The sequence below is a fragment of the Streptomyces sp. Q2 genome, assembly GCF_056820935.1.
Map to the genome: position 1 here is coordinate 115,344 of NZ_JBXEJE010000012.1, position 57,671 is coordinate 173,014.

Below are 57,671 nucleotides of genomic sequence, written 5' to 3' on the forward strand. Positions count from 1 at the left end.
GCCCCCGTCCCCGGCGGCACGCGGATGAGTGCCCGCTCCCAGTGCTCCCCGAGCGGCGGCGCCCCCGCGCGGCGCGGGCGCCCGGCGGTGGTGACGGGCACCGGCACGGGCCCCAACACCTCGGCCTCGGAAGGCAGCTCCACCGCCCCGAGGAACTCGGCGAGCGCCTCCGTCGGCGCCGACACCGCAGCCATCCGCGACACCGGGGGAAATCCCAGCTCGGCCCGCTCGGAGAGCTCCCGCACCGCGTGGCCGACGGGGTCCCATCGCACGAGGGCCTGCACGGGCCGCAGCGTGGGCTCGGCGACGATCACGACCGTGCCCCCGGCACCCTGCGGGCGTACCAGCGCCGCCGCCCCGATCCACCGCCGCAACGCGTCCTCACCGGCGCGCAGATCGGGGCGCCCGAGCATGGCCCATCCGTCCAGCAGCAACGCGGCCGCGTACCCGCCCTCGGCGACGGGTTCGGCCCCCGGCGTGCTCACCACCAGCGCGGGCGCCGACGCCACGGTGTCCAGCACCTGCTCGCGCCCGGAGGTCCGCACCGGCACGGCCGGAAACGCCCGCCCCAGCTCCTCCGCGGTCCGTCGCGCCCCCACGACCTGCGCCCGCAGCCGGAACGCACCGCACTCAGGACAGTGCCAGGCGCCCTCGTCGCGCCCGCACCACCCGCACCGCAGCGCGGCCCCGGACTCCTGCGCCTCCAAAGGTCCGGCGCACTGCCGACAGCGCGCGGGCGCCCGGCAGTTGGCGCACGCCATCCGCGGTACGTAACCCCGCCTGGGCACCTGGACGAGCACCGGCCCGTGCCGCAGCCCCTCCCTGACGACCTGCCAGGCGAGGGTGGGCAGCCGGGCGGCCCGGGCGGCCTCGTCCCGCGCGAGATCGCCGTCACCGACGGTCCGCACGAGCGGAGCGGCGCCCCGCACCTGTTCCCGCCCCGCGACGAGCGGCCGGGCCCACCCGCTCTCCACGAGCTGTGCCGCCTCGACGGTGCAGCTCCAACTGCCCAGCAGAAAGGCGCACTTGTCCAGCGCGGCGCGCAGCAGCAGGACCTCTCGGGCATGGGGCTGGGGTGCGTGCTGCTCGCTGTGGCTGTCGTCGCCGTCCTCCCAGATGGCGACCAGCCCGAGATCCTGGACGGGGGCGAACATGGCGGCCCGCGTCCCGATGACCGCCCGTACGGAACCCCGCCGCACGGCCAGCCACTCCCGATACCGCTTCTCGGGCCCGGCGTCGGCGGTGAGCACGGCATGGCGCCCCTCCCCCAGCAACGCCGTCAGCGCGGCGTCGGCCCGCGCGACCGCCCGCCCGTCCGGCAGCACCACCAGCGCGCCGCGCCCGGAGGCGAGCGTCGCCGCCACGGCCCGCGCCAGCTCCTCGCTCCACTGCGGCCCGGCCAACGCGTTCCACACGGCCCGCGGCGTACCCCCCGAGGCCAGGGCCTCCACGAACGCGGCGCCGTGCTCGTACCGCTCCCAGGAGCCCACCTCGGGCGCACTCGGCGGCGGCAGCGGCGCGGGCGACGGCCGTTGCTCGGCCCTCGCACTGCGCGGCGGCACCGCGAGCTGCAGCACGTCGGCAAGGCTTCCGGCGTACCGATCGGCGACCGCCCGCGCCAGTCCCAACAGTTCCTCGCCGAGCACCGGCTCCGGCGACACGACCTGGGCCAGCGCGGCGAGCGGCCCGGAGTAGTCGGACTCGGCCAGCCGCTCGACGAGAAATCCGTCGATCAGTCCGCCGCCCTCACGCCGCCCGTCCCGCACCCGATGCCGCCCCGCCCCGAACCGCACGCGCACCCGCACCCCGGGCTGCGCGTCGGCGTCCAGCTCCTCGGGCACCGCGTAGTCGAAGTACCGGTCGAGGTGCAGCACGCCCTTGTCCACCAGCACCCGGGCGACGGGCAGCTCCGTGGCCAGCGCGGCCCCGCGCCAGGTCCGCGGCTTGGCCCGGGGCGTCTTCGCCTGCCGCACGCTGTCCCGAATGAGCGCAAGCTGCTCGGGCGGCGCCCCCTCGGCCCCGCCGTCCACCGACCCGTTCTCGCTGCTCACACTTGCATTTTTACCAAACGCCACTGACAACCGACGGCGCCCGAGGTCTCCCGCGGTGACGGCGCGCACTCTGCCTTGGACCACTCGGCCACACCACCGAGGACCTGCCTCGGCCGGCGGCGGGATTCGAACCCGCGGGGGCTCGCGAGCCCGAAGTATCCGTCACCTTCGCACCGGACGCCCCGGCGTCGAACCTCCCGAGATCACAAGTGGCAGCGGTACGCCAAGCTCGGCTTCACCGCGCGCCCCTGGGCGCACTCCACAGAAGTACCCGCGACCATCGCACCGGGAGATCACCACCCTACGAATCCACGAGCCGGATCCGCCAGCCATTTGGACCCGCCCGAACGCGTTCGAGGCCCGACTCCCCACCGGGAGCCGAGCCTCGAACGGAGCAGGTTGCCCTACAGCCCTACAGAACTACGGCACTACAGCCCCGCGGCCTTCCGCAGCGCGTCCACGCGGTCCGTCTTCTCCCACGTGAACTCGGGCAGTTCGCGGCCGAAGTGGCCGTACGCCGCCGTGCGGGCGTAGATCGGGCGGAGCAGGTCGAGGTCGCGGATGATGGCGGCCGGGCGGAGGTCGAAGACCTCGTCGATGGCCTTCTCGATCCGGTCGGTGTCGACCTTGGCGGTGCCGAAGGTCTCCACGAACAGGCCGACCGGCTCGGCCTTGCCGATCGCGTAGGCGACCTGGACCTCGCAGCGGGTGGCGAGGCCCGCGGCGACCACGTTCTTGGCGACCCAGCGCATCGCGTACGCCGCCGAACGGTCCACCTTGGACGGGTCCTTGCCGGAGAACGCGCCACCGCCGTGACGGGCCATGCCGCCGTACGTGTCGATGATGATCTTGCGGCCGGTCAGGCCGGCGTCGCCCATCGGGCCGCCGATCTCGAAGCGGCCGGTCGGGTTCACCAGGAGACGGTAGTTCTCGGTTTCCAGCTTGATGCCGTCGTCCAGCAGCGCCTTCAGCTCCGGCTCCACGACGAACTCGCGGATGTCGGGGGCGAGCAGCGACTCCAGGTCGATGTCCGACGCGTGCTGCGAGGAGACCACGACCGTGTCGAGGCGGACGGCCTTGTCGCCGTCGTACTCGATGGTGACCTGCGTCTTGCCGTCCGGGCGCAGGTAGGGGATGGTCCCGTTCTTGCGGACCTCGGACAGGCGGTTGGAGAGGCGGTGCGCCAGGAAGATCGGCAGCGGCATCAGGGTCGGCGTCTCGTCGCACGCGTAACCGAACATCAGGCCCTGGTCACCCGCGCCCTGGCGGTCCAGCTCGTCCTCGTCGCCCTCGACCCGGGACTCGTAGGCGGTGTCGACGCCCTGCGCGATGTCCGGGGACTGCGCGCCGATCGACACCGAGACACCGCAGGAGGCGCCGTCGAAGCCCTTCTTCGAGGAGTCGTAGCCGATCTCCAGGATCTTGTCGCGAACCAGCTGGGCGATCGGCGCGTACGCCTTGGTCGTTACCTCTCCGGCCACGTGCACCAGGCCGGTCGTGATCAGCGTCTCGACGGCGACCCGAGAGGTCGGGTCCTCCTTCAGGAGCGCGTCGAGAATGGTGTCGCTGATCTGGTCAGCGATCTTGTCGGGGTGACCCTCGGTCACGGACTCCGAGGTGAACAGGCGACGGGACACAACGCTCCCTGGGGTTGCAGCGGCTGCTGGCTGATCATTGGCGGACGGCCGGGGGCTGCGCCCGGCGTCGTCCGAGAACAGTTTATCGGTCGTGCTCGGCCACCGGCCTCCCTGTCTCGCCTCTCGGGAGGGCTGTGACCTGCGGCACGGGCATTCTGCCCAATTGCGAGCGGGCTTGGCCAGGGGCGCCACGCCCCAATCTGCGGCGCGTGAGCGATCCTGGCGCCGAAGGAAACGTTCAGCCCAGGCGTTCGGCCACCAGATCCCACACGGTTTCGGCCAGGGCTTCCTTCGGGCCGTGCGGGATGGGGGTCTCGCTGCCGTCGGCGCCCAGCACGAGGGCCTCGTTCTCCTCGGAGCCGAAGGTCTTGCGCTCACCCACCTCGTTCACGACGAGGAGGTCACAGCCCTTGCGCCGCAGTTTGGTACGGCCGTTGGCCAGCACGTCGTCCGTCTCGGCGGCGAAGCCGACGACCACCTGGCCGGGGCGGGCGCGGTCGGCGGAGATCTCCGCGAGGATGTCCGGATTCCGTATGAGCACGATGGGGTCGGGGTCCTGGCCGTCCTTCTTCTTGATCTTTCCGGCCGCGTACGTCTGCGGCCGGAAGTCCGCCACCGCGGCGGCCATGACGACCGCGTCGGCGTCCGCAGCGGCCTTCAGCACCGCCTCGCGCAGTTGTACGGCCGTCCCGACCGGAACGACGTCCACGCCGGCCGGGTCGGGCAGGCCGGTGTTCGCCGCGATCAGGGTGACCCGGGCGCCCCGCGCGGCGGCGGTGCGGGCGAGGGCGTAGCCCTGCTTGCCGGAGGAGCGGTTGCCGAGGAACCGGACCGGGTCGAGCGGTTCGCGGGTACCGCCGGCGCTGACGACGACGTGCCGGCCCGTGAGGTCGGGCTCGGTGACGCCGCGGGCCAGGACACGGCGGCAGACCTCGAAGATCTCGGCGGGATCGGGCAGCCGGCCCTTGCCCGTGTCGACGCCGGTGAGGCGGCCCACGGCCGGTTCGACGACCACGGCGCCCCGGCGGCGCAGCGTCGCCACGTTCTCCTGGGTGGCCGGGTGTTCCCACATCTCGGTGTGCATCGCGGGCGCGAAGACGACCGGGCAGCGGGCGGTGAGCAGGGTGTTGGTCAGGAGGTCGTCGGCGAGACCGTGGGCGGCCTTGGCGAGCATGTCCGCGGTGGCGGGGGCGACGACCACCAGGTCGGCGTGCTGACCGATGCGGACGTGCGGCACCTCGTGGACGTCGTCCCAGACCTCGGTCGAGACCGGGTTGCCGGAGAGCGCGGACCAGGTGGCGGCGCCGACGAAGTGCAGGGCGGAGGCGGTGGGGACGACCCGGACGTCATGGCCCGACTCCGTCAGTCTGCGCAGCAGCTCACAGGCCTTGTACGCGGCGATGCCGCCACTGACGCCCAGGACGACCTTCGGTTTGTCCACCGTCTCTCCCCGACCTCGGAAACCGTATGCCCCCATGCTGCACCACCGCGGGGAGCGACCCCGCACCCCGAGCAGACCACAGGCCCGGCAGTCGCGCTGCCGGGCCTGTGGAAAAGCTCACCGCAAGCTGAAAGTACTACTGCGCCGGGCCCTCTACAGCCTCGGACGTCAGCAGACCCGCGTTGATCTCGCGCAGGGCGATCGACAGCGGCTTCTCGTGGACGTGGGTGTCAACGAGCGGACCGACGTACTCGAGGAGGCCCTCGCCGAGCTGCGAGTAGTACGCGTTGATCTGGCGGGCCCGCTTGGCCGCGTAGATGACGAGGCTGTACTTCGAGTCCGTGGCCTCGAGAAGCTCGTCGATCGGCGGGTTGATGATGCCCTCGGGCGCGGAGATGGAAGAGGACACGCTCTACCTTCCGATGGATGGGAAAAGATCAGTCATGATCACACAACTTCCATCAAGGCTAGCAGCTCGCGTGCTACATCCTCGACGGAGGTGTTGACCAGGGTCACGTCGAACTCCGGCTCGGCCGCCAGTTCGATCTTCGCCGCCTCCAGGCGGCGCTCGATCACCTCGGGCGGCTCGGTGCCTCGACCGGTGAGTCTGCGCACCAGCTCCTCCCAGGAGGGCGGAGCCAGGAACACCAGCTGGGCGTCCTTCATGGACTCGCGGACCTGCCGGGCGCCCTGGAGGTCGATCTCCAGGAGCACGGGCTCACCCGCCTCCAGGCGCTCCAGCACGGCCGCACGCGGCGTGCCGTAGCGGTTGCCGGCGAACTCGGCCCACTCCAGCAGCTCACCGTTGGCGATCAGCTTGTCCATCTCCTCGTCGGTGACGAAGAAGTACTGGACTCCGTGCTTCTCGCCGGGGCGGGGCTTGCGGGTCGTCGCCGACACCGAGAGCCAGACCTCGGGGTGTTCCTTGCGCATATGAGCGACGACCGTGCTCTTGCCGACCCCGGAGGGGCCGGAGAGCACGGTCAGCCGCGGACGTTCACTCATGCAGCGATTATTCCAGCAATCCCGGAGTGCCCGGGACTCCCTTCCCGGAGTGACCCGGGTTCAGGAGCCGGTACTGCCGAACTCACGCTCCAGGGAGGCGATCTGGTTGGAACCGAGGCCGCGCACGCGGCGGCTCTCGGAGATGCCGAGTCGCTCCATGATCTGCTTGGCGCGGACCTTGCCCACGCCTGGCAGGGACTCGAGCAGCGCGGAGACCTTCATCTTGCCGATGACGTCGTTCTCCTGGCCCTGCTTGATGACCTCGTGCAGGGAGGCGCCGGAGTGCTTGAGTCGATTCTTGACCTCGGCCCGCTCCCGGCGAGCCGCGGCGGCCTTTTCGAGCGCGGCTGCGCGCTGTTCAGGGGTAAGGGGCGGAAGAGCCACGCCTACGTCACCTCGGATGTCGAACTGTCGGATACGGACCGGTGAGGAACCTAGTCGCCCCACACCAGGGGAGCTACGAGCAACACGCTTGCCCGTTCGCTCTCGTCGGAGACTAGCGGCCAAGTGCGCCAGAGTCAGCGAGAACAGCGGAAAAGTCCTGGTCAGCCTCCGCCAGGTCGGACATTTCAGACATACTGCCCAGGATTTGAGGATGTATTCAGACTCAAGTCGGCTCCGGACCACTCATCGGAGGACTCGAGCACCGAGGCGAAGGCCTCAGGCGGCCGCCACCGCGGCCCGGATCTCCTCCGCGAAGCGACCCGCGGCGTCACGCAGTGCGACGACGTCGGGACCGTGCCGCAACACACCCCGGCTGACGTTCGGCACGACGTTGCGCACGGCCGCACCGAAAACGCCCGGGAGATCGGCCGGAGTGGCCCCCTGGGCGCCGATCCCGGGCGCCAGGAGCGGCCCGTTGATGTCCAGGTCGTACGACGACAGGTCGCCCAGCGTGGCGCCCACGACGGCCCCGAAGGAGCCCAGGGGCGTCTCCCCCGCGTTCTCGGCGGCCAGGTGGGCCAGCATCGTCGCTCCGACGTCACGGCCGTCCGCACGGACCGCGTGCTGGACCTCGCCGCCCTCCGGGTTCGACGTCAGGGCGAGCACGAACAGGCCGGTGCCGGTCTCCCGCGCCAGTTCCACGGCCGGCCCGAGCGAGCCGTAGCCGAGATACGGCGAGACGGTCAGCGCGTCGGAGAAGAGCGGGGCGTCCTTGTGGAGGAAGGACTCGGCGTACGCGGCCATGGTCGAGCCGATGTCGCCGCGCTTGGCGTCCATCACGACCAGCGCGCCCGCCTGTCGCGCCTCGGCGACCGACTTCTCCAGGACGGCGACGCCACGCGAGCCGAAACGCTCGAAGAAGGCGCTCTGCGGCTTGAGGACGGCGACCCGGTCGGCCATCGCCTCGACGACCGTACGGCTGAACCGCTCCAGGCCGGTCACGTCGTCGTTGAGGCCCCACTCGGCGAGCAGGGCGGCGTGCGGGTCGATGCCGACGCACAAAGGGCCGCGCTCGTCCATGGCGCGGCGCAGCCGGGCTCCGAAGGGCTCGATCATGCCGTCTTCCTCACGTCGGCGCCGACCGCGTCGGCGAGGGTCGCGTAGGGGCTCGTGCGCAGACGCGCGGCGAGTCCCTTGTGGATGGCGCGGCCCCAGAAGGGCCCCTCGTAGATGAAGGCGCTGTATCCCTGCACCAGCGTGGCGCCCGCCAGGATGCGCTGCCAGGCGTCCTCGGCGTTCTCGATGCCGCCGACGCCCACCAGGGTGATCCGGTCGCCCACGCGCGCGTAGAGGCGACGCAGCACCTCCAGGGAGCGGGCCTTCAGGGGCGCTCCGGACAGGCCCCCGGTCTCCTTCACCAGGCCGGGCTCGGACCTCAGGCCGAGGCCCTCGCGCGCGATGGTGGTGTTGGTGGCGATGATCCCGTCCAGGCCGAGCTCGACGGCCAGGTCGGCGACCGCGTCGACGTCCGCGTCGGCGAGGTCCGGCGCGATCTTCACCAGGAGCGGGACGCGGCGCGAGGTGACCCTGCGGTCGGCGGCCTCGCGCACGGCGCTCAGCAGGGGCCGCAGCGCCTCGGTGGCCTGCAGGTTGCGCAGCCCGGGCGTGTTCGGCGACGACACGTTCACGACCAGGTAGTCGGCGTACGGCGCCAGCCGCTCGGTCGACTTCACGTAGTCCGCGACGGCCTCCTCCTCCGGGACGACCTTGGTCTTGCCGATGTTGACGCCGACGACCGTCCTGAAGACGGGCGTGCGGGAGGCCAGACGGGCGGCTACGACCAGGGAGCCCTCGTTGTTGAAGCCCATGCGGTTGATCAGCGCGCGGTCCTTCACGAGCCGGAACAGCCGCTTCTTGGGGTTGCCGGGCTGCGCCTCCCCCGTGACCGTGCCGATCTCGATGTGGTCGAAGCCGAGCATCGACATGCCGTCGATGGCGACGGCGTTCTTGTCGAAGCCGGCGGCGAGCCCGAAGGGGCCGTGCATCCGCAGCCCGAAGGCCTCCGTGCGCAACTCCTTGTGGCGGGGCGCGAGGGCGGCGGCGACGAACGTCCGCAGGACGGGGATCCGGACGGCGAGCCGGATCCAGCGGAAAGCCAGGTAATGGGCCTTCTCCGGGTCCATCCGTGTGAAAACCAGACGGAAGAAGAGCTTGTACATCGCGAGAGTCCTCTGAGGTCCTCATGAAGAGGGGGACACCTTCCGGTGTCCCCCTCAGGGCTGCTAGTCGCGGGCCGCGATCAGGTGTCGCGCATGTTCCTGGAGCGAACGGACGCCGACGTCTCCGTGGTTGAGTGCGTCGATGCCCTGGACGGCCGCCGCGAGCGCCTGGACGGTCGTCAGACACGGCACGGACCGCGCCACGGCCGCCGTACGGATCTCGTAGCCGTCGAGGCGGCCGCCGGTGCCGTACGGGGTGTTGACGATGAGGTCGACCTCGCCGTCGTGGATGAGCTGGACGATGGTCTTCTCGCCGTTCGGGCCGGTGCCCTCGGACTGCTTGCGTACGACCTTGGCGTTGATGCCGTTGCGCTTGAGGACCTCGGCCGTGCCGGAGGTGGCGAGCAGCTCGAAGCCGTGGGCGACCAGTTCGCGCGCCGGGAAGATCATCGAGCGCTTGTCGCGGTTGGCGACCGAGATGAAGGCGCGGCCCTTGGTCGGCAGCGGACCGTAGGCGCCGGCCTGCGACTTGGCGTACGCCGTGCCGAAGACGGAGTCGATGCCCATGACCTCGCCGGTGGAGCGCATCTCCGGGCCGAGGACCGTGTCCACGCCCCGCCCGTGGATGTCGCGGAAGCGCGACCACGGCATGACGGCCTCCTTGACGGAGATCGGCGCGTCGAGCGGGAGTTCGCCGCCGTCACCGGTCGCCGGGAGCAGCCCCTCCGCGCGCAGTTCGGCGACGGTCGCGCCCAGGGAGATCCTGGCGGCTGCCTTCGCCAGCGGGACCGCGGTCGCCTTCGAGGTGAAGGGGACGGTGCGGGAGGCACGCGGGTTGGCTTCGAGGACGTACAGGATGTCGCCGGCCATCGCGAACTGGATGTTGATCAGTCCGCGCACCCCGACGCCACGCGCGATGGCCTCGGTGGAGGCGCGCAGGCGCTTGATGTCGAAGCCGCCGAGCGTGATCGGCGGCAGCGCGCACGCCGAGTCGCCGGAGTGGATGCCGGCCTCCTCGATGTGTTCCATGACACCGCCGAGGTAGAGCTCCTCGCCGTCGTACAGGGCGTCGACGTCGATCTCGATCGCGTCGTCGAGGAAGCGGTCGACCAGGACCGGCCGGGAGGGGCTGATCTCGGTGGACTCGGCGATGTACGACTCCAGGCGTGTCTCGTCGTAGACGATCTCCATGCCGCGCCCGCCGAGGACGTACGACGGCCGCACCAGGACGGGGTAGCCGATCTCGTCGGCGATGGCCTTGGCGCCCGCGAAGGTGGTTGCGGTGCCGTGCTTCGGGGCCGGCAGACCGGCCTCCGCGAGGACCTGGCCGAAGGCGCCGCGGTCCTCGGCGGCGTGGATCGCCTCGGGCGGGGTGCCCACCACCGGTACGCCGTTGTCCTTCAGGGCCTGCGCCAGACCCAGCGGGGTCTGGCCGCCGAGCTGCACGATCACGCCCGCGATCGGGCCGGCCTGCGCCTCCGCGTGGACGATCTCCAGCACGTCTTCCAGCGTCAGCGGCTCGAAGTACAGGCGGTCGGAGGTGTCGTAGTCCGTGGAGACGGTCTCCGGGTTGCAGTTGACCATCACCGTCTCGAAGCCGGCGTCGCTCAGTGCGAAGGAGGCGTGGACGCAGGAGTAGTCGAACTCGATGCCCTGGCCGATGCGGTTGGGGCCGGAGCCCAGGATGATCACCGCGGGCTTCTCGCGGGGCGCGACCTCGGTCTCCTCGTCGTAGGAGGAGTAGAAGTACGGCGTCTTCGCGGCGAACTCGGCGGCGCAGGTGTCCACCGTCTTGTACACCGGGCGCACGCCCAGCGCGTGCCGCACCTCGCGCACGACGTCCTCGCGCAGCCCCCGGATCTCGCCGATCTGCTGGTCGGAGAAGCCGTGCCGCTTGGCCTCGCCGAGCAGTTCGGCGTCCAGGCGCTCGGCGGCGGCGAGTTCGTCCGCCACCTCCTTGATCAGGAAGAGCTGGTCCACGAACCAGGGGTCGATCTTCGTGTGCTCGAAGATCTCCTCCGGCGTGGCGCCGGCGCGGATCGCCTGCATGACGGTGTTGATCCGGCCGTCGGTGGGGCGGACCGAGGCTTCCAGGAGCTCCTTCTTGTCGCCCGTCTCGCCGACGAAGGTGAACTGCGAGCCCTTCTTCTCCAGCGAGCGCAGCGCCTTCTGGAAGGCCTCGGTGAAGTTGCGGCCGATGGCCATCGCCTCGCCGACCGACTTCATGGTCGTGGTCAGCGTCGAGTCGGCCGAGGGGAACTTCTCGAAGGCGAACCGCGGGGCCTTGACGACCACGTAGTCGAGGGTCGGCTCGAAGGAGGCCGGGGTCTTCTCCGTGATGTCGTTCGGGATCTCGTCGAGCGTGTAGCCGACGGCCAGCTTGGCGGCGATCTTGGCGATCGGGAAGCCGGTGGCCTTGGAGGCGAGGGCCGAGGAGCGCGAGACGCGCGGGTTCATCTCGATGACGATGATGCGGCCGTCGACCGGGTCTACCGCGAACTGGATGTTGCAGCCGCCGGTGTCGACGCCGACCTCGCGGATGATCGCGATGCCGATGTCACGCAGGCGCTGGTACTCGCGGTCGGTCAGTGTCATCGCGGGGGCGACGGTGATCGAGTCGCCGGTGTGGACGCCCATCGGGTCGAAGTTCTCGATGGAGCAGACGACCACGACGTTGTCGTTCTTGTCGCGCATGAGCTCCAGCTCGTACTCCTTCCAGCCGAGGATGGACTCCTCCAGGAGCACCTCGGTGGTGGGAGACAGCGTGAGGCCCTGGCCGGCGATCCGGCGCAGCTCCTCCTCGTCGTGCGCGAAGCCGGAACCGGCGCCGCCCATGGTGAAGGAGGGGCGGACGACGACCGGGTAGCCGCCGAGCTGCTCGACCCCCTTCAGGACGTCGTCCATCGAGTGGCAGATGTAGGAACGGGCGGACTCGCCGTGCCCGATCTTCTCGCGGACGGCCTCGACGACGTCCTTGAAGAGGTCGCGGTCCTCGCCCTTGTTGATGGCTTCGACGTTGGCGCCGATCAGCTCGACACCGTACTTCTCCAGCACACCCTGCTCGTGCATGGAGATGGCGGTGTTGAGGGCCGTCTGACCGCCCAGGGTGGGCAGCAGCGCGTCGGGGCGCTCCTTGGCGATGATCTTCTCGACGAACTCCGGGGTGATCGGCTCGACGTAGGTGGCGTCGGCGATCTCCGGGTCGGTCATGATCGTCGCCGGGTTGGAGTTGACCAGGATGACGCGCAGGCCCTCGGCCTTGAGGACGCGGCACGCCTGGGTGCCGGAGTAGTCGAACTCGGCGGCCTGGCCGATGACGATCGGGCCGGAGCCGATGACCAGGACGGACTGGATATCGGAGCGCTTAGGCACGCTGGCCCTCCATCAGGGATACGAAGCGGTCGAACAGGTAGGCGGCGTCGTGCGGGCCGGCTGCCGCTTCGGGGTGGTACTGGACGCTGAAGGCGGGGCGGTCGAGGAGCTGCAGCCCCTCCACCACGTTGTCGTTGAGGCAGACGTGGGAGACCTCGGCGCGGCCGAAGGGGGTCTCGGACACCTGGTCGAGGGGGGCGTCGACGGCGAAGCCGTGGTTGTGCGCGGTGACCTCGACCTTGCCGGTGGAACGGTCCTGCACCGGCTGGTTGATGCCGCGGTGACCGTACTTCAGCTTGTACGTGCCGAAGCCCAGCGCACGGCCCAGGATCTGGTTGCCGAAGCAGATGCCGAAGAGCGGGGTCCCGCGCTCCAGCACCGCCTGCATCAGCGCGACCGGGTGGTCGGCGGTGGCCGGGTCGCCGGGCCCGTTGGAGAAGAACACTCCGTCCGGGCCGGCCGCGTACACGTCCTCGACGGACGCCGTGGCCGGCAGCACGTGCACCTCTATGCCGCGCTCGGCCATCCGGTGCGGGGTCATGCCCTTGATGCCGAGGTCGACCGCGGCGACGGTGAACTTCTTCTCGCCGATCGCCGGGACGACGTACGTCTCCTTGGTGGCGACCTCCGCTGAGAGGTTCGCGCCCTTCATCTCGGGGGCCTGGCGCACCTCGGTGAGCATGGTGCCCTCGTCGGGCAGCGCCTGGCCGGAGAAGATGCCGACGCGCATGGCGCCGCGCTCGCGCAGGTGGCGGGTCAGCGCGCGGGTGTCGATACCGGAGATGCCGACGACACCCTGCCGGCGCAGCTCGTCGTCGAGCGAACGGCGGGAACGCCAGTTGGACGGCACGCGCGCGGGGTCGCGCACGACGTATCCGGCGACCCAGATCTGCTTCGACTCGGGGTCCTCGTCGTTGACGCCGGTGTTCCCCACGTGCGGGGCGGTCATCACGACGACCTGGCGGTGGTACGACGGGTCGGTGAGCGTCTCCTGGTAGCCGGTCATCCCGGTGGAGAACACGGCCTCGCCGAAGGTCACCCCCACGGCCCCGTAGGCACGGCCGCGGAAGATGCGGCCGTCCTCCAGGACGAGTACGGCGGGAGGCGCCTTCGTGTCGGAAGCGATTCCCTTGGTGGAGGTCGTCATCGTTCGGCGCCTTCCCTGGTGGTTGTTTTGATCATGGAGTTAATGACGGCGACCCACTCGTTGTGCTCGGCCGCGCGCTCGGAGCGGAACCCGGAGTCGAGCAGCCTCTCGCCGTGCGCCCAGGTCACCACGAGCAGTCCGCCCTCGGTCAGCACCTTGCCGGCGATGCCCTTGTCGAGCCGGGCCTCGCGCAGCGCCTCGAGAGGGACGAAGAAGTCCGTCGCTCCTGGGCGTACGACGTCCAGTCCCGCGTCCGTCAGCGTGAGCTCGACCCGGCTGCGGGTGCCCAGGCCGTGCGCCACGATGCGGTCGAGCCAGTGCCCGGCGGTGGTGGAGCCGTGATAGCGGCCACTCATCGTCAGTCTCACCGCACCGGGCTCCGGCGGCGCGGTGGGCAGCTCGGGCAGGTCGCCCTGGAGCGTGCCGCGCCACTTCCAGCCCTCGCGCATCAGCCAGTAGACGAGCGCGACGAAGAGGGCGAGGCCGACGAGCCAGCCGATGCGGGCGGCCCAGTCGGTGACCTGAGCCGATTCCTTCTCGGCGGCCAGCAGAATGTCAGGTGTCACGTGAGCTTCCCGTCGACGAGCGTGGCCTTGCCCCGGAGCCAGGTGTGCGTGACACGGCCCGGCAGCTCGCGACCCTCGTAGGGCGTGTTGCGGCTGCGCGAGGCGAAGCCCGCGGGGTCCACGGAGCCACGGTATTCCGTGTCGACGAGAGCGAGGTTGGCGGGCTCACCTGCCGAGACGGGACGGCCGTGGCCCTTGGCCTGCCCGATCCGGGCCGGCGCGAAGGACATCCGGTCGGCGACCTGCGTCCAGTCGAGCAGTCCGGTGTCGACCATCGTCTCCTGGACCACCGACAGCGCGGTCTCCAGGCCGACCATGCCCATGGCGGCCGCGGCCCACTCGCAGTCCTTGTCCTCGTGCGGGTGCGGGGCGTGGTCGGTGGCCACGATGTCGATCGTGCCGTCGGCGAGCGCCTCGCGCAGGGCGAGCACGTCCCGCTCGGTGCGCAGCGGCGGGTTGACCTTGAAGACCGGGTTGTACGTCCGTACCAGCTCGTCGGTGAGGAGGAGGTGGTGCGGGGTGACCTCGGCGGTGACGTCGATGCCGCGGGACTTGGCCCAGCGCACGATCTCCACCGAGCCGGCGGTCGACAGGTGGCAGATGTGGACGCGGGAACCGACGTGCTCGGCGAGCAGGACATCCCGGGCGATGATCGATTCCTCGGCCACCGCGGGCCAGCCCCCGAGCCCCAGCTCGGCGGAGACGACGCCCTCGTTCATCTGGGCGCCCTCGGTCAGCCGCGGCTCCTGCGCGTGCTGGGCGACGACCCCGCCGAAGGCCTTCACGTACTCCAGCGCCCGGCGCATCATCACGGCGTCGTCGACGCACTTGCCGTCGTCGGAGAAGACGGTGACGCCGGCGGCCGACTCGTGCATGGCGCCCAGCTCGGCCAGCTTCTTGCCCTCCAGGCCGACGGTGACCGCACCGATGGGCTGGACGTCGCAGTAGCCGTGCTGCTGTCCGAGCCGGTAGACCTGCTCGACCACTCCGGCCGTGTCGGCGACCGGGAAGGTGTTGGCCATCGCGAAGACGGCGGTGTAGCCGCCGGAGGCGGCCGCGCGCGTGCCGGTCAGCACGGTCTCGGAGTCCTCGCGGCCGGGCTCGCGCAGATGGGTGTGCAGGTCCACGAGACCCGGCAGGAGCACCTTGCCGCCGGCCTCGACGACCTCCGCGCCCTCGGCCGACAGACCGACGCCCACCTCGGCGATGGTCGCGCCGTCGATCAAAACGTCCTGCGGCTCGCCGCCGAGCACCTTCGCACCACGGATCAGGATCTTGCTCATGTGACTTACTTCTCCTCGGTACGCGTGTGGCTGACGGCGGGTTCGTTGCCGCCCAGAAGCAGGTAGAGAACGGCCATCCGGATGGAGACCCCGTTCGCGACCTGCTCGACGACGGTGCAGCGCTCGGAGTCGGCGACCTCGGCAGTGATCTCCATGCCGCGGACCATCGGACCGGGGTGCATCACGATGGCGTGCTCGGGCATCCTCGCCATGCGCTCGCCGTCGAGGCCGTAGCGCCGCGCGTACTCGCGCTCGGTCGGGAAGAACGCCGCGTTCATGCGCTCCCGCTGGACGCGCAGCATCATCACCGCGTCGGACTTGGGAAGCGTGCTGTCCAGGTCGTACGAGATCTCGCAGGGCCAGGTCTCGACGCCGACCGGCACCAGGGTGGGCGGGGCGACGAGGGTGACCTCGGCGCCGAGGGTGTGCAGCAGGTCCACGTTGGAGCGGGCGACCCGGCTGTGCAGGACGTCGCCGACGATCGTGATCCGCTTGCCGTCGAGGTCCTGCCCGAGCCCGGCGTCCCGGCCGACGAGCCGGCGGCGCATGGTGAAGGCGTCGAGCAGCGCCTGGGTGGGGTGCTGGTGGGTGCCGTCGCCGGCGTTGATGACGGCCGCGTCGATCCAGCCGGAGTTGGCCAGGCGGTACGGCGCTCCGGAGGCACCGTGCCGGATGACGACGGCGTCCACGCCCATGGCTTCGAGGGTCTGGGCGGTGTCCTTCAGGGACTCGCCCTTGGACACGCTCGACCCCTTGGCGGAGAAGTTGATGACGTCCGCGGACAGGCGCTTCTCGGCGGCCTCGAAGGAGATCCGGGTCCGGGTGGAGTCCTCGAAGAAGAGGTTGACGACGGTACGGCCGCGCAGGGTCGGCAGTTTCTTGATCGGCCGGTCGGCGACCCGGGCCATCTCCTCGGCGGTGTCGAGGATCAGGACGGCGTCGTCGCGGGTGAGGTCGGCGGCCGAGATGAGATGACGCTGCATCTGTCAGGCTCCGTAAGGCAGTTCAGGTCGGGAGATTTCGCGCGCGGGCGTGCGGGGGCGCACTCGGGGACGTACGACCGAGTGCTGCTACTGCTCGCGCGTCGGGGAGGCCTTCACACCGAGCAGCACGGTGTCGCGACCGTCCTCCTCGGCGAGCTGGACCTTGACCGTCTCCCGCAGCGACGTGGGGAGGTTCTTGCCGACGTAGTCGGCGCGGATGGGCAGTTCGCGGTGGCCTCTGTCGACGAGGACCGCGAGCTGGACCGCGCGGGGGCGCCCGATGTCGTTCAGGGCGTCGAGGGCGGCTCGGATGGTGCGGCCGGAGAAGAGCACGTCGTCGACGAGGACGACCAGCCTGCCGTCGATGCCGTCACCGGGGATGTCGGTGCGGGCCAGCGCACGCGGCGGGTGCATGCGCAGGTCGTCGCGGTACATGGTGATGTCGAGGGAGCCGACCGGGATCTTGCGGTCGGTGATCTCTTCGAGCTTGGCGGCGAGCCGCTGGGCGAGGAAGACGCCCCGGGTCGGAATGCCGAGGAGCACCACGTCGTCGGCGCCCTTGGCGCGCTCGACGATCTCGTGGGCGATGCGGGTCAGTACCCGCGCAATGTCAGGGCCTTCGAGAACTGGCCTTGCATCGGACGCTTGAGTGTCCATAGAAAACGGACCTCCTTCTCCGCCTCACGGGACGGACCTTAAAGGACGTCGGATTTGCGCCATCCACGGTAGCAGGCCCGGACGGCGCCCCGGATCACCCCCCTGGCCCAACCGGTCACCGATACCACGGAAAAGCCGGTGCGGACCATTCGGCTTGACGCGGCAGAGTAACGCTGCGTAACCTCACAGTGAGTTACCAGCCGCGCGGCACGGAACAGACCCAGCCGCGTCGACACAGTGTCCGGGGAGCTATATGTCCAGCGAATACGCCAAACAGCTCGGGGCCAAGCTCCGGGCCATCCGCACCCAGCAGGGCCTTTCCCTCCACGGTGTCGAGGAGAAGTCCCAGGGGCGTTGGAAGGCCGTCGTGGTCGGTTCGTACGAGCGTGGCGACCGCGCCGTGACCGTGCAGCGACTCGCCGAGCTGGCGGATTTCTACGGCGTTCCGGTGCAGGAGCTGCTGCCGGGCACCACTCCGGGCGGGGCCGCCGAGCCGCCGCCGAAGCTGGTCCTGGACCTGGAGCGGCTGGCCCACGTGCCGGCCGAGAAGGCGGGCCCGCTGCAGCGGTATGCCGCCACGATCCAGTCCCAGCGCGGTGACTACAACGGCAAGGTGCTCTCGATCCGCCAGGACGACCTGCGCACACTCGCCGTCATCTACGACCAGTCGCCCTCGGTCCTCACCGAACAGCTGATCAGCTGGGGCGTCCTGGACGCGGACGCGCGCCGCGCGGTGGCCTCCCACGAGGACAGCTGAGCCGCTTCTCATCTGAGCAGAAACGTACCGCCGGGGTGGCCGGAACTTCACGGTTCCGGCCACCCCGGCGGCTTTCTGCGGGCCTCAGGATGCCCCGGGGCACGGGAACGCCGCGAGAGCCGCCAGGGAACGCCAGAGGGCCCACAGCATCACTGCTGTGGGCCCTCTGGCAATGCGTACCTCTGGCGCCAGGTCTTTCGTGGGCCTCGTCTACGCCTCGTCGCGGCGCAGCGAGGGCTTGAGGTCCTTGAACCGGCCGAGCAGGCCGTTCACGAACGAGGGCGACTCGTCCGTGGAGAACTCCTTCGCCAGCTGCACCATCTCGTCGAGCACGACCGCGTCCGGCGTCTCGTCCGCCCAGATCAGTTCGTAGGCGCCGAGGCGCAGGATGTTGCGGTCGACGACGGGCATCCGGTCGAGCGTCCAGCCGACCGAGTACTGGGCGATCAGCTCGTCGATGCGCGTCGCGTGCTTCGCGTACCCCTCGACCAGCTGCATCGTGTACTCGCTCACCGGCGGCTGCCGGGTGTCGCCCCGGGAGAGCCGGATCCAGTCCGCGAGGACGGTCAGGACGTCCGCGTCGCGCTGGTCGCCCTCGAAGAGGATCTGGAAGGCGCGCTTGCGGGCCGTGTTGCGGGCAGCCACGGTTAGCTGTTCACCCGGCCGAGGTAGTCGCTCGTGCGGGTGTCGACCTTGATCTTCTCACCGGTGGTGATGAAGAGCGGGACGTTGATCTGGTGACCGGTCTCCAGGATGGCGGGCTTGGTGCCACCGGTGGAACGGTCGCCCTGGACACCCGGCTCGGTCTCCTGGATGACGAGCTCGACGGCGGCGGGCAGCTCGACGAAGAGCACCTCGCCCTCGTGCTGCGCCACGGTGGCGGTGAAGCCCTCGATCAGGAAGTTGGCGGCGTCGCCGACAGCCTTGCGGTCGACCATGAGCTGGTCGTAGGTCTCCATGTCCATGAAGACGAAGTACTCGCCGTCCATGTACGAGAACTGCATGTCGCGCTTGTCGATCGTGGCCGTCTCGACCTTGACGCCGGCGTTGAACGTCTTGTCGACGACCTTGCCGGAAAGCACGTTCTTCAGCTTGGTGCGCACGAAGGCCGGGCCCTTGCCGGGCTTGACGTGCTGGAACTCGACGACGGACCACAGCTGGCCTCCGTCGAGCTTGAGCACCAGGCCGTTCTTGAGGTCGTTCGTGGAAGCCACGGTTGCGGAATCTCCTGGACTGACGTGGACGACCCCGGCGCACGCACCTGGCTAAAGGGCGAGCAGCTCCTTGGTCGTGATGGTGAGTAGCTCTGGGCCGCCGTCCGCCTCGGGGCGGACGACGAGCGTGTCATCGATCCTGACACCGCCCCGGCCCGGGAGGTGAACCCCCGGTTCGACGGTGACCGGCACGCAAGCGTCCAGTTTACCCATGGCCGCGGGGGCCAGCTGCGGGTCCTCGTCGATTTCGAGTCCCACACCGTGCCCCGTCAGCGCCGGAAGGCCTTCCGCGTACCCCGCGGAATCGAGCACCTGACGTGCGGCACGGTCCACGTCGCGGTAGGCGGCGCCCGGGACGAGGCTCTCCCGGCCGGCGCGCTGAGCGGCGAAAACGAGGTCGTACAGCTCGATCTGCCAGTCCGCCGGGGACGTGCCGATGACGAAGGTGCGGCCGATCTCGCACCGGTAGCCGCGATAGGTCGCTCCGAGACAGACGGAGAGGAAGTCGCCCTCCTCGACTCTGCGATCGGTGGGGCGATGGCCGGGTCTGCCGGAGTTCGGGCCGGTGGCGACGGAGGTCGCGAAGGCGGGGCCGTCGGCGCCGTGGTCGACGAGGCGGCGTTCCAGTTCGAGAGCGAGGTGACGTTCGGTACGGCCGACGAGGATGGATTCGAGCAGTTCGCCGAGGGCCTGGTCGGCGATCTCGGCGCCGATCCTGAGGCAGGAGATCTCCTCCTCGTCCTTCACCAGCCGCAGCTGCTCCACCCCGCCGCCCAGGTCGGCCAGGCGCAGCCGGGGTACGACCGAGCGGATGGCGCGGTGCCGGGCGACGGTCAGGTGGTGCTCCTCGACGGCGAGGCACTCGCCGCCCTGCGCGGCCGCGAGGTCGGCCGCCGCGACGGCGGGATCACCGCCGGGGCTGGACAGCCGCTGCACGCGCAGCGCCTCGTCGGGCCGGCCCTCCGCGGGGCGGTCGTCCGGCGGGCCGGGACACAGCAGCAGGTCCTCGATCCTGTCGAGCAGCAGGACGGCGCCGCGCGGGGCGGTGCCTGCGAGGTAGCGGACGTTGGCGGGGCGGGAGACCAGCGCGGAGGCGCTGCCGCTGGCTTGGCAGCGTTCCCGTAGGCGGGCTCGGCGGGCAGCGTAGACCTCTGACATGACACGAGCGTAGGAGGGGTGCCCGGATTGTGCTGGTTGGGAGGGTGCCGTTCGGGGGACCGGGGTGCGTGATCCCGCTGTTTGCATGGGTGCGGGGAGGTGGGGGCTGATCGCGCCCACGCGGCGGAGCCGCACATCGATACGGCCCCGCGCCCCTTGCGTTGGCTCAGTCCCCCGCGTTCACCAGCTCGGTGGGCTTGCTATCGACCTTGCCAGTACGTCGTCCAGGATCTGGGCCGTCTGCGGTACGTCCAGCTGGGAGTTGTCGATGATGGGGAGGCCCGAGCCGTACCAGCCCGCCATGCGGCCGTGGATGCGGGCGACCTCGTCGTCGGTGAGGCGGCGGTTTCCGGAGCGCTCGGCGTTGCGCTCCAGGACGATCTCCAGTCCCGGCAACAGGACCACCGGCAGCAGGCCCGGGCCCACGTGGCGCTTCCAGCCGCCGAGGCCGACGACCGGGCGGTCGGGGAAGACGGCGTCGTCGAGGATGCACGAGATGCCGTTGGCCAGGAAGTTCCGGGCGGCGAAGCCGCAGGTGCGGCGGGCGAGGCGGTACTGGGCCTCGGAGTGGTCGTTCCACCCGGACTGCGGGTCGGCGAAGCCCGAGCGGACCCATTCGCGTACGTCGTCGAGGCTGATGTGGGCGGTGGGGACCCGGCGGTGGTCCGCCCAGTACTTGGCGACGCTCGTCTTCCCGGCGCCGGCCGGGCCGATGAGCAGGACCGCGAGGGTCGTGCCGGCCGGGTCGGCGGCGGACGGGGCGGGCGGCGCGCTCGGCATGGCGACGGGGGCGCCGGACGGCAGCGGCAGATGGCCGGTGGTGTCCGGGGCCGGCGGGACCGGGGCGTGGTGCGGCGCGGGCGGCACCGGCGCCGAGGGGACACCGGTGAAGCCGGGAGCGGGTGGTGGTGGCCCGGGGGCGGAACCCTGGTGCGCGCCCGGGTGCTGCGGCCCCGGATGGTGTGCGGCCGGCGACCAGCCGACGGCCGGTCCTTGCCCCGGCTGGTGGGGCGGCAGCGGAGAACCCACTGCGTGCTGCATCCGGTGCCACTCCGTCTCGTACAGGCAATGGGTGCTGACAGCGCGGGCGAGCCCCGCTCTCCCCCACAGCCTAAAGGGCGTGGAAGGGGCTCCCATCCGAACGGTACCGCCCTCGGCCGTCGTTTGGTGCAACGGCCGGGAGCGGTCCGAAGTGCCCGATCCCGCAAGGGAATCGGCGAAAGGGTGCCCCGGGACCTACTCGCCCACTTCGCCGTACGCGGCGAGGAGGACGGCCGGGTCGGGGCCCTCCAGGACGGTGGGCTTGGCCAGGCCGTCCAGGACGATGAAGCGCAGCAGATCGCCGCGGGACTTCTTGTCGACCTTCATGGTCTCCAGCAACTTGGGCCACTGGTCGTAGCGGTAGTGCAGGGGCAGCCCGACCGCTTCCAGGATCGTGCGGTGGCGGTCGGCCGTGGCGTCGTCCAAGCGGCCCGCGAGACGGCCGAGTTCGGCGGCGAAGTGCATGCCGACCGAGACCGCCGCGCCGTGGCGCCACTTGTAGCGCTCGTTCTTCTCGATGGCGTGCGCGAGCGTGTGGCCGTAGTTGAGGATCTCCCTGAGGCCCGACTCCTTCAGGTCGGAGGAGACGACCTCGGCCTTGACCCGGATGGACCGCTCGATGAGCTCCGCGGTGTGCGGGCCCGCCGGGGTGCGCGCGGCCTCGGGGTCGGACTCGATGAGTTCCAGGATCGTCGGGTCGGCGATGAAGCCGGCCTTGATGATCTCGGCGAGCCCGGAGACGTAGTCGTTGACCGAGAGCGAGTCGAGCGCGGCCAGGTCGCACAGCACGCCCGTCGGCGGGTGGAAGGCGCCGACGAGGTTCTTGCCCTCGGCGGTGTTGATGCCGGTCTTGCCTCCGACGGCCGCGTCCACCATGGCCAGCACGGTGGTGGGGATGGCGATCCAGCGCACCCCGCGCAGCCAGGTCGCGGCCACGAACCCGGCGAGGTCCGTGGTCGCGCCGCCGCCGACACCGACGACGACGTCCGTGCGGGTGAAGCCGGACTGGCCGAGCGCCTTCCAGCAGTAGGAGGCGACCTCCGCGGTCTTGGCCTCCTCGGCGTTGGGCACCTGGATGGCGACGGCTTCGAAGCCCTGCTCGGTCAGGTCGGAGCGGAGCGCCTCGCCGGTCTCGGCCAGCGCCTCGGGGTGGACGATCGCGACCCGCTTGGCCCTGTCGCCGATCAACGCGCCGAGTTCGCCCAGGAGTTGACGGCCGACCAGGACCTCGTAGGGCTCACTGCCCGCGGTGCCGCCGACCTGGATCCGGGTGACTGCGTCGCTCATGCTTCCTTCAACTCCAAAGCGTCCAGGGCGGCTTGGGTGACCTCTTCGGGCGTGCGGCCGTCCGTGGACACGACCGCGGTGGCGATGGCCTCGTACAGGTGCCGCCGCGCCTCCATCAGCTCGCGCCACTGCTTGCGCGGATTCACCGCGAGCAGCGGCCGGGCGGCGTTCAGGCCGGTGCGCTTGACCGCCTCCTCGACGTCCATGGAGAGGTAGACGACGCGCTGCCCGGCGAGCAGCGCGCGGGTGTCCTCGTCCAGGATCGCGCCGCCGCCCAGCGCGAGGACGCCGTCGTGGTCGGCGAGTGCCTCGCGCACCGCCTGCTTCTCGATCGCGCGGAAGGCCGGCTCGCCCTCGTCGACGAAGATCTCGGCGACGGTCCGGCCCTGCTCGGAGACGATGTCGTCGTCGGTGTCGCGGTAACCGACACCGAGCCGCTCGGCGAGCAGCTGCCCGACGGTGGACTTGCCGACGCCCATCGGGCCGACCAGGACGACCACGGGCACAGCGCTCATCGGACCGGCAGGTTGTCGAGGTACGACCGCACGTTGCGGCGGGTCTCCGGCACGCTGTCGCCGCCGAACTTCTCCGCGACCGCGTCCGCGAGGACCAGCGCGACCATCGCCTCCGCGACGATGCCGGCGGCCGGCACCGCGCACACGTCCGAGCGCTGGTGGTGGGCCTGCGTGGCCTCGCCGGTGACGACATCCACGGTCTTCAGTGCCCGCGGCACGGTCGCGATCGGCTTCATCGCGGCCCGCACCCGCAGCAGCTCACCGGTGGTCAGACCGCCCTCGGTGCCACCGGAACGGCCGGTGGCCCGCCTGATGCCCTCGTCGGTGGCGACGATCTCGTCGTGCGCCTGCGAGCCGGGCACCCGCGCCAGGTCGAAGCCGTCGCCGACCTCGACACCCTTGATCGCCTGGATGCCCATCAGGGCGGCCGCCAGCCTGGCGTCCAGCCTGCGGTCCCAGTGCACGTGCGAGCCCAGGCCCACCGGCACGCCGTACGCCAGCACCTCGACCACACCGCCGAGGGTGTCGCCGTCCTTGTGGGCCTGGTCGATCTCCGCGACCATCGCCTTCGACGCGTCCGCGTCCAGGCAGCGCACCGGGTCCGCGTCCAGCCTCTCCACGTCCGAGGGCTTGGGGTACACGCCGTAGGGCGCCTTCGCGGCGGCCAGCTCGACGACGTGCGAGACGATCTCGACGCCCGCCGTCTCCTTCAGGTACGACCGGGCCACCGCGCCCAGCGCCACCCGGGCCGCCGTCTCCCGGGCGGAGGCTCGCTCCAGGATCGGCCGGGCCTCGTCGAAGCCGTACTTCTGCATACCTGCCAGGTCGGCGTGGCCGGGACGCGGCCGGGTCAGCGGGGCGTTGCGGGCGAGGCCCGCAAGGATCTCAGGGTCGACGGGGTCGGCCGCCATGACCTGCTCCCACTTCGGCCACTCGGTGTTGCCCACCATGATCGCGACCGGCGAGCCCAGGGTGAGACCGTGCCGCACACCGCCGATGAACGTGATCTCGTCACGCTCGAACTTCATGCGGGCACCGCGTCCATAACCCAGCCGGCGCCGGGCCAGGTGGTCCGCCACCATCTCCGTGGTGATCGGCACACCGGCGGGAAGTCCCTCCAGCGTCGCGACGAGTGCGGGACCGTGGGACTCCCCCGCGGTCAGCCAGCGCAACCTGCTCAACGGTGCTCCTCAATGCTCGCGCCCTGGTACTGCCCTTCGTACACGCGTCCTCGCGTACGGCGACGGCCCGACCAGGTGCGCGGCCCTGGCCCGCCACCCCCGATCCTCCCACGTCCGGGCGCGGGAGCAGGCCGCCGGTCCACAGGGCGGACGAGAGCGGGCCGTCCCGGCCCCGGGACCGAGCGGGTCCGCGCAGGTCCTGACCAGCGGGTCCTCGCAGGTCCTGACCAGCGGGTCCTCGCAGGTCCTGGCGGTCCTAGCGGGCCGCGAGCGCGTGCTCGCCCGCCTTGCGCATGGCGTCCAGGGGGGCCGGGGCGCGGCCCGTCATCCGCTCGACCTGCAACACCGCCTGATGCACCAGCAGGTCGAGTCCGCTGACGACGGCCCCGCCGTACGCGGACCAGCGGGCGGCGAGCTCCGTGGGCCACGGGTCGTAGAGGACGTCGAAAAGGGTGGCGGGCCGTTCCGGCAGCGCCGAGGACAGCGCGTCGGTCGCACCGGCCGGAGTGGTCGCGATGACGAGCGGCGCGTGCAGGGCCTGCCCGGCGTCCGCCCAGTCCGCCGTGCGGACCTCGACGTCCAGCCGCTCTCCCCACTGCCGCATCTCGGCGGCGCGTGCCTCGCTGCGTACGTAGGCGACGACCTCGCCGGTGCAGATCCGGGCCAGCGCGGCGAGCGCGGAGGAGGCCGTGGCGCCGGCGCCCAGGATGGCGGCGGAGTCGACCTGCTCGATGCCGTGTTCGCGCAGGGCGGCGACCATGCCGGGGATGTCGGTGTTGTCGCCGACGCGTCGGCCGTCCTCGGTGAACACCACCGTGTTGACCGTGTCCACCGAGGCCGCCGTCTCGCTGATCTCGTCGAGCAGCGGGATGACGGCCCGCTTCAGCGGCATGGTCACCGAGAGCCCGGCCCACTCCGGACCGAGCTGGGCGAAGAACCCGGGCAGGGCGGCCTCGTCGAGCTCGAACCGGTCGTACGACCAGTCGGTGAGCCCCAGCTCCTTGTACGCGGCGCGGTGCAGCACCGGCGAGAGGGAGTGGGCGATGGGCTTGCCGAGCACCGCGGCCCGGCGGGCGTCAGCTGCCCGTGCTGGCATCGAACTTTTCCTTGAGCTTGAGGAATGCGGCGTGCGTCTTGGCGAACTCGGTCTTGCTCACACCGTCGGTCGCCACGAAGTAGTACCAGCCGTCATCCGTCGGATTCAGTGTCGCCTTGATCGCACCGTCGCCCGGGTTTCCGATCGGACCCGGCGGCAGACCCTTTTGCGTGTACGTGTTGTACGGGTCCTGGTTGCTGTTGATCTCCGACTCACTGATGTTGATGTTGCTCTCGTTCTTCAGGTAATTGAAGGTCGAGTCGAACTGCAACAGCCCATAGGTCTCGGGGTTGGCGAGATCGAGGCGGTTGTAGACCACCTCCGCCATCTTCCGGTAGTCGTCCTCGGTCTTGCCCTCCGCCTGGACGAGACTCGCGACCGTGATGACCTGCAACGGGTTGTCCAGCTTCAGCGCCTTGGCCTTGGCAGTCAGGTCGAGCGCCTCGTACTTCTCGGCGGCCTGGCTCACCATCTCCTTGAGGACCGTCTCGGGCTTCATGCCCTTGGCCGCGGGATAGGTGCCTGGGTAGAGGAACCCCTCCAGCGGGTCCTTTATGTCCCTGTTGCTGTTCGCCCAGCTCGGCAGACCGAGGCTCTTGTATCCCTTGTCGGCGGCTTTCCTGGTGGTGCCGGACGACAATTCGAGTTGCTTGTCGATCGCCGTGTAGACACTGGTATTGCGCTCGCCCGGCTTGACCAGCACATTGTTCTGGCTCTTGGGGTCGAGCATCATTTCGATGGCGCTCGCGGCTGACATTTCCTTCTTCAGCAGGTAGGCGCCCGCTTGGATCTTGTCACCGTCGGGATTCTGCGACTGCGCGGAGACGAAGGCGTCGACGCTTTTGACGACCCCCGCTTCTTTGAGCTTCTGACCGATCGTCGATCCGAAGGCACCCTTGGGGACAACGACGGACACCATCTCGCTCGTGCCGTCCCCCGCGTAGTCCGGAGCCGTGCCGAAACGATCCTTGTAGAACTGGTACCCGAAGTAGCCGACCCCGCCCAGGCCTCCGCCGAACACCAGCAGGACCACCAGACAGGCGCACCCGCTGCGGCGTTTCTTGGGCTTGCCGCCCCGGCCTTTGCGGTCGCCGCGGCCGCCCTTGGAGTCGTCCGGGTCGTCCGAGTCGTCATCGTCGTCGTCAGCGCCCGAGAAGAAGGCGTGTTCGCCCTGGTCGGGGCCGGGATCCCAGTCGGCCCGCTGCGGTTCGGGCTCGGCGCCCCGGCGGGCGGGCGGCTCCGGCGGCGGGTAGGCGTCCGGAGTGCCGTAGAAGTCGGGCTGCTGCTCCGCGCCGTAGGCCACGCCCTGTTGCTGCCCGTACGGGTCCGACGGGTCGGTGTACTGGACGTGCGCGTGCGTGCCGGTGCCCCAGGCGCCGTTGTCGTACTGCTGCTGGGGCTGGGGCGCGTACTGCTGCTGGTCGTACGGCTGCTGACCGTACTGCTGGCCGTTGTACTGCTGCTGGCCTTGCTGCTGTTGGCCGTGCTGCTGTTCGCCGTACTGCTGCTGGCCCTGCTGCTGACCACCGTACTGCTGCTCGCCGTACTGCTGCTGGTAGTGCTGCTGCGCCTGACCGTATGCGGCCTGCTGGCCGTCGCCCCAGCCTCCATCGTCGTACTGCGGCTGCTGCGGCTGCTCCGGATAGTGCTGCGGCTGGCCGCCGTAGGGGGACTGCTGGCCCGTGTGGGCCTGCTGTCCGCCCCATCCGCCGTCCCCGTACAACGGGTCCTCCGGATGCCACGGTTCGGAGCCTTCGCCCCGGCCATACTCAGTCATCGATCCCCTAGAGCCGCGAGGCGGCGGTCGCGCGGCTTTCGGCTCGGCTCCCGTTCCGCCTCTCTTTGTGCGGTGGCTGTTCGAACACCTCCACATCGCGCGGAACGTTACCGTATCGCGATCAGATGACCACTTCGACGCCCTCGCCGGGTGCTTTACCTGACACTCGTTCGGATTCCAGGGCCTGTTGCAGGATGATCACGGCTGCCACCTGGTCGATGACCGATCTGCCCTTTTTGGACTTCACGCCGGAAGCGCGGAGTCCCTGACTGGCCGTCACCGTGGTCATCCGCTCGTCCAGGAGCCGGACCGGGACCGGGGCGATCCCCCGGGCGAGCTCCTGGGCGAAGCCGCGGACCTTGACGGCGGCCGGGCCCTCGCCCCCCTTGAGGGAGCGCGGGAGTCCGACCACGACCTCGATCGGTTCGTACTCCTCGACCAGTTGCCGGAGCCGGCGGTGAGCTGCGGGGAGATCGCGGCCGGGGACCGTCTCCACCGGGGTGGCGAGGATCCCGTCGGGGTCGCACGAGGCGACTCCGATACGGGCGTCCCCGACGTCGATCGCGAGGCGACGGCCACGGCGCATGCCGCGGCCGTCGCCACTCGTCCGGTCTTCGGCGTTCACTTGGCCGTTTCCGCCACGAGCCGCTCGACGGCGTCGACGGCCTCGCCGATGGCGGCCGGGTTCTGGCCACCGCCCTGGGCGACGTCCGGCTTGCCGCCACCGCCGCCGCCGAGGGTCTTGGCGGCCGTACGGACCAGGTCACCAGCCTTGAGGCCGCGCTCGCGGGCGGCTTCGTTGGTGGCGATGACCGTCAGCGGCTTGCCGTTGTTGACCGCGAACACGGCGACCACGGCGGCCCGGCCGCCCTGGATGCGGCCGCGCACGTCGAGGACCAGCCTGCGCAGGTCGTCGGGGGTCGTACCGTCCGGAACCCGGCCGGTGACCACGGCGACACCATGGACGTCCTTGGCGGACTCGGCGAGACCGGCGGCGGCCTGGAGCACCTTCTCGGCACGGAACTTCTCGATCTCCTTCTCGGCGTCCTTCAGCTTGCCGAGCATGGCGGAGACCTTCTCCGGCAGTTCCTCCGGGCGGCCCTTGATCAGCTCCTGGAGCTGGGCGACCACCGTGTGCTCCCGGGCGAGGAAGTTGTAGGCGTCGACACCGACCAGGGCCTCGATCCGGCGCACACCCGAGCCGATCGACGACTCGCCGAGCAGCTTCACCAGACCCAGCTGGGCGGTGTTGTGCACGTGCGTGCCGCCGCACAGCTCCTTGGAGAAGTCGCCGATGGTGACCACGCGGACCCGCTCGCCGTACTTCTCACCGAACTCGGCGATGGCGCCCTGCTTCTTGGCCTCGTCGATGCCCATGACGTCGGCACGGACGTCCAGGTCGCGGGCCAGCACCTCGTTGATCTTCTGCTCGACGTCGGTCATCACGGCCGTCGGAACGGCGGACGGCGAGCCGAAGTCGAAGCGGAAGCGGCCGGGCTGGTTCTCGGAACCGGCCTGGGCGGCCGTCGGGCCGAGGGCGTCGCGCAGGGCCTGGTGGGTGAGGTGGGTGGCCGAGTGGGCGCGGGCGATGGCCGTGCGGCGGCGGTTGTCGATCGAGGCGTGGGCCTTGGAACCGACGGTGACCTCGCCGACCTGGACGACGCCCTTGTGGACGTACACGCCCGGGACCGGCTTCTGGCAGTCGCGGATCTCGATGACGGCACCGGTGTCCACCTTGATGCGGCCGGTGTCGCCGATCTGGCCGCCGCCCTCGGCGTAGAAGGGGGTGCGGTCCAGGACGATCTCGACCTCGTCGCCCTCGGTGGCGGCCGGGGAGGAGGCGCCGTCGACGAGGATGCCGACGATGGTGGACTCGCCCTCGGTGTCCGAGTAGCCGATGAAGTCGGTCTCGCCGGCCTTGTCGGCGATCTCGCGGTAGGCGCCGACGCCGGCATGGCCGGTCTTCTTGGCCTGGGCGTCGGCCTTGGCGCGCTCCCGCTGCTCCTTCATCAGGCGGCGGAAGCCGTCCTCGTCCACGGACAGGCCCTGCTCGGCGGCCATCTCCAGGGTGAGGTCGATCGGGAAGCCCCAGGTGTCGTGCAGCAGGAAGGCCTTGTCGCCGGCGAGGACCTTGCCGCCGCCGGCCTTGGTCTCGCTGACGGCGGTGTCGAGGATGTTGGTTCCGGCCTTCAGCGTCTTGACGAAGGCGTTCTCCTCGGCGAGGGCGACCTTCTCGATCCGCTCGCGGTCGGTGACCAGTTCCGGGTACTGCTGGCCCATCATCTCGATGACCGTGTCGATCAGGTCCTTGACGACCAGGCCGGTGGCACCGAGCAGTCGCATGTTGCGGATGGCGCGGCGCATGATGCGGCGCAGGACGTAGCCGCGGCCCTCGTTGCCGGGGGTCACGCCGTCGCCGATGAGCATCACGGACGTGCGCATGTGGTCGGTGACCACGCGCAGGGAGACGTCCGAGTCGTGCGAGTCGCCGTACTCGACACCGGTCAGCTCGGTGGCCTTCTTGATGACGGCCATGGAGGTGTCGATCTCGTACATGTTCTGCACGCCCTGCAGAATCATGGCGAGCCGCTCCATGCCGAGGCCCGTGTCGATGTTCTTGCTCGGCAGGTCTCCGAGGATCTCGAAGTTGTCCTTGCCGATGCCCTCGCCGCGCTCGTACTGCATGAAGACGAGGTTCCAGATCTCCACGTACCGCTCGTCGTTGACGGCGGGGCCGCCCTCGACGCCGAAGTCGGGGCCGCGGTCGTAGTTGATCTCGGAACAGGGGCCGCACGGGCCGGGAACGCCCATGGACCAGTAGTTGTCCTTCATGCCGAGGCGCTGGATGCGCTCCTTGGGCACGCCGATGGTCTCGTGCCAGATGCGCTCGGCCTCGTCGTCGTCCTTGTAGACGGTGATCCAGAGCTTCTCCGGCTCCAGGCCGTAACCACCCTTGTCCTGGGGCGTGGTGAGCAGCTCCCAGGCGTACTTGATGGCGCCTTCCTTGAAGTAGTCGCCGAAGGAGAAGTTGCCGCACATCTGGAAGAAGGTGCCGTGCCGCGTGGTCTTGCCGACCTCTTCGATGTCGGGCGTGCGCACGCACTTCTGCACGCTGGTGGCGCGCGACCACGGCGGCTTGACCTCACCGAGGAAGTACGGCTTGAAGGGCACCATGCCGGCGGGGACCAGGAGCAGAGTCGGGTCGTCCGCGATGAGCGACGCCGAAGGGACGACGGTGTGCCCGCGCTCCTCGTAGAAGCTCAGCCAGCGGCGGCGAATCTCGGCCGACTCCATCAGTGGTCCTCATTCCGGTTGTACGAGTACGTCGTCCTGTCACTGCCGACGGACTTCGGGTTGTTGCGGTTCTCGATGGCGGTGTACCGCCGGGGCGCGGGGAGTTCGGCGTCGACGGAGGCGTTCAGCCCGAGCGCGTCACCGAGTTCCTCCTCCCGCTGGGCCATGTTGTCGCGGACGTCCAGCGCGAAGCCCACCGCGCGGTCCTTGATGCGGTGACCTGCGTCGAGCGCCTTGTTCGCCGCGGTCACGGCGAGGTTCTCGGGGGTCAGCTGCTTCAGCTTGCGATTGACCTTGGTGGTGGCCCACACACCGGCGGCGACGCCCGAGGTGAACCAGAAGGTGCGGCGGAACATCGCTGGCTCTCAGTCCTTCTTTTTGCGGAGGTCTCGCCTGTCCCGCCGAGAGACCGTGCGGCCCACGATCACGGCAGGCCGGGGTGCCTTGGCGGGCACGTCTTCCTTGCGGCCGCCGAGGGCCCGGCGCACGCCGTAGCCGAAGGCGGCGACCTTCACGAGGGGGCCGCCGAAGGTGGAGGCGACGGTCGTCGACAGCGCGGAGGCGTTCGACGTGACCTCCTGGACGTCGGACGCGATCGCGTCCACCCGGTCGATCTGGGTCTGCGCGGAGCGCACCGCCGAGGAGGCGTCGGCCAGCAGCGGGACGGCCTGGTCGGTCACGTCCGCCACGAGCTTGGTGGTCGCCCTGAGCGTCTGGGCCAGCCTCGCCAGCGCGACGGCGAGGAAGGAGACCAGAATCGCCCAGAAAACGGCCACCAGGATCCCGGCCACCTCTCCACCGGACACTGTGTGCACCCGCTCCCTGAAACGTGCCTGCGTATCGAAAAAGTCGTACGCCGAGCCTATCGCGCCGGGGTCCTGACTCCGAACCGGATTAGGGCCCGCGCGCGGCCGCGTTGCGCGAAGCGATGGGTGACGGTGTGTGGCGTGTCGAGCCGGTGGCGGTGCGTGCTCCGGAGTTCGTCGACCGCGCGGTCGTGGCGGCGCGCTCCGACTGACGGATCACACCGCTCGGCTGCCGCGCGAGATCCCGCCCCAGGTGCTCGAACTCCTCGACGAACAACAGGAGTTGCCACCCGGGACGCGTGTGCCGACACTGCTGTACGGCCCCGCCGCCGCGATGGGGCCGTCGGTGGGCCTGCCGCTGTCCGGTTCGGCGTACTCCAACGGGCCGCACGAGCTGTGCGAGGCGATCGCCCGAGGGACGTTGCCCCGGCCCCGGACACGCACGAACCCGCCGCCTCACCCACCCGGAAGGGCGGGGAGACGGCGGGCTGAGAGGTGGTGCTACGGCCTGCTGGTGATCAGCGGGCGTAGTACTCGACGACGAGTTGCTCGTCGCAGATCACCGGGATCTCCTTGCGGTTCGGCTCGCGGTCCAGGCGGAAGGCCAGGGCGCGGAGGTTCACCTGGAGGTAGCGCGGGGTCTCGCCGTCGGGGGCGAAGCCACCCTCACGGGCGATCGAGAACAGGGTCTTCTCGCGGCTGCGCTCGCGGACCATCACGACGTCGTCGGGCTTGACACGGAAGGACGGCTTGTCGACCTTCTGGCCGTTGACCTCGATGTGGCCGTGGACGACCATCTGGCGGGCCTGGTAGATCGTGCGGGCGATGCCCGAACGCAGGACCAGCGCGTCGAGACGGCGCTCGAGCTCGATGACCAGGGCCTCACCGGTCTTGCCCTGGGTCTTGGCGGCACGCTCGTAGGCGCGGACGAGCTGACGCTCGGACACGTCGTACTGCGCGCGCAGACGCTGCTTCTCGAGCAGACGGACCTTGTAGTCCGAGTTCTGCTTGCGGCCACGACCGTGCTCACCCGGCGGGTAGGGGCGGGCCTCGAAGTACTTGACGGCCTTCGGGGTCAGCGCGATGCCGAGGGCACGCGACTTCTTGACCTTGGGACGGGACTGGTTCGGCATGAACCAAACACCTCGTGTTTCTGATGCGAATACGGCTTCACCAGGGTTAGGGGAGGTCGCATCCGCAGCCGGGGAAACCCCGCGGGTCCACTGGGGACCTGCCGGGCAGCCGCTCCCTGGTCTGGGCACAACGTGCAGCACGCGAGTGGCCCACCGGCCTCTCCCGGAAATCCGGGTGGTGGTGGGCTGCCCGCGACACCGTTCGACGGTGCGCGACGCTCCTGGAGATCTGGCGGACCAGGCCTCCGGCTGGATGTCCCGTTCTGGTGAACCGACCTGGGCCGGCCACGGGACGCAGCACTTCGGGCGAGTCTACAGGGTGCTCAAGGCCGCTTGCGACCGAGGTGCTTCCGGGTCCACTCCACCGCGTCCGCGTACCGGGCCTCGGCGCCGTGCCGGGTGGGGGTGTAGTACTCGCGGTCCTGGATCGCGTCCGGGGCGTACTGCTGGGGGGCGATGCCCTCGGGCAGGTCGTGCGGATACACGTACCCCTGCGCGTGGCCGAGCTTGGCGGCGCCCTTGTAGTGCCCGTCGCGCAGATGCGGGGGCACGGCTCCGGCCAGTCCCTTGCGTACGTCGTCCAGGGCGGCGCCGATCGCCGTGGTCGCGGCGTTGGACTTGGGAGCCAGGGCGAGGGCGATGGTGGCGTGGCTGAGAGTGAGGGCGGCCTCGGGGAAGCCGATCATGGCGACCGCCTGGGCGGCGGCGACGGCGATCGGCAGGGCGTTCGGATCGGCGAGGCCGATGTCCTCGCTGGCGGAGATCATCAGGCGGCGGGCGATGAAGCGGGGGTCCTCGCCGGCCTCGATCATGCGGGCCAGGTAGTGCAGGGCCGCGTCGACGTCCGAGCCACGGATCGACTTGATGAGGGCGCTGGCCACGTCGTAGTGCTGGTCGCCGTCCCGGTCGTACTTCACGGCGGCCCGGTCGACGGTCTCCTCCAGCGTCTGGAGGCCGACCTCGGTCTCGCCCTTGTCGAGGGCGGCCCCGGCGGCGGCCTCCAGGGCGGTCAGGGCGCGGCGGGCGTCGCCGCCGGCGATGCGCAGCAGGTGGTTCTCGGTGTCCTCGGGGAGGGTGACGGCGTCCTTGAGCCCGCGTTCGTCACTCACCGCACGCCGGACCAGGTCACGCAGGTCGTCGTCGGTGAGGGGTTCGAGGGTGAGGAGGAGGGAGCGGGACAGCAGGGGGGAGATGATCGAGAAGTACGGGTTCTCGGTGGTCGCCGCGATCAGGGTGACCCAGCGGTTCTCGACGGCCGGGAGCAGGGAGTCCTGCTGGGCCTTGCTGAAGCGGTGGATCTCGTCGAGGAAGAGGACGGTCTCCTTGCCGTAGCCACCGGTGGCGCGGCGGGCTCCGTCGATGACCGAGCGGACTTCCTTGACGCCCGCGGTGATCGCCGACAGCTCCACGAAGCGCTTGTTGGTGGCCTTGGAGACGACGTAGGCGAGGGTCGTCTTGCCGGTGCCGGGCGGGCCCCAGAGGATCACCGAGGACGGTCCGGCGGGGCCGCCCGCGCCCTCGCCGACCAGTCTGCGCAGGGGCGAGCCCGGCTTCAGGAGGTGCCGCTGGCCCACGACCTCGTCGAGGGTGCGCGGGCGCATCCGGACCGCCAGGGGGCTGCTGGACGGGTCCTTCTCCTGGCGTTCTTCTGCTGCGGCGGTGAACAGGTCGGGCTCCACGATGAAAACCCTATGTCACACCACTGACAATCCACCGCGGGCCGTCGGGCGGCCCGCGGCCCGGGCGGTCAGCTGGTCCAGAAGTCCCACCAGCGGGTCAGGATCAGCATGCCGATGATGCCGATGTGCAGGACCGGCATGACCCAGGTGAACTCGCCGAAGAAGTTCTTCAGCCAGCGCGGGGCGGGCAGGAAGTCGTTGCGGACGTTGAACGACGTCACGTACCAGAACATGAGGATCGTGGCGACCCAGGCCAGGGAGCACCACAGGCACAGCGCGTTGATCCGGTACAGCGACTGGAACTGCAGCCAGGTGCAGAAGCCCACGCCGAAGAGCGTGCCGAAGTTGAAGGTCAGCCAGTACCAGCGCGGGAAGCGGGCCCGGGCGAGCAGGCTCATGCCGACGCCGATGACGATGCCGTAGCAGACGAGGCCGAGCATCGGGTTCGGGAACCCGAAGGCCGAGGCCTGGTCGCTCTCCATGACGCTGCCGCAGGAGACGACGGGGTTCAGGCTGCAGCCGGGCGTGAAGGACGTGCCCGCGACCTTGGCCTCGAGCAGCTTGAACTTGTCGATCGTGATGACCCACGCCGCGAGCAGTCCCGCCGCACCGGTGATCACGAGCAGCAGCGCGAACGCACGGCTGCCGCCCACCGACCGCGGGGCGGCCTCGGCGCGCTCCGGTCCCGGTTCGGTGGAGACGTCCTTGACTGTCGTCTTGCCCATCACGCCGATTCCATCACCTGAGAGTTTGACCTTCCGCGGACACGCTCATTGTGCCGTACGCGGGCGCGTGTCCACCGTTCGGTGGACATAAGGAAGTACGCACGGTCGTCCCGGAGCGTTCGGTTCCGGTCGAGGCTCGAACGCATGACAACACACGCGAACGAACTCGCGGTGGACGTACGGGGGCTGCGCAAGCAGTACGGCGACGTGACCGCGGTCGACGGTATCGATCTCGGTATCCGCCGGGGAGAGGTCTTCGGCCTGCTGGGACCCAACGGGGCCGGCAAGAGCACGACGGTGGAGATCCTCCAGGGCAACCGCACCCGGGACGCGGGCGAGGTGTCCGTACTGGGTGCGGATCCGGCGCACGGCACGCGCGCGTGGCGCTCACGGGTGGGAATCGTCTGGCAGGACGAATCCGCACCCGCGGAGTTGACCGTCCGCGAGACCGTGCGGCACTTCGCCCGCTACTACCCAAGGCCCAGAGACCCGGAGGAGGTCATCGGCCTGGTCGGTCTGCAGGCCAAGGCGGGCAACCGGATCAAGGCCCTCTCGGGCGGGCAGCGCCGACGGCTGGACGTCGCGCTCGGCGTGATCGGCGGCCCCGAACTGCTCCTCCTGGACGAGCCGACGACGGGATTCGACCCGGCGGCGCGGCGCCAGTTCTGGGACCTGATCCGCAAGCTGTCCGCCGAGGGCACGACCATCGTGCTGACCACGCACTACCTGGAGGAGGCGGAGGCCCTCGCGGACCGGCTGGCCGTCGTCGCCCAGGGGCGGGTCGTCGCCGAGGGCGACCCGGCGGGCCTGCGGGAGCGGTACGGCACGGGCGCCACCGTCGCGTGGACCGACCCGGACGGCACCCCGCGCGCGGAACACACGGACACGCCGACCAGGACGGTCGGCGCGCTCATGAGCCGCTTCGACGGCGAGATCCCCGGGCTGCGGGTGAGCCGCCCCACGCTGGAGGACGTCTATCTCCGGCTGACCGGACAGGAGGACGCGCGATGACCACGACCGCCGTACGGCCACGGACTCAGGCGCTCGCCGAACGGCTGCCCGGCGTCTGGGGCATCGGTCTTGGGCGCGGCGCCCTGGAACTGCGGCAGTTCTTCCGGCAGCGCGACCATGTGGTGTTCACCTTCGCCTTCCCGGTGGTGTTCCTGTTCCTGTTCGCGTCGATCTTCCGCGACGACGTGCGGGGCGCGGGCATCAACGCCTCGCAGCTGTACGTCCCGGCGATGATGGCCGCCGGCATCATGTCGACGAGTTTCCAGTCCCTCGGCGTCTCGATCGCCATCGAGCGGGACGAGAAGGTGCTGCGGCGGCTGCGCGGCACGCCGATGCCTCCGGCGGCGTACTTCCTCGGCAAGATCTGGCTGGTTCTGGTCACCGGCCTGCTGGAGACCGCGATCCTGCTGCTCGTCGGCACGGCCTTCTACGACATCGATCTGCCCTCGGACGCGGGGCGTTGGTTCCACTTCGCCTGGATCTTCGTCCTCGGTCTGACCGCGTGCTCGCTGCTCGGGATCGCGGTCAGCTCGGTCCCGAAGACCGGCAAGAGCGCGACCTCCGTGGTCGTACTCCCGTTCCTGGTCCTGCAGTTCATCTCCGGCGTGTACATCGCGATCGACACCATCCCGGGCTGGATGCTGAACATCGGCGCGCTGTTCCCGCTGAAGTGGATGTGCCAGGGGCTGCGCGGAGTGTTCCTGCCGGAGTCGGCGCAGGTTCTGGAGCAGGCCGGCGACTGGGAGTTCGGGCGGATCGCCCTGGTGCTGGGGGCGTGGTGCGTCGGAGGATTGCTGCTGTGTCTGCTGACCTTCCGGTGGAAGAACCGGCGCGACGGGTGACCGACCCGGACGACGTCGTCAGCGCCTACACCTGGGCGCGGTCGTTCCGGATCTGGGACACCTACTTCGCGCTCATCTGGCTGGCCACCCTGGTGTTCGTGCTCGGCACGGCGAACCCGGGGTGGCCGGTCCGGCTCACCGCGGCGGCGCTGCTCGTGCCCCTGATCCCCCTGTTCGTGTGCGTGGGGCGGCCCATCCTGCGGGGTGATCCGCCCGAGGAACGACAGGCCCTCGGCTACCTGGTCGCGGCGATGGCGCTGTTCCTGCCGTCGGCGATCCTCGTGGGCGAGACACGGCTGATGACCTTCGCGCTGGTTCCCCAGTGCTTCATGTCGCTGCGGATCCGGCGGGCACTGACGGCGGTGGCCGTCATCAATCTCGCACCCGTGGTCGGCTGGGCCCTGCTGTGGTGGCCGAGCGACCAGGACGTCTTCTTCAACGGGCTGTTCGCCGTGGTGACCCTCGTCTTCTCGGTGGCCGTGGGCACCTGGGTCATCCGGATCATCGAGCAGAGCCAGGAGCGGGCCGAGCTGATCGCCGAACTCGACGCGAGCCGCCACGAGGTCTCCCGGCTGTCGGCCGCCCACGGCGCCCTGGCCGAGCGGGAGCGGATGGCCCGGGAGATCCACGACACGCTCGCGCAGGGCTTCACCAGCCTGCTGATGCTGGTGCAGGCCGTCGAGGCGGAGCTCGACCACGACGTGTCCCAGGCCCGCCGGCATCTCGCGCTGATGGACGAGACGGCCCGGCTCAACCTCGCCGAGGCCCGCGCCCTGGTCACCGGAGGCGCTCCCGCGGACCTGGCCGGCGCCTCCCTGCCGGACGCGCTGCGCAGACTGGCCGCCCGCCACGAGGCCACGCTGGAGATGACCGGACCGGTACGACCCCTGCCCGCCGGTCCCGAGGTGGTCGCGCTGCGCGCCTGTCAGGAGGCGCTGGCCAACACCCGTAAACACGCCGGGAGTTCGACGGTCGGCATCACCGTCGGGTACACCGACGACTCGCTCACCGTGTCCATACGCGACGACGGCCGCGGCTTCGACCCGTCCACCGCCGGCACCGGTGCCGGGGGCTACGGTCTGGCGGGGTTGCGGGCCCGGGTCGTCGAGGCGGGCGGGACGGCCCAGGTGCGCAGTGCCCCCGGCGACGGCACGACGGTGACCGTCCGCCTGCCCGTACCGCCCCCGAGGAGTTCACCGTGATCCGGATCATCCTGGCCGACGACCATCCCGTCGTACGGGAGGGACTGCGGGCGATGCTGAGCGCGGAACCGGACCTGGAGGTGGTCGCCGACGCGTCCAGCGGGCCGCAGGCGGAGGCGCTGGCGGCGGCACTCCGGCCCGACATCGTGCTGATGGACCTCCGGATGCCGGGCGGCGGGGGCGTGGACTCCATCGCGCGGATGAGCGAGGCCGGGCTGCCGTGCCGGGTGATCGTCCTGACGACCTACGAGACCGACCGGGACATCCTACGGGCGGTGGAGGCGGGGGCGGCGGGTTATCTGCTGAAGGATCTGCCGCGGGGAGAACTGGCGGAGGCGGTGCGGGCGGCAGCTCGCGGCGAGACGGTGCTGGCCCCCTCCGTCGCCGCCCGCCTGGTCGACCGACTCCGCACCCGCCCGGAGCGGCCCCGGCTGTCGGAGCGGGAGACGGCGGTGCTGCGGCTGGTGGCGGAGGGGTGCACGAACGCGGAGATCGGGCGCCTGTTGTTCATCGGGGAGTCGACCGTGAAAACCCATCTTCTGCGGGCCTTCGGCAAGTTGGGCGTGGACGACCGCACGGCGGCGGTGACGAGCGCGATGCGGCACGGACTGCTCGACTGAGGGAGCCCGCCCCCGCCGCCCCTTCCCTGGGGGCTACTGCCCCCAGACCCCCGCTTCGGCCCTGAAGGGGCCTCGTCCTCAAACGCCGGACGGGCTGATTTCAGCCCCTCCGGCGTTTGAGGAGCGGGGGTTTGGGGGCGGAGCCCTCAAGGTCGGAAACGGGAAGGGGCGGCGGGGGCGAAGAAACAACCCCGCGCGCACCCCCGTCACCCCCCTCAGCCCAGCCTCGACTCCAGTTCCGCCACGATCTCGTTGACCCCCACCGCCGTCTGCTCCCCGGACTCCATGTCCTTGAGCTGGACGACACCCTCGGCGAGGTCGCGCTCACCGGCGACGATCGTGTAGCGGGCCCCGCTGCGATTGGCGTTCTTCATGGCGCCCTTCAGCCCCTTGGGGCCGTAGGAGAAGTCCGCCGCGATACCCACCTTGCGCAGCTCGGTCACCTTGGCGAACAGCACCCGGCGGGCCTCCTCGCCGAGCGGTACCGCGAACACGCTGGTGAGGGACGGCAGTTCGAGCGCGACGCCCTCCGCCTCCAGGGCCAGGACCGTGCGGTCCACACCCAGCGCCCAGCCGACGGACGGCAGCGCGGGACCGCCGATCATCTCGGACAGGCCGTCGTAGCGGCCGCCGCCGCCCACCGCGGACTGGGAACCGAGACCGTCGTGGACGAACTCGAAGGTCGTACGCGTGTAGTAGTCCAGGCCGCGCACCAGCCTCGGGTCGTCCTCGAAGGAGACGCCCGCGGCCGTGATCAGCTCGCGCACCTCCTCGTGGTACGCCTTGCAGGCGTCGCAGAGGTAGTCGCGCAGGAGCGGGGCGTCGGTGAGCTGCTTCTGGACGTCCTGGCGCTTGTCGTCGAGCACCCGCAGGGGGTTGATCTCGGCGCGGCGCAGGGTGTCCTCGTCCAGGTCAAGGCCGCGCAGAAAGTCCTGCAGGGCGGCCCGGTACACCGGACGGCACTCCTTGTCGCCCAGGCTGTTCAGGAGGATGCGGAAGTCGCGCAGGCCCAGCGAGCGGTACGCCTGGTCGGCAAGGATGATCAGCTCGGCGTCCAGCGCCGGGTCCTCGGCGCCGATCGCCTCGGCGCCGACCTGGGAGAAGTGCCGGTACCGGCCCGCCTGCGGCTTCTCGTACCGGTAGTACGAGCCCGAGTACCAGAGCTTGACCGGCAGGTTGCCCTGCTTGTGCAGGTTCGCCTCCAGGGCGGCGCGCAGCACGGACGCCGTGCCCTCCGGGCGCAGGGCCAGCTGGTCGCCTCCCTTGGTCTCGAAGGCGTACATCTCCTTGCTGACGATGTCGGTGGACTCACCCACACCGCGCGCGAACAGGTTGACGTCCTCGAAGCCGGGCGTCTCGACGTAGCCGTAGCCGGAGTTGCGCAGCGGGGCGGCGATCGCCTCGCGCACCGCGAGGAACTTCGCGGAACGCGGCGGAATCAGGTCGTACGTGCCCTTGGGGGCCTGAAAGGTGCTCACGGAAGGTCTCTCGTCACATTCCTCGTCGGGGAGGGGCGTGCGTACCCGCTCCCTGGCCGCCGGTCGCCACCTGCCGCAGATACGGGTTGGTGGCGCGCTCCTGGCCGATGGTCGTCTGGGGGCCATGACCGGACAGCACCACGGTCGAGTCCTCGAGCGGCAGGCACACGCGGGCCAGCGAGTCGAGCATCTCGTCCATGTCACCGCCGGGCAGGTCGGTGCGTCCGATGGAGCCGGCGAACAGCAGGTCGCCCGAGAAGAAGACCGGCGGGATGTCCGCGGCCTCGGGCATCCCGAAGGTCACCGACCCCTTGGTATGGCCGGGCGCGTGCGCGACGGACAGCTCGAGGCCCGCGAGCTCCAGCTTCGCGCCGTCGGTCAGCTCCTTGACGTCGTCCGGCTCCCCCACGGTCAGCTCGCCCATCAGCTGCGTCCCGATGGATCGGCCGAGCCCCATCGACGGGTCGGTCATCATGTACCGGTCCTCGGGGTGGATCCACGCCGGTACGCCGTGCGCGCCGCACACCGGGACGACCGAGGCCACGTGGTCGATGTGGCCGTGCGTGAGGACGACGGCGACGGGCTTGAGCCGATGCTTCTTCAGCGTCTCCTCGACTCCCTGGGCGGCCTGGTGGCCGGGGTCGATGATCACGCACTCCTCACCGGCGGCGGGGGCGACGAGATAACAGTTCGTCCCCCAGGCCCCGGCGGGGAACCCGGCAATGAGCACGATCGTCCTTCGTTTGTGTCGATACGGGTGGGCTTCGGAATGGCTGCGCCTGTGGTCAGAGCCTACCGGCGCTGCCGATTCCTCAGCGAACCCATATACGGTACGGGGCACACGCAGGCGGTCGGCTCACAAGACGCACGCGTCCCAGCAGGGGTACGAGACGCATGAGGAGAGAATCCGGTGGTCACCCAGGAACAGCGGAAGCGGCAGCTCGCCCGGGAGAAGTTCTTGCGGCAGCAGCAGCGGCGCACAGCCGCGCGACGCAAGGCGCGCATGCGCAACTCGGTGATCGCGTCGGTGCTCGGCGTGGTCGTGATCGGCAGCGTCGCGCTGTACACGACCGGCGCCCTCAAGGACGACGACAAGACCAACGCGAGCTCCGAGTCGACTCCGAGCGCGGCGGCGACCAGCAAGGCGCCGGACCCGTGCGAGAAGGCCGCCGCGGGCAAGGTCAAGACGGCGACCTGGAAGAAGGAGCCGGCGGTCACCATCGACAAGTCGGCGAAGTACACGATGACGTTGGCGACGACGTGCGGTGACATAGACATCGCGATGAAGACGTCGGCCGCGCCGCACACCGTGAACTCGTTCAGCTTCCTCGCCGGCAAGGGCTACTTCGACCACACCAAGTGCCACCGGCTCACCACCAACGGCATCTACGTGCTGCAGTGCGGCGACCCGACCGGCTCCGGCAGCGGCGGCCCCGGCTACACGATCCCGGACGAGAACCTGAAGGACAAAAGCCTGAAGTCCAACATCTACCCGGCGGGCACGGTCGCGATGGCGAACACCGGCCAGGCGCACACCGGCGGCAGCCAGTTCTTCCTCGTCTACCAGGACAGCCAGTTGCCGCCCAGCTACACGCCGTTCGGCACGATTTCAGAGGGCGGCATGAAGGTCCTGAAGAAGATCGCGGCCGCCGGTGAGAGCACCGGAGCGGGCGACGGAGCGCCCAACGCAACGGTCGTCATCAACAAGGCAACCGTCACCAAATCCTGACTGCCAACTGCGAAATTTCGGTCGCGCGGGATGCGGACAGGCAACCCGCCGGTCGCCTATGTTGGCCGTGACGAAACTGTGGACGATGCTCGGGGGCGCTGAGGCCCTCGCAGGCATCATTTGGAGGAGGCGCTGTGAGCAGCGACCCGTGGGGCCGCGTCGACGAGACGGGGACCGTGTACGTGCGTACGGCCGACGGCGAGCAGGTCGTCGGTTCCTGGCAGGCCGGCTCCCCTGACGAGGCACTGGCCTACTTCGAGCGCAAGTACGAGGGCCTGGTGGTCGAGATCGGCCTCCTCGAAAAGCGAGTCAAGACCACCGACCTGTCGGCGAAGGACGCGCAGGCCGCGATCGACCACATCCGCGAGCAGGTCGACGCGCACCACGCGGTCGGCGACCTGGACGCCCTGCGGGTCCGGCTGGACAAGCTCGTGGAGACCGTCGAGAAGCGTCGCGAGGAGCGCAAGCAGCAGCGCGCGAAGCAGTCCGACGAGGCGCGTCACGCCAAGGAGGCGCTGGTCACCGAGGCGGAGGAGCTGGCGCAGTCGGACCAGTGGCGGGCGGCCGGTGAGCGGCTGCGCGCCCTGGTGGACACCTGGAAGGGCCTGCCGCGCCTGGACCGCAAGTCGGACGACGAGCTGTGGCACCGCTTCTCGCACGCCCGCTCGGCGTTCTCCAAGCGGCGCAAGGCGCACTTCGCGTCGCTGGACGCGCAGCGCGAGGAGGCCCGCAAGACGAAGGAGCGCCTGGTCGGCGAGGCCGAGGCGCTGTCCGGTTCGACGGACTGGGGTCCGACGGCCGCGCGCTACCGCGAGCTGATGGCCGAGTGGAAGGCCGCGGGCCGCGCCCAGCGCGAGCACGAGGACGACCTGTGGAACCGCTTCCGCGGCGCCCAGGACGTCTTCTTCGCCGCCCGCAGCTCGGTCTTCGCCGAGCGGGACGCCGAACAGTCCGAGAACCTGAAGCTGAAGGAGGAGCTGGCCGAGGAGGCCGAGAAGCTCCTGCCGATCGGTGACCTCAAGAGCGCGCGCGCCGCGTTCCGCTCGCTCAACGAGCGCTGGGAGGCCATCGGCCATGTGCCGCGCGACGCGCGGCCGAAGGTCGAGGGCCGGATGCACGCGGTCGAGCGGGCCCTCCAGGAGGCCGAGGAGACCGAGTGGCGCCGGTCGAACCCGGAGGCACGCGCGCGTGCCGAGGGTCTGACCGGCCAGCTCCAGGCGGCGGTCGACAAGCTGCAGAACCAGATCGAGCAGGCGCGGACCCAGGGCAACAACGCCAGGGCCGACAAGCTCGCCAGGGAGCTGGAGGGTCGCCAGGCCCTGCTGGACCAGGCGCTGAAGGGTCTGCAGGAGTTCGGCGGCTGACGCTCGCCACGCACGTACGAGGAGGGGCTCCCGAACCTTGCCGGTTCGAGAGCCCCTCCTCGTGTGCGGTGTCGGTGCTTACCCGCTGCTTCGTGTGCGGTGCCGGTGCTTACCTGCTGCGCGCCGACGTCACCCGGTACACGTCGTACACGCCCTCGACTCCCCTGACCGCCTTCAGGACGTGCCCGAGGTGCTTCGGGTCGCCCATCTCGAAGGTGAAGCGGGAGGTCGCCACGCGGTCGCGGGAGGTCTGGACGGCCGCGGACAGGATGTTGACGTGCTGGTCGGACAGGACGCGTGTGACGTCCGACAGGAGCCGGGAGCGGTCCAGCGCCTCGACCTGGATGGCGACCAGGAAGACCGAGGACTGGGTGGGCGCCCACTCGACCTCGAGGATGCGCTCGGGCTCGCGGGACAGTGAGTCCACGTTCACGCAGTCGCTGCGGTGAACCGATACGCCACTACCGCGCGTGACGAACCCTATGATCGGGTCGCCGGGGACGGGCGTACAGCAGCGGGCGAGCTTGACCCACACGTCGTCGACGCCCTTGACCACGACACCCGGGTCGGTGCTGGTACGGCGCTTGCGGCCGCGACCGCGGGACGGCGGGACCGACTCGTCGATCTCCTCGGTGGCCGCCTCCTCGCCGCCGAGCGCCTGGACGAGCTTCTGCACGACGTTCTGTGCGGAGACGTGGCCCTCGCCGATCGCCGCGTACAGCGCGGAGATGTCCGGGTAGCGCATCTCGTGGGCGAGCGTCACGAGGGAGTCGCCGGTCAGGATGCGCTGGATCGGCAGGTTCTGTTTGCGCATGGCGCGGACGATGGCGTCCTTGCCCTGCTCGATCGCCTCGTCGCGGCGCTCCTTGGAGAACCACGCCCTGATCTTGTTGCGGGCGCGCGGCGACTTCACGAAGTTCAGCCAGTCCCGGGACGGCCCGGCACCGGCCGCCTTGGACGTGAAGACCTCCACCAGGTCGCCGTTGTCCAGGGTGGACTCCAGCGGCACCAGGCGGCCGTTGACGCGGGCGCCTATGGTGCGGTGGCCCACCTCGGTGTGCACCGCGTACGAGAAGTCCACGGGTGTGGCGCCGGCCGGCAGCGCTATCACGTCGCCCTTCGGCGTGAAGACGAAGACCTCGTTGCGCGACAGGTCGAAGCGCAGGGACTCCAGGAACTCGCCGGGGTCCTCGGTCTCCTTCTGCCAGTCGAGGAGCTGGCGCAGCCACGCCATGTCGTTGAGGTGGTCGTCCTTGCCGGTGGTCCTCGGCTGGTCGGAGCGCACCTTGGAGGCGCCGGCGACGGCCTCCTGCTTGTACTTCCAGTGCGCGGCGATGCCGTACTCGGCGCGGCGGTGCATGTCGAACGTACGGATCTGGAGTTCGACCGGCTTGCCGTTGGGCCCGATGACCGTCGTGTGCAGCGACTGGTACATGTTGAACTTGGGCATCGCGATGTAGTCCTTGAACCGGCCGGGGACCGGGTTCCATCGCGCGTGGACCGTGCCGAGGGCCGCGTAGCAGTCGCGGACCGTGTCGACCAGGACACGGATACCCACCAGGTCGTAGATCTCCGCGAAGTCACGGCCGCGGACGATCATCTTCTGGTAGACGCTGTAGTAGTGCTTCGGGCGGCCGGTGACGGTCGCCTTGATACGGGCGGCTCGCAGGTCGGACTGGACCTCGTCGGTCACTATGGCGAGGTACTCGTCGCGCTTGGGGGCGCGCTCGGCGACCAGGCGGACGATCTCGTCGTACATCTTGGGGTAGAGGATCGCGAAGGCGAGGTCCTCCAGCTCCCACTTGATGGTGTTCATGCCCAGCCGGTGGGCGAGCGGCGCGTAGATCTCCAGGGTCTCGCGCGCCTTCTTCTCCTGCTTCTCGCGCTTGAGGTAGCGCATGGTGCGCATGTTGTGCAGGCGGTCGGCGAGCTTGATGACCAGGACACGCGGGTCCTTGGCCATGGCGACGACCATCTTGCGCACGGTCTCGGCCTGCGCGGCCTCGCCGAACTTGACCTTGTCCAGCTTGGTGACGCCGTCGACGAGGAGGGCGACGGAGTCGCCGAAGTCACGGCGGAGCTGGTCGAGGCCGTACTCGGTGTCCTCGACGGTGTCGTGCAGGAGCCCGGCCATGAGGGTGGCGGGGTCCATGCCCAGCTCGGCGAGGATCGTGGTCACCGCGAGCGGGTGCGTGATGTACGGGTCGCCGCTCTTGCGCTTCTGGCCGCGGTGCCAGCGCTCGGCGACCTGGTAGGCCTTCTCGATCTGGCGCAGCGTCGCCGTCTCGATCTTGGGGTCGTTGCTGCGCACTATCCGCAGCAGCGGTTCGAGGACCGGGTTGTACGGGTTGGAGCGCTGTACGCCCAGCCGGGCGAGGCGGGCCCGTACGCGGTTGGAGGAGCCGGTGCGGGCGGGCTGGCCCGCGGTGGGGCGGATCGCGGGCGAGTTCGTGGCCTGCTGGGGCGCCGGGGTGCCCGCCGCTCGCGCGGCGTCGGGGGTGGGCGGGACGGGCTTGGGACGCGCCTGCTCGGCCGACTTGTCGACGGGCGCCGACTGGGCGTGCTCGACCGGCCCGCGGGGGTCGTTCTTCGCCTGGGCCGCGTCGGTCGGCGCGGGCTTGGCCGCGGGACCCGAGGCGGAGTCGGGCTTTGCGGCGGTCAGGTGTTGGGCCTCGTCTGGCAAGAGGACTCCTCGTGCGCGATCCGGGTCCCCCGGTCAGGCTCCGGAGACCCCATGGTAGCGAGCCTGCGCCCAAGGATCGCCTTCAGCCCGATGTGAGGGCCGTCTACCGCTGAAACGCGAGAGGCGGGCACCGGAATCCTCCGGGCCCGCCACTGCGGTGTCCTGCGGGTGGTACACGCCCCTCACAGGCGTCGTGACACGGGTGCTCAGACCTTGAGGAGCGCCTCCAGCGGGGCGCCGGCGAGGGCCGGCTCCAGCCGGGCACGGCCGCCCAGGAAGCCCAGCTCCATCAGGACGGCGAGGCCCGCGATCTCGGCGCCCGCCCGGCGGATGAGCTGGATCGACGCCTCGGCCGTGCCACCGGTGGCGAGGACGTCGTCGACGACCAGGACGCGGTCGGCCACGCTCAGGTCCTCGGCGTGCACCTCGATCTCGGCGGAGCCGTACTCCAGGTCGTACGCCTGGCTGAGCGTCGCTCCGGGGAGCTTGCCCGCCTTGCGCACGGGAACGAAGCCGAGACCGGCACGGACGGCCACCGGGGCGCCGAGGATGAAGCCGCGGGCCTCCAGGCCGACGATCTTCGTGGCACCGGCGTCCGCGGCGATCACCGCGAGGGCGTCGGTGAGCGCGGTGAACGCCGCCGGGTCCGCCAGGAGCGGGGTGATGTCCTTGAACATCACGCCCGGCTCCGGGTAGTCCGCCACGTCCCGGATCCGGCTGAGCAGCAGTTCCTCGATGCCGGTCATCGGCGCTTCCCGGAGGGTCGGCCACGGCCCCGGTTGCGGGCCGCGGGCTGGCTGCGGGGACCGACGACCGCCGGAGTGGCGTCCTCCGGCTCGTCGTCGTACCCGTCGTCGAGGACCTCGTTCTCCGGGGTCTCACCCTTCGCGGCGGCCTGCGCACGCTTGGCGAGTACGCGCTTCTTGAGGGCCTTCATCTGCGGCTCGCGCTCCTTGAGGTCGGCGACGAGCGGCGTGGCGATGAAGATCGAGGAGTACGCGCCGGCCGCGAGGCCGACGAACAGCGACAGCGAGATGTCGTTCAGCATGCCCGCGCCGAGGACAGCGCCACCGATGAAGAGCAGGGCGCCGACCGGCAGCAGCGCGACCACGGTGGTGTTGACCGAGCGGACCAGCGTGCTGTTGATCGAGCGGTTGGCGACGTCGCTGTAGGTCCAGCGGGTCTGCTTGGTGATGTCCTTGGTCTGCTCCTTGAGGCTGTCGAAGACGACGACCGTGTCGTAGAGCGAGTAACCGAGAATGGTCAGCAGACCGATCACCGTGCCCGGCGTGACCTCGAAGCCGACGAGGGCGTAGATGCCGACCGTGATGGTGATGTCGTGGATCAGTGCGACGAACGCGGCGAGCGCCATACGCCACTCGAAGGCGATCGCCAGGTAGATCACCACCAGGACCAAGAAGATCCCGAGGCCCTGCCAGGCCTTGTTGGCGACCTGGTCACCCCAGCTGGGGCCGACCAGGTCGGCGTTGATCTGCTCGCTGTCGACCTTCAGGTCCTTGGCGAGCTCCTGCTTGATCTGGCCGGACTTGTCGGTGTCGATGCCCGCGATCTGGATGCGCATGCTGCCGTCGCCGAGCTTCTGGACGATCGCGTCGTGCCCGGAGGCCTCCTCCGCGTACGTCTCCGCCTGCGACACCGAGACGCTGGTGTTCTTCGGGGTGGTGAAGACGGCACCGCCCTCGAACTCGATGCCCATGTTCAGGCCGCGCACCGCCAGGCCGACGATGGCCGTGATGGTGATCAGGATCGAGAGGCCGTACCAGATCTTGCGGTTGCCGACGAAGTCGTAGCCGACCTCGCCACGGTGCAGTCGGGCGCCGAGGTTGCCGAGCTTCGACATCTCACGCCTCCTTCGGGTCGACAGGGCCGGCGGCAGGCTGGGCGGGACGGCGGGAGCGGCGCAGCGGGGGCTTGGCGCCCAGTCGCTTGGGGTCGAGGCCGGACCAGCTGTGACCGCTCGAGAAGAACTTGCTGCGCGCGACGAACGTCAGCAGCGGCTTGGTGAACAGGAAGACGACCACCACGTCGAGGAGGGTGGTCAGACCCAGCGTGAACGCGAAGCCCTGGACCTTGCCGACCGTCACGATGAAGAGCACCGCGGCGGCGAGGAACGACACGAAGTCGGAGACCAGGATGGTGCGCCGGGCGCGTGGCCAGGCCCGCTCGACGGCGGGGCGCAGCGTGCGGCCCTCGCGGATCTCGTCCCGGACCCGTTCGAAGTACACGATGAACGAGTCCGCGGTGATGCCGATCGCGACGATCGCACCGCACACGGCCGGGAGGTTCAGCGCGAAGCCGATGCCCGGGCCGAGCAGCGCCATGATCACGTAAGTGAGGGCCGCGGAGACCAGCAGCGACGCGACGGCGATGAGCGCCAGGCCGCGGTAGTACGCCACCAGGTAGATGACGACCAGGGCGAGACCGATCGCGCCCGCGATCAGACCGGCCTTCAGCTGCTCGCCACCGAGCGCGGCGGTCACCGTGGTGACGCTGTCCTCCTTGAAGGTCAGCGGCAGGGCGCCGTACGACAGCATGTTGGCCAGGCTCTCGGCCGACTCCTGGTTGAAGTTGCCGGAGATCTCCGCGTTGCCACCGGTCAGCGCCTGGCTGACGGACGGGTCGGAGACCACCTCGCCGTCGAGGACGATGGCGAACTGGTTCTGCGGGGGCTGGTTCTGCGCCAGCTTGCCGGTGATGTCGCCGAACTTCTTGGCGCCGCCGCCCGTGAAGTCCATGGTGACGGTCCAGCCGGCGCCGGTCGTCGTGTTGAGGACGGCCTTTGCCTCCTCCACGTCGGTGCCGTCGACCTCGGCCGGGCCCAGGACGTACTTCTGCCACTGACCCGACGAGTTCTGGCCGCAGGCCACGGTGGAGTCGGTGGGCTTGGCGCCGTCGCCGGCCTTGGCGCGGACCGTCGGCTTCGTGCAGTCGAGGGCGGCGTACTGGGCCTCGAGCTTGCCGGCCGCCGCGCTGGAGTCACCGCCGCTCGCGGACGGGGAGGCGTCGGCACTCGCGGAGGCCGAGGCGCTCGCCGACGGGGTCGGGTCGGCCTTCAAGGCGTCGGTGACCGCGCGGCCCTGCGAGGTGGAGGTCGCCGACGGGGTGGTGGAGCTGGAGGGGGAAGACGACGAGGTCGCCTTGTCCGTGGCCTTGTCGCCGCTCGGCGCGCTGCTGGAGGCGCTCGGCGACGGGCTGGCCGTGGCGGCCGCGCCCGAGACCTCGGTGGCGAGGACCGGCCGGAAGTACAGCTTGGCGGTGGTGCCGACCTGCTTCTGGGCCTCCTCGGAGTTCGTACCCTTGGGGATGTTGACGATGATGTTCCTGTCGCCCTGGGTCTGAACCTCGGCCTCCGAGACACCAAGACCGTTGACGCGGCGGTTCATGATGTCGACCGCTGTGTCCATGTTGGTCTTGTTGATCGCGGATTCCTGGCCGGCCTCCGGGACCGCCCGGAGCGTGATGCTCGTACCACCGGCAAGGTCGATGCCGAGACGCGGAGTGGTGTGCCCGGAGAGGAACATGCCTCCGGTGAGCGCCACGATGGCGATCAGGATGAGGGCCAGCGAGCGCCCTGGCTTGCTCTGGGCGCTCGCGCTCCGGCCCTTCTTAGGTGCTGCCACCTTCTCGTACTCCCTCTCGGGCCGTCTCGCGCCGGATCTGCGGGCGGGACGGCCATGACTGGTGTCGGGATCCCGTGCGAGCTGTGCACGTCCGGGGGCACGCGGAGCCGGCCCGCGCGCCCGGGGAGTGCGACTACTTCGCCTGGGAGTCGCCGTCGGTCTTCTTCGGCTCCTCGTCCGTCTTCGCCTCGGCGGCCTCGGTGTCGGCCGGGGTCTCGGCGGGCTCCTCGGCCTTGTCCTCGGCCGTGTCCTTCTTACCGAGGTCGACGGGCTTGTCGTCGGAAGCGGCGGCAGCGTCGGCGGCGGACTCGTCGGTCTCGGTGAGGGAGGAGGCGTCGTCCGGGACGACGTCGGAGTCGGACTTCAGGTCGTGCTCGACGCCGTGGACGATGCGGTTGTACTCGTCGTCCGACAGGACGGCACCGATCGCGTTCTTCGCGAAGAGAAGGTCGACGCCCGGACCGGCGTCGACGAGGACCGTGTCCTCGTTGACTTCCTTGACCGTCGCGTACATGCCCCCGATGGTGCGGATGCCACTGCCGGGCTGCATGTCGTTCCGCATGTTCGCGGCCGCCTGCTGCTTCTTCTTGGCCGAGCGGGTCATCAGGAACATGGCCCCGATGAGCACGATGAACGGGAGGAGGGTCACGAGACTCACGGGTCGGTACTTCCTTCACGTGACCGCGATGGTGAGCGGCCTGATGGTTGGGGGTGTGTGCACCGCCGACAAAGGCGGCATCGGCGGAGTCTAAGCGAGTCCGCGCGCATGGAACAACGTTCAGCATGGCACCAGGGTTCCAGCCCCGGCCACCACGCTCGTCGTCACGCCCCGAACAGGTCCTGTTGTCCGTTTCCGGTGGCCGTGGAGCGGGGCGGGGTGAGGCCGAGATGCGCCCACGCCGCGGGCGTGCCCACCCGTCCGCGCGGAGTGCGGGCGAGCAGGCCCTCCCGGACGAGGAAGGGTTCGGCGACCTCCTCCACGGTCTCACGCTCCTCCCCCACGGCGACGGCGAGCGTCGACAGGCCGACCGGGCCGCCGCCGAACAGCTTGAGCAGGGCCTCCAGGACCGCGCGGTCGAGACGGTCCAGGCCGCGGGCGTCGACCTCGTACACCGCGAGAGCGGCTTCGGCGATGGGGCGGGTGATGAGACCGTCGGCCTTGACCTGGGCGTAGTCGCGGACGCGGCGCAGCAGACGGTTGGCGATACGGGGCGTGCCGCGGGACCGGCCGGCGATCTCGGCGGCGCCGTCGGTGTCGATCTCGACGTCGAGCAGGTGCGCCGAGCGGTGGATGACGCGCTCAAGCTCGGCGGGCTCGTAGAACTCCATGTGCCCGGTGAAGCCGAAGCGGTCGCGCAGCGGGGGCGGCAGCAGACCCGCGCGCGTGGTGGCGCCGACCAGCGTGAACGGGGGCAGTTCGAGCGGGATGGCGGTGGCGCCGGGACCCTTGCCGACGATCACGTCGACGCGGAAGTCCTCCATCGCCATGTAGAGCATCTCCTCGGCGGGCCGGGACATGCGGTGGATCTCGTCGAGGAAGAGGACCTCGCCCTCCTGGAGGGAGGACAGGATCGCGGCCAGGTCGCCGGCGTGCTGGATGGCGGGGCCGCTGGTGATGCGGATCGGGGCGTTCATCTCGGCCGCGATGATCATCGACAGGGTGGTCTTGCCGAGGCCGGGGGCGCCGGAGAGCAGCACGTGGTCGGCGGTGGCGCCACGCGCGCGTGCGGCGCGCAGGACGAGGTCGAGCTGTTCGCGGACCTTCTCCTGGCCGATGAACTCGCCGAGGTCCTTGGGGCGCAGGGCGGCCTCGACGGCCTGGTCCTCACCATCTGCTGACGCGCCGACGAGCCGCTCGGCGGCGGGGGTGTCGGTCGTGTCGTCCCAGTTCACTGCAGTTCTCCTCGCGGTGGCGCGCCCGTCGGTCGGCCGGCCGGGGGTCCGGGGGCCGTCTCCCGCAAGACACGCATCGAGTGTGCCTCGTGGTGGCGCGGTGGTTCGGCGTTCAGCGGGCTCGGTTCAGGCTCTGCAGGGCCGCCTTCAGCAGCTGGCCGACCTGGGGCGGGCCGCCGGCCGCCTCCGCCTGCGGGGTCACGGCGGACACGGCCTCGTCGGCCTCCCGGGTCGCGTAGCCGAGGCCGATCAGGGCGGCGTGCAGCTGGTCGCGCCAGCCGGTGCTGATCGCGGTGCCCACCGCGGGCGCGCCGATCGGCTCGCCGAGACGGTCCTTCAGCTCCAGCAGCAGCTTCTGGGCGCCCTTCTTACCGATGCCGGGGACGGCGATCAGCGTCTTCTCGTCTCCGGTGGACACGGCCCGGCGCAGGGTGTCCGGTGCGTGCACGGCGAGCATGGCCTGGGCGAGCCGCGGTCCGACACCGCTGGCGGTCTGGAGCAGTTCGAAGGTCTGCCGCTCGTCGTCGTCCGCGAAGCCGTACAGGGTCAGCGAGTCCTCGCGGACCACCAGGGAGGTGGCCAGCTTGGTCTGCTGGCCCATGCGCAGCCCGGAGAGGGTGTTCGGCGTGCACTGGACGGCGATGCCGATCCCGCCCACCTCGACCACCGCGGAGTCGGGGGCGAGGGCGGCGACGGGACCGCTGACGAAGGCGATCATGCCGTACGGCCTTTCGATGCGTGCAGGGCGACGGCCTGCTGGAGTCGGTTCTGGGCGGGGGCGCGCCAGATGTGGCAGATGGCGAGCGCGAGGGCGTCGGCGGCGTCGGCGGGCTTCGGCGGTGCGTGGAGCCGCAGCAGCCGCGTGACCATGGCGCCGACCTGGGCCTTGTCGGCGCGGCCACTGCCGGTGACGGCGGCCTTGACCTCGCTCGGGGTGTGCAGGGCGACGGGGATGCCGCGGCGGGCGGCGCACAGCATGGCGACGGCGCTGGCCTGGGCGGTGCCCATCACGGTGCGGACGTTGTGCTGGCTGAACACCCGCTCCACGGCGACGTATTCGGGCCGGTACTCGTCCAGCCACTGCTCGATGCCCTGCTCGATCGCGACGAGGCGCTGCCCCAACTCGGCGTCCGCCGGCGTCCGTACGACACCGACGCCGAGCATGGTGAGCGGCCGGCCCGCGACCCCCTCGACGACACCGACACCGCACCGCGTGAGTCCGGGGTCCACCCCGAGTACGCGCACGCCGCCCTCCCTTCGATCGCCTGTTTGGGCAGGTTATCGGGTGCCACCGACAACGGCCGCCAGCGACGCCCGGCAAGGCGACGGGCCGACGGGGCGTGTCCCGTCGGCCCGTTGAGACCGTTCCGCCCGCGGCGGCGTTACGCGTCGACCTTCTCCATGACCTCGTCGCTGACGTCGAAGTTGGCGAAGACGTTCTGCACGTCGTCGCTGTCCTCGAGCGCGTCGATCAGCTTGAAGATCTTCTTCGCGCCCTCCTCGTCCAGTTCGACCTGCATGGTCGGGACGAAGTTGGCGTCGGCGGAGTCGTAGTCGATGCCGGCGTCCTGGAGGGCGGTGCGGACCGCGACCAGGTCGGTGGCCTCGCTGATGACCTCGAAGGACTCACCGAGGTCGTTGACCTCCTCGGCGCCCGCATCCAGGACGGCGCCGAGCACGTCGTCCTCGCCCAGCTCGCCCTTGGGGACGATGACGACGCCCTTGCGGTTGAAGAGGTACGACACCGAGCCCGGGTCGGCCATGGAGCCGCCGTTGCGGGTCATGGCGACGCGGACGTCGGAGGCGGCGCGGTTGCGGTTGTCGGTGAGGCACTCGATGAGCACCGCGACACCGTTGGGGCCGTAACCCTCGTACATGATCGTCTCGTAGTCGGCGCCACCGGCCTCGAGACCGCCGCCGCGCTTGACCGCGGAGTCGATGTTCTTGTTCGGGACCGACGACTTCTTCGCCTTCTGGATGGCGTCGTAGAGAGTCGGGTTGCCCTCGATGTCGACGCCGCCCATCCGGGCCGCGACCTCGATGTTCTTGATCAGCTTCGCGAAGAGCTTGCCGCGTTTGGCGTCGATCACGGCCTTCTTGTGCTTCGTCGTAGCCCATTTAGAGTGGCCGGACATCTGCCTGTCTCCTTCGCGTAACCCAACTCCGTACGAACGCCAGAGATCCTACAAGGACTCCGCCGTCCGGTTCGCGCGCACCATGTCGACGAACAGGGCGTGCACGCGGTGGTCACCGGTCAGTTCCGGGTGGAACGACGTGGCGAGCGCGTTGCCCTGGCGAACCGCGACGATGTGGCCCTCGTGCTCGGCGAGCACTTCGGTCTCGGCGCCGACGGACTCGACCCAGGGGGCGCGGATGAACACGCCCTCCACAGGATCGCCCGCAACGCCCGTCACGTCGAGCGAGGCCTCGAAGGACTCGTTCTGGCGTCCGAAGGCGTTGCGGCGCACGATCATGTCGATGCCGCCGATCGTCTCCTGGCCCGAGCGCGGGTCGAGGATCTTGTCGGCGAGCATGATCATGCCCGCGCAGGTGCCGTAGACGGGCATGCCGGCGCGCACGCGCGCGCGGAGCGGCTCCATCACGCCGAACAGGACGGCCAGCTTGGAGATGGTGGTGGACTCGCCGCCGGGGATGACCAGGCCGTCCACCTCGGCAAGCTCTTCGGGGCGCCGCACCGGCCTGGCCACGGCGTCGGCCGCGGCCAGGGCGATGAGGTGCTCCCGTACGTCGCCCTGGAGTGCCAGGACGCCTATGACAGGTGCGTCAGTCATGTAAGTGCAGTCCTCAGGGGGGGCTTACCAGCCGCGGTTGGCGTAGCGCTCGGCCTCGGGGAGGGTGTCGCAGTTGATGCCGACCATGGCCTCGCCGAGGTTGCGGGACGCGTCCGCGATGATCTTCGGGTCGTCGTAGAAGGTGGTCGCCTTCACGATGGCGGCGGCGCGCTTGGCCGGGTCGCCGGACTTGAAGATGCCCGAGCCGACGAAGACGCCCTCGGCGCCGAGCTGGCGCATCAGCGCGGCGTCGGCGGGGGTGGCGACGCCGCCGGCGGAGAACAGCACGACCGGGAGCCTGCCGAGCTCGGCGACCTCCTTGACGATCTCGTACGGGGCGCGCAGCTCCTTGGCGGCGGCGTACAGCTCGTTGTTGTCGTAGCCACGCAGGCGGGCGATCTCGTTCTTGATCTGGCGCAGGTGGCGGACCGCCTCGACGACGTTGCCGGTGCCGGCCTCGCCCTTGGAGCGGATCATCGCGGCGCCCTCGGCTATGCGGCGCAGGGCCTCGCCCAGGTTGGTGGCACCACAGACGAACGGGGTGGTGAACGCCCACTTGTCGGAGTGGTTGACCTCGTCGGCCGGGGTGAGGACCTCGGACTCGTCGATGTAGTCGACACCGAGGGACTGCAGGACCTGGGCCTCGACGAAGTGTCCGATGCGGGACTTGGCCATGACCGGGATCGAGACGGCCTCGATGATCTCCTCGATCATGGTCGGGTCCGACATGCGGGCCACGCCGCCGTCCTTGCGGATGTCCGCCGGAACCCGCTCCAGGGCCATGACGGCCACGGCGCCCGCGTCCTCGGCGATCTTGGCCTGCTCGGCGTTGACGACGTCCATGATCACGCCGCCCTTGAGCTGCTCGGCCATGCCGCGCTTCACGCGCGCGGTGCCGGTCTCGGGGGTCTGGTTGTCGGAGAACGTGCTGGACACGGGTGACCTCGCTGAAGTGAAAGAGGAATCTGCAGCACCGAGGAAACGCGAGAGAAGCAGTCCACAGCAAGGGCCAATGGACAGACGGTGGATCGTTTTCCCGCGAGGGGCCGGTGAGAGTGGCTCGGGCCCGTGCGCAGGGCAGGCCCTAAGCCGGGCGATCGGCCAGGGCCGCGGGCGGCTCGTCGTCCATCTCGAAGGCCAACGGGAACGGCGCGTGCCCCGCCAGCCGGAACCAGCGCACCTTGCGGTGCCGGCGCAGTGCCCGGGCCGCCCGTACGGAGTCGTTGTGGAAGCGCCGGGCCATCGGAACCCTGCGCACCGCCTCGGTCAGTTCCCGGATGGCCTGCTCTCCCCCCGGGGCCTCCCGTACCGCCTCCACCTGCTGCGTCTCGGCGAACACGGCCCGCAGCGCCTGGCTCAGGTCGCTCTCCGCGACCTCCCGCTGCTCTTCCTCGGCCTGCCGGGCGGCATGCGCGGCCTCGTACAGGACGATCGAGGCAGCCGGGTCGAGCACGCCGGAGGTGGCCAGTTCCTGGGTCACCGAGGCGCGGCGCAGCAGTTGGGCGTCGAGACCGGCGCGCGTGGCGTCGATGCGGGCGTGCAGCCGGTCGAGCCGCCCGGCCGTCCAGCTCAGGTAGAGGCCGATCGCGACCAGCGCGACGAGGATCCAGATCAGGGTTGCGGTCACGGGCGGCAAGGCTACCGGGGCGCTCCGCTGGGGTTGGCCGGGTGTCGCGCGGGGCGTTGAAGCGGGCGTTCCGGGGGCTGCCGCCCCCGGGCCCCCGCTTCGGCCCGAACGGCCTCGTCCTCAGACGCCGGACGGGCTGAGATTGCCTGGACCGTCGTCGGCACACACTCCCCGAGGACTCGTCAGTCCCGCGCCAGTCCCAGCCGCGCCCGCAACCCCGGCGCCCGCTCGTCGTCCGCCGCGGCGACCGCCGCCGCGCCCGAGGTCACCGTCTCGTAGACGGACAGGATGTCCGCGCCGACCGTCGACCAGTCGAACCGGCGTACGTGCGCGCTGCCTCGCTCGCGCAGCTCGGCCAGCCGTACCGGGTCCCCGAGCAGCCGGACGGCGGCCTCGGCGAGCGCGTCCGCGTCCTCGTTGGCGAACAGCTCGCCCGCCGCGCCCTGGTCGAGCACCTGGGTGAAGGCGTCCAGGTCCGAGGCCAGCACCGGGGCCCCCGCCGACATCGCCTCGACCAGGATGATCCCGAAGCTCTCGCCTCCGGTGTTGGGGGCGACGTACAGGTCGACACTGCGCAGGAAACGGGCCTTGTCCACGTCGCTGACCATGCCGAGGAACTCGACGCGGGGGCGGAGTTCGGCGGGCAGCGACTCGACCGCCTCCTTCTCGTCGCCGCGCCCGGCGACCAGCAGCCGGGTCTGCGGGCGCTCGGCGAGGATCTTCGGCAGGGCCCTCATCAGCACCGGCAGACCCTTGCGGGGCTCGTCGATGCGGCCGACGAAGCCGATCGTGTCGCCCTGCCACTCGGGCTTGGGTTCGGCCCGGGCGAAGAAGTCGACGTCGACGCCGTTCGGGATCACCACGGCGTCGCCGCCGAGGTGTTCGACGAGCGTGCGGCGGGCGTACTCGCTGACGGCTATCCGCGCGCTGATCTTCTCCAGGGCGGCCTGCAGGATCGAGTACGCGGCGAGCATGGCCCGGGAGCGCGGGTTGGAGGTGTGGAAGGTGGCGACGATGGGCCCCTGAGCGGCCCAGCACGCCAGCAGGCCGAGGGACGGCGAGGCCGGCTCGTGGATGTGGATGACGTCGAACTCGCCGTCGTGCAGCCAGCGCCGCACCCGGGCCGCCGACAGGAAGCCGAAGTTCAGGCGGGCCACCGAGCCGTTGTACGGCACCGGCACCGCGCGGCCGGCCGAGACGACGTACGGCGGCAGCGGGGTGTCGTCGTCGGCCGGGGCGAGGACGGAGACCTCGTGGCCGAGGCGGATGAAGTACTCGGCGAGATCGCGGATGTGGAACTGGACGCCACCCGGTACGTCCCAGGAGTACGGGCAGACGATGCCGATCCTCACGCCGTCCCCCCGGCGGGAGAACGCGCGGGATCAAGGTCCTTGAGCCACAAGCGCTGCAGCATGTGCCAGTCCTCCGGATGTTCGGCGATCCCTGTGGCGAAGGCATCGGCCAGCGCCTGTGCCATGACAGACGTCTTCTCGGCCCGCGTACCTGACTCGGGGACCTCGATCGGGGGGTGCACACGGCCCCGCATCACCGGTGAGTCGTCGTACCAGAGGGTCACCGGCAGCAGCAGCGCGCCGGTCTGCTGGGCGAGCAGCGCCGGACCGGCCGGGATCCGGGTGGCCTCGCCGAAGAACCGGACCTCGACGCCGGAGGAGGACAGGTCCCGTTCGGCGACCAGGCAGACCAGGCCGCCGTCGCGCAGCCGCCGGGCCAGCGTGCCGAAGGCGGTACCGCCGCTGTGCGGGAGGACCTCCATGCCGAGGCCCTCGCGGTAGGCGACGAAACGGTCGTACAGCGTCTCCGGCTTGAGGCGCTCGGCGACCGTGGTGAAGGGCGTGTCGAGCTTGGTGGTGACCCAGGCGCCGGCGAGGTCCCAGTTGGCCATGTGCGGCAGCGCGAGGATCACGCCCTTGCCGGCCGCGAGGCCGTCGGTGAGGTAATGCAGATCCTTGGCCTCGAAGCCGCTCCTGACGCGCTCGGCGCTCCAGGCGGGGAGCCGGAAGGACTCCATCCAGTAGCGCAGGTACGAGCGCATGCCCGCGCGCGAGAGCTCGGCGAGGCGCTCGGGAGTGGCGTCGGGCACCACGCGCGCGTAGTTGCTCTCCAGCCGTTGGACGCCCTTGCCGCGCCGTTTCCAGGCGAGGTCGGCGATGGTCCGGCCGAGCCGCACGGCGACCGGCTCGGGGAGCTTCTTCACCACTCCCCAGCCAAGGCCGTACAGCGCGTCGGCGGCCCGCTCCTGCGCGCTCACTTCGCCGCCTCACTCCCGTGCGTCTCCTGCCGGGCGGCGGCCTCCGCCTCGGCGGACTCCCGGCGGACCGTGACGACCCGCTGGATCAGCGTGACCAGGCTGCCGACGGCCA

At 70.4% G+C, this 57,671-nt stretch carries 53 protein-coding genes, 1 tRNA gene and 1 pseudogene (2 of these 55 cut by a window edge); 7 read left to right on the forward strand and 48 right to left on the reverse strand.

Annotated features, from left to right (window positions below):
- The 15 genes and pseudogenes from ACWBNA_RS15280 to pyrR all read right to left on the reverse strand — a co-directional run.
- Positions 1–2,051: the 5' portion of a primosomal protein N' gene (locus ACWBNA_RS15280; RefSeq protein WP_482704878.1), read on the reverse strand. Its footprint begins 106 nt before the window's first position; 2,051 of the gene's 2,157 nt are visible here — the first part of the coding sequence; it begins with the start codon at positions 2,049–2,051; its stop codon lies beyond the left edge, outside the window.
- A gap of 111 nt (positions 2,052–2,162) precedes the next feature.
- Positions 2,163–2,295: transfer RNA gene (locus ACWBNA_RS15285), tRNA-Ile, on the reverse strand.
- A gap of 184 nt (positions 2,296–2,479) precedes the next feature.
- The gene (gene metK, locus ACWBNA_RS15290; protein ID WP_383865772.1) at positions 2,480–3,688 is read right to left on the reverse strand and encodes a methionine adenosyltransferase; all 1,209 of its coding nucleotides are present in this window, start codon (positions 3,686–3,688) and stop codon (positions 2,480–2,482) included.
- A 238-nt stretch (positions 3,689–3,926) separates the two neighbouring features.
- The gene (gene coaBC / locus ACWBNA_RS15295) at positions 3,927–5,129 is read right to left on the reverse strand and encodes a bifunctional phosphopantothenoylcysteine decarboxylase/phosphopantothenate--cysteine ligase CoaBC (RefSeq protein ID WP_482704879.1); all 1,203 of its coding nucleotides are present in this window, start codon (positions 5,127–5,129) and stop codon (positions 3,927–3,929) included.
- A 136-nt stretch (positions 5,130–5,265) separates the two neighbouring features.
- The gene (gene rpoZ, locus ACWBNA_RS15300; protein ID WP_003988945.1) at positions 5,266–5,538 is read right to left on the reverse strand and encodes a DNA-directed RNA polymerase subunit omega; all 273 of its coding nucleotides are present in this window, start codon (positions 5,536–5,538) and stop codon (positions 5,266–5,268) included.
- Positions 5,539–5,576: 38 nt separating this feature from the next.
- Positions 5,577–6,164 (reverse strand): annotated as a pseudogene (gmk, locus tag ACWBNA_RS15305) (guanylate kinase); the annotation flags it as partial.
- Between the two features lie 30 nt (positions 6,165–6,194).
- Positions 6,195–6,518 (reverse strand): integration host factor, encoded by a 324-nt coding sequence (locus tag ACWBNA_RS15310; RefSeq protein ID WP_003977346.1) that lies wholly within the window; start codon positions 6,516–6,518, stop codon positions 6,195–6,197.
- Between the two features lie 276 nt (positions 6,519–6,794).
- Positions 6,795–7,634 (reverse strand): orotidine-5'-phosphate decarboxylase, encoded by an 840-nt coding sequence (gene pyrF / locus ACWBNA_RS15315; protein WP_482704880.1) that lies wholly within the window; start codon positions 7,632–7,634, stop codon positions 6,795–6,797.
- On the reverse strand, positions 7,631–8,737 hold the full coding sequence (locus ACWBNA_RS15320) for a quinone-dependent dihydroorotate dehydrogenase (RefSeq protein ID WP_482704881.1): 1,107 nt from the start codon (positions 8,735–8,737) through the stop codon (positions 7,631–7,633). Before ACWBNA_RS15320 ends, pyrF begins: the two co-directional genes overlap by 4 nt.
- A gap of 63 nt (positions 8,738–8,800) precedes the next feature.
- Positions 8,801–12,109: a carbamoyl-phosphate synthase large subunit gene (gene carB, locus ACWBNA_RS15325; RefSeq protein ID WP_482704882.1), complete on the reverse strand. Its 3,309-nt coding sequence runs from the start codon at positions 12,107–12,109 to the stop codon at positions 8,801–8,803.
- Positions 12,102–13,256 carry a glutamine-hydrolyzing carbamoyl-phosphate synthase small subunit gene (gene carA, locus ACWBNA_RS15330; protein WP_482704883.1) on the reverse strand — a complete coding sequence of 385 codons (1,155 nt, stop codon included), beginning with the start codon at positions 13,254–13,256 and terminating at the stop codon, positions 12,102–12,104. The genes carB and carA overlap by 8 nt, the downstream gene beginning before the upstream one ends.
- Complete coding sequence (locus ACWBNA_RS15335; protein ID WP_482704884.1) at positions 13,253–13,822, reverse strand: PH-like domain-containing protein; 570 nt, start codon at positions 13,820–13,822, stop codon at positions 13,253–13,255. The genes carA and ACWBNA_RS15335 overlap by 4 nt, the downstream gene beginning before the upstream one ends.
- A complete protein-coding gene (locus ACWBNA_RS15340; RefSeq protein WP_482704885.1) occupies positions 13,819–15,105 on the reverse strand; it encodes a dihydroorotase in 1,287 nt (428 codons plus the stop codon). Before ACWBNA_RS15340 ends, ACWBNA_RS15335 begins: the two co-directional genes overlap by 4 nt.
- Positions 15,106–15,110: 5 nt before the next feature.
- On the reverse strand, positions 15,111–16,088 hold the full coding sequence (locus ACWBNA_RS15345; RefSeq protein WP_482704886.1) for an aspartate carbamoyltransferase catalytic subunit: 978 nt from the start codon (positions 16,086–16,088) through the stop codon (positions 15,111–15,113).
- A gap of 87 nt (positions 16,089–16,175) precedes the next feature.
- Positions 16,176–16,745, reverse strand: a complete 570-nt coding sequence (gene pyrR / locus ACWBNA_RS15350) for a bifunctional pyr operon transcriptional regulator/uracil phosphoribosyltransferase PyrR (protein WP_482704887.1) — start codon at positions 16,743–16,745, stop codon at positions 16,176–16,178.
- Between the two features lie 253 nt (positions 16,746–16,998).
- On the opposite strand from pyrR, the gene bldD reads away from it, so the two are divergent.
- Positions 16,999–17,502: a transcriptional regulator BldD gene (gene bldD, locus ACWBNA_RS15355; RefSeq protein WP_217239608.1), complete on the forward strand. Its 504-nt coding sequence runs from the start codon at positions 16,999–17,001 to the stop codon at positions 17,500–17,502.
- A 210-nt stretch (positions 17,503–17,712) separates the two neighbouring features.
- On the opposite strand, the gene nusB is transcribed toward bldD, so the two are convergent.
- From nusB to ACWBNA_RS15435, 16 genes are all read right to left on the reverse strand, one after another.
- Positions 17,713–18,147, reverse strand: a complete 435-nt coding sequence (gene nusB, locus ACWBNA_RS15360) for a transcription antitermination factor NusB (RefSeq protein ID WP_482704888.1) — start codon at positions 18,145–18,147, stop codon at positions 17,713–17,715.
- Between the two features lie 2 nt (positions 18,148–18,149).
- Positions 18,150–18,716, reverse strand: coding sequence for an elongation factor P (gene efp / locus ACWBNA_RS15365; protein WP_030038547.1), 567 nt, complete (start codon positions 18,714–18,716; stop codon positions 18,150–18,152).
- A gap of 51 nt (positions 18,717–18,767) precedes the next feature.
- Complete coding sequence (locus tag ACWBNA_RS15370) at positions 18,768–19,874, reverse strand: aminopeptidase P family protein (RefSeq protein WP_482704889.1); 1,107 nt, start codon at positions 19,872–19,874, stop codon at positions 18,768–18,770.
- Positions 19,875–20,054: 180 nt separating this feature from the next.
- Positions 20,055–20,915 carry a Pro-rich N-terminal domain-containing protein gene (locus tag ACWBNA_RS15375; RefSeq protein ID WP_482704890.1) on the reverse strand — a complete coding sequence of 287 codons (861 nt, stop codon included), beginning with the start codon at positions 20,913–20,915 and terminating at the stop codon, positions 20,055–20,057.
- 195 nt (positions 20,916–21,110) lie between these two features.
- Positions 21,111–22,202 carry a 3-dehydroquinate synthase gene (aroB, locus tag ACWBNA_RS15380; protein ID WP_482704891.1) on the reverse strand — a complete coding sequence of 364 codons (1,092 nt, stop codon included), beginning with the start codon at positions 22,200–22,202 and terminating at the stop codon, positions 21,111–21,113.
- Positions 22,199–22,717, reverse strand: a complete 519-nt coding sequence (locus ACWBNA_RS15385; protein WP_482704892.1) for a shikimate kinase — start codon at positions 22,715–22,717, stop codon at positions 22,199–22,201. The genes aroB and ACWBNA_RS15385 overlap by 4 nt, the downstream gene beginning before the upstream one ends.
- A complete protein-coding gene (gene aroC, locus ACWBNA_RS15390; RefSeq protein WP_482704893.1) occupies positions 22,714–23,898 on the reverse strand; it encodes a chorismate synthase in 1,185 nt (394 codons plus the stop codon). Before aroC ends, ACWBNA_RS15385 begins: the two co-directional genes overlap by 4 nt.
- A gap of 256 nt (positions 23,899–24,154) precedes the next feature.
- Complete coding sequence (locus ACWBNA_RS15395; RefSeq protein WP_482704894.1) at positions 24,155–24,994, reverse strand: shikimate dehydrogenase; 840 nt, start codon at positions 24,992–24,994, stop codon at positions 24,155–24,157.
- A complete protein-coding gene (gene mltG / locus ACWBNA_RS15400; protein WP_482704895.1) occupies positions 24,975–26,771 on the reverse strand; it encodes an endolytic transglycosylase MltG in 1,797 nt (598 codons plus the stop codon). Before mltG ends, ACWBNA_RS15395 begins: the two co-directional genes overlap by 20 nt.
- A gap of 121 nt (positions 26,772–26,892) precedes the next feature.
- Positions 26,893–27,357: a Holliday junction resolvase RuvX gene (gene ruvX / locus ACWBNA_RS15405; RefSeq protein WP_482704974.1), complete on the reverse strand. Its 465-nt coding sequence runs from the start codon at positions 27,355–27,357 to the stop codon at positions 26,893–26,895.
- Positions 27,358–27,392: 35 nt separating this feature from the next.
- Positions 27,393–30,065 carry an alanine--tRNA ligase gene (gene alaS / locus ACWBNA_RS15410; protein ID WP_482704896.1) on the reverse strand — a complete coding sequence of 891 codons (2,673 nt, stop codon included), beginning with the start codon at positions 30,063–30,065 and terminating at the stop codon, positions 27,393–27,395.
- Complete coding sequence (locus tag ACWBNA_RS15415) at positions 30,065–30,421, reverse strand: hypothetical protein (protein ID WP_482704897.1); 357 nt, start codon at positions 30,419–30,421, stop codon at positions 30,065–30,067. Before ACWBNA_RS15415 ends, alaS begins: the two co-directional genes overlap by 1 nt.
- 9 nt (positions 30,422–30,430) lie before the next feature.
- Positions 30,431–30,880 (reverse strand): DUF948 domain-containing protein, encoded by a 450-nt coding sequence (locus ACWBNA_RS15420; protein ID WP_482704898.1) that lies wholly within the window; start codon positions 30,878–30,880, stop codon positions 30,431–30,433.
- 509 nt (positions 30,881–31,389) lie between these two features.
- Positions 31,390–32,004: a 30S ribosomal protein S4 gene (rpsD, locus tag ACWBNA_RS15425; protein WP_053748612.1), complete on the reverse strand. Its 615-nt coding sequence runs from the start codon at positions 32,002–32,004 to the stop codon at positions 31,390–31,392.
- 323 nt (positions 32,005–32,327) lie between these two features.
- Positions 32,328–33,683, reverse strand: coding sequence for a replication-associated recombination protein A (locus ACWBNA_RS15430; protein WP_482704899.1), 1,356 nt, complete (start codon positions 33,681–33,683; stop codon positions 32,328–32,330).
- Positions 33,684–33,751: 68 nt separating this feature from the next.
- Positions 33,752–34,408, reverse strand: coding sequence for a vitamin K epoxide reductase family protein (locus ACWBNA_RS15435; protein ID WP_482704900.1), 657 nt, complete (start codon positions 34,406–34,408; stop codon positions 33,752–33,754).
- A gap of 144 nt (positions 34,409–34,552) precedes the next feature.
- Between ACWBNA_RS15435 and ACWBNA_RS15440 the strand changes: the two genes are divergently transcribed.
- Genes ACWBNA_RS15440 through ACWBNA_RS15455 form a run of 4 tightly spaced genes read left to right on the forward strand, consistent with a single transcriptional unit; the run spans position 34,553 to position 38,083 of the window.
- Entirely contained in the window at positions 34,553–35,419 is an 867-nt protein-coding gene (locus tag ACWBNA_RS15440; RefSeq protein ID WP_482704901.1) for an ABC transporter ATP-binding protein, read from the forward strand.
- On the forward strand, positions 35,416–36,261 hold the full coding sequence (locus ACWBNA_RS15445; RefSeq protein WP_482704902.1) for an ABC transporter permease: 846 nt from the start codon (positions 35,416–35,418) through the stop codon (positions 36,259–36,261). Before ACWBNA_RS15440 ends, ACWBNA_RS15445 begins: the two co-directional genes overlap by 4 nt.
- The gene (locus ACWBNA_RS15450; RefSeq protein ID WP_482704903.1) at positions 36,219–37,463 is read left to right on the forward strand and encodes a sensor histidine kinase; all 1,245 of its coding nucleotides are present in this window, start codon (positions 36,219–36,221) and stop codon (positions 37,461–37,463) included. Before ACWBNA_RS15445 ends, ACWBNA_RS15450 begins: the two co-directional genes overlap by 43 nt.
- The gene (locus tag ACWBNA_RS15455) at positions 37,460–38,083 is read left to right on the forward strand and encodes a response regulator (protein WP_482704904.1); all 624 of its coding nucleotides are present in this window, start codon (positions 37,460–37,462) and stop codon (positions 38,081–38,083) included. The genes ACWBNA_RS15450 and ACWBNA_RS15455 overlap by 4 nt, the downstream gene beginning before the upstream one ends.
- A gap of 215 nt (positions 38,084–38,298) precedes the next feature.
- Here the strand turns inward: ACWBNA_RS15455 and hisS are convergent, their stop codons facing one another.
- The gene (gene hisS / locus ACWBNA_RS15460) at positions 38,299–39,561 is read right to left on the reverse strand and encodes a histidine--tRNA ligase (protein WP_482704905.1); all 1,263 of its coding nucleotides are present in this window, start codon (positions 39,559–39,561) and stop codon (positions 38,299–38,301) included.
- 13 nt (positions 39,562–39,574) lie between these two features.
- Positions 39,575–40,291, reverse strand: a complete 717-nt coding sequence (locus ACWBNA_RS15465; protein WP_482704906.1) for an MBL fold metallo-hydrolase — start codon at positions 40,289–40,291, stop codon at positions 39,575–39,577.
- Between the two features lie 180 nt (positions 40,292–40,471).
- On the opposite strand from ACWBNA_RS15465, the gene ACWBNA_RS15470 reads away from it, so the two are divergent.
- Together ACWBNA_RS15470 and ACWBNA_RS15475 are read left to right on the forward strand one after the other, a co-directional pair.
- On the forward strand, positions 40,472–41,290 hold the full coding sequence (locus tag ACWBNA_RS15470) for a peptidylprolyl isomerase (protein ID WP_482704907.1): 819 nt from the start codon (positions 40,472–40,474) through the stop codon (positions 41,288–41,290).
- A gap of 134 nt (positions 41,291–41,424) precedes the next feature.
- A complete protein-coding gene (locus tag ACWBNA_RS15475; protein WP_482704908.1) occupies positions 41,425–42,654 on the forward strand; it encodes a DUF349 domain-containing protein in 1,230 nt (409 codons plus the stop codon).
- A 109-nt stretch (positions 42,655–42,763) separates the two neighbouring features.
- On the opposite strand, the gene ACWBNA_RS15480 is transcribed toward ACWBNA_RS15475, so the two are convergent.
- The 15 genes from ACWBNA_RS15480 to pgsA all read right to left on the reverse strand — a co-directional run.
- Complete coding sequence (locus ACWBNA_RS15480; RefSeq protein ID WP_482704909.1) at positions 42,764–45,337, reverse strand: RelA/SpoT family protein; 2,574 nt, start codon at positions 45,335–45,337, stop codon at positions 42,764–42,766.
- A 206-nt stretch (positions 45,338–45,543) separates the two neighbouring features.
- Positions 45,544–46,083 (reverse strand): adenine phosphoribosyltransferase, encoded by a 540-nt coding sequence (locus tag ACWBNA_RS15485; RefSeq protein ID WP_482704910.1) that lies wholly within the window; start codon positions 46,081–46,083, stop codon positions 45,544–45,546.
- Positions 46,080–47,198, reverse strand: a complete 1,119-nt coding sequence (secF, locus tag ACWBNA_RS15490) for a protein translocase subunit SecF (RefSeq protein WP_482704911.1) — start codon at positions 47,196–47,198, stop codon at positions 46,080–46,082. Before secF ends, ACWBNA_RS15485 begins: the two co-directional genes overlap by 4 nt.
- A 1-nt stretch (position 47,199) precedes the next feature.
- Positions 47,200–48,978, reverse strand: a complete 1,779-nt coding sequence (gene secD / locus ACWBNA_RS15495) for a protein translocase subunit SecD (RefSeq protein WP_482704912.1) — start codon at positions 48,976–48,978, stop codon at positions 47,200–47,202.
- A gap of 133 nt (positions 48,979–49,111) precedes the next feature.
- Positions 49,112–49,636, reverse strand: coding sequence for a preprotein translocase subunit YajC (gene yajC / locus ACWBNA_RS15500; protein WP_482704913.1), 525 nt, complete (start codon positions 49,634–49,636; stop codon positions 49,112–49,114).
- Between the two features lie 164 nt (positions 49,637–49,800).
- Positions 49,801–50,871 carry a Holliday junction branch migration DNA helicase RuvB gene (ruvB, locus tag ACWBNA_RS15505; protein ID WP_482704914.1) on the reverse strand — a complete coding sequence of 357 codons (1,071 nt, stop codon included), beginning with the start codon at positions 50,869–50,871 and terminating at the stop codon, positions 49,801–49,803.
- Between the two features lie 112 nt (positions 50,872–50,983).
- A complete protein-coding gene (gene ruvA / locus ACWBNA_RS15510) occupies positions 50,984–51,589 on the reverse strand; it encodes a Holliday junction branch migration protein RuvA (protein WP_482704915.1) in 606 nt (201 codons plus the stop codon).
- Positions 51,586–52,116, reverse strand: coding sequence for a crossover junction endodeoxyribonuclease RuvC (gene ruvC / locus ACWBNA_RS15515; protein ID WP_482704916.1), 531 nt, complete (start codon positions 52,114–52,116; stop codon positions 51,586–51,588). Before ruvC ends, ruvA begins: the two co-directional genes overlap by 4 nt.
- Before the next feature lie 137 nt (positions 52,117–52,253).
- A complete protein-coding gene (locus ACWBNA_RS15520) occupies positions 52,254–53,006 on the reverse strand; it encodes a YebC/PmpR family DNA-binding transcriptional regulator (RefSeq protein WP_057614183.1) in 753 nt (250 codons plus the stop codon).
- Between the two features lie 48 nt (positions 53,007–53,054).
- A complete protein-coding gene (gene pdxT / locus ACWBNA_RS15525) occupies positions 53,055–53,663 on the reverse strand; it encodes a pyridoxal 5'-phosphate synthase glutaminase subunit PdxT (RefSeq protein WP_482704917.1) in 609 nt (202 codons plus the stop codon).
- Positions 53,664–53,687: 24 nt separating this feature from the next.
- Entirely contained in the window at positions 53,688–54,599 is a 912-nt protein-coding gene (gene pdxS, locus ACWBNA_RS15530; RefSeq protein ID WP_482704918.1) for a pyridoxal 5'-phosphate synthase lyase subunit PdxS, read from the reverse strand.
- 148 nt (positions 54,600–54,747) lie between these two features.
- Positions 54,748–55,290, reverse strand: a complete 543-nt coding sequence (locus tag ACWBNA_RS15535; protein WP_482704919.1) for a hypothetical protein — start codon at positions 55,288–55,290, stop codon at positions 54,748–54,750.
- Between the two features lie 182 nt (positions 55,291–55,472).
- Entirely contained in the window at positions 55,473–56,642 is a 1,170-nt protein-coding gene (locus tag ACWBNA_RS15540) for a glycosyltransferase family 4 protein (RefSeq protein WP_482704920.1), read from the reverse strand.
- Positions 56,639–57,559, reverse strand: coding sequence for a phosphatidylinositol mannoside acyltransferase (locus ACWBNA_RS15545; RefSeq protein ID WP_482704921.1), 921 nt, complete (start codon positions 57,557–57,559; stop codon positions 56,639–56,641). The genes ACWBNA_RS15540 and ACWBNA_RS15545 overlap by 4 nt, the downstream gene beginning before the upstream one ends.
- On the reverse strand, positions 57,556–57,671 hold the end of the coding sequence (gene pgsA, locus ACWBNA_RS15550; protein WP_482704922.1) for a phosphatidylinositol phosphate synthase. 613 nt of this gene lie beyond the right edge of the window; only the last 116 of its 729 coding nucleotides appear in the window; its start codon lies beyond the right edge, outside the window; its stop codon occupies positions 57,556–57,558. Before pgsA ends, ACWBNA_RS15545 begins: the two co-directional genes overlap by 4 nt.

Excerpts from the sequence above, each read along its gene's own strand:
- pyrF (WP_482704880.1), bottom strand. The coding sequence starts at position 7,634 with ATGATCGAGCCCTTCGGAGCCCGGCTGCGCCGCGCCATGGACGAGCGC.
- ACWBNA_RS15320 (WP_482704881.1), bottom strand. The coding sequence starts at position 8,737 with ATGTACAAGCTCTTCTTCCGTCTGGTTTTCACACGGATGGACCCGGAG.
- carA (WP_482704883.1), bottom strand. The coding sequence starts at position 13,256 with ATGACGACCTCCACCAAGGGAATCGCTTCCGACACGAAGGCGCCTCCC.
- ACWBNA_RS15340 (WP_482704885.1), bottom strand. The coding sequence starts at position 15,105 with ATGAGCAAGATCCTGATCCGTGGTGCGAAGGTGCTCGGCGGCGAGCCG.
- ACWBNA_RS15345 (WP_482704886.1), bottom strand. The coding sequence starts at position 16,088 with ATGCAGCGTCATCTCATCTCGGCCGCCGACCTCACCCGCGACGACGCC.
- pyrR (WP_482704887.1), bottom strand. The coding sequence starts at position 16,745 with ATGGACACTCAAGCGTCCGATGCAAGGCCAGTTCTCGAAGGCCCTGAC.
- bldD (WP_217239608.1), top strand. The coding sequence starts at position 16,999 with ATGTCCAGCGAATACGCCAAACAGCTCGGGGCCAAGCTCCGGGCCATC.
- ACWBNA_RS15370 (WP_482704889.1), bottom strand. The coding sequence starts at position 19,874 with ATGTCAGAGGTCTACGCTGCCCGCCGAGCCCGCCTACGGGAACGCTGC.
- ACWBNA_RS15375 (WP_482704890.1), bottom strand. The coding sequence starts at position 20,915 with ATGCAGCACGCAGTGGGTTCTCCGCTGCCGCCCCACCAGCCGGGGCAA.
- aroB (WP_482704891.1), bottom strand. The coding sequence starts at position 22,202 with ATGAGCGACGCAGTCACCCGGATCCAGGTCGGCGGCACCGCGGGCAGT.
- ACWBNA_RS15385 (WP_482704892.1), bottom strand. The coding sequence starts at position 22,717 with ATGAGCGCTGTGCCCGTGGTCGTCCTGGTCGGCCCGATGGGCGTCGGC.
- ACWBNA_RS15395 (WP_482704894.1), bottom strand. The coding sequence starts at position 24,994 with ATGCCAGCACGGGCAGCTGACGCCCGCCGGGCCGCGGTGCTCGGCAAG.
- mltG (WP_482704895.1), bottom strand. The coding sequence starts at position 26,771 with ATGACTGAGTATGGCCGGGGCGAAGGCTCCGAACCGTGGCATCCGGAG.
- ruvX (WP_482704974.1), bottom strand. The coding sequence starts at position 27,357 with ATGCGCCGTGGCCGTCGCCTCGCGATCGACGTCGGGGACGCCCGTATC.
- alaS (WP_482704896.1), bottom strand. The coding sequence starts at position 30,065 with ATGGAGTCGGCCGAGATTCGCCGCCGCTGGCTGAGCTTCTACGAGGAG.
- ACWBNA_RS15415 (WP_482704897.1), bottom strand. The coding sequence starts at position 30,421 with ATGTTCCGCCGCACCTTCTGGTTCACCTCGGGCGTCGCCGCCGGTGTG.
- rpsD (WP_053748612.1), bottom strand. The coding sequence starts at position 32,004 with ATGCCGAACCAGTCCCGTCCCAAGGTCAAGAAGTCGCGTGCCCTCGGC.
- ACWBNA_RS15435 (WP_482704900.1), bottom strand. The coding sequence starts at position 34,408 with ATGGGCAAGACGACAGTCAAGGACGTCTCCACCGAACCGGGACCGGAG.
- ACWBNA_RS15440 (WP_482704901.1), top strand. The coding sequence starts at position 34,553 with ATGACAACACACGCGAACGAACTCGCGGTGGACGTACGGGGGCTGCGC.
- ACWBNA_RS15445 (WP_482704902.1), top strand. The coding sequence starts at position 35,416 with ATGACCACGACCGCCGTACGGCCACGGACTCAGGCGCTCGCCGAACGG.
- ACWBNA_RS15485 (WP_482704910.1), bottom strand. The coding sequence starts at position 46,083 with ATGACCGGCATCGAGGAACTGCTGCTCAGCCGGATCCGGGACGTGGCG.
- secF (WP_482704911.1), bottom strand. The coding sequence starts at position 47,198 with ATGTCGAAGCTCGGCAACCTCGGCGCCCGACTGCACCGTGGCGAGGTC.
- ruvA (WP_482704915.1), bottom strand. The coding sequence starts at position 51,589 with ATGATCGCCTTCGTCAGCGGTCCCGTCGCCGCCCTCGCCCCCGACTCC.
- ACWBNA_RS15520 (WP_057614183.1), bottom strand. The coding sequence starts at position 53,006 with ATGTCCGGCCACTCTAAATGGGCTACGACGAAGCACAAGAAGGCCGTG.
- pdxT (WP_482704917.1), bottom strand. The coding sequence starts at position 53,663 with ATGACTGACGCACCTGTCATAGGCGTCCTGGCACTCCAGGGCGACGTA.